This window comes from Cupriavidus sp. IDO, from assembly GCF_000812465.1.
Lineage (GTDB): Bacteria > Pseudomonadota > Gammaproteobacteria > Burkholderiales > Burkholderiaceae > Cupriavidus.
Window position 1 is genome coordinate 1 of record NZ_JWMA01000022.1, and the last position, 57,671, is coordinate 57,671.

The window sequence follows — 57,671 nt, forward strand, 5'->3', positions numbered from 1 at the left end:
ACACCGGCTATCATCTTATTCCCATCACCGCGCAATTCACCGGGCCCAAGCCTGCTTCATCCTTCGGGGTCCGGCCCGCCCGATGGGCAACTAGTCAGTTCCCGGCAACAGAAACTCGTCTCCCACCAACTCTCGCACCGCGCGCAACGCCGTCCGTGCCACCGAAGCGTCGCCAGCTAGCCGCAGCAGCGCTGGCAATTGCTGCGGCGCCCTGAGCAGTCCGCGTACGACGGCGCCCACATCGGTCTCGCCGTTCTCTCCCATCCCGGCCGCTGCCAGCGCCGGCACCGGCCGGGTGGCCGGATCCACCACCACGCGGCAGACGGCAAACGGCACGCCGCGCGCCCGTGCCACACGCGCCGCAATATGCGATTCCATGTCGACCGAGAGCGCGCCGCTCACGCGCTGCAAAGCCAGCTTGTCGGCTACCGTCAGCACCGCGTGGTCCGAGCCGGCGACGAGGCCGGCCCTTGCCCGGGGTAGTGCTTTGCGCAGTCTGCCGGCCCATGCTGCGTCGGTGTCATAGCGCGTATCGCCGGCCTGCACGCCATCGGCGACGATGGTGTCGCCCGGCGCCAGTCCTGCATCGATCCCGCCTGCCACGCCGAAGCTGATGATGCCGTGGCAACTGCCGTCAAGCAGGCGTTCCAGTTCGCGTTCGAGCGCAGCCCCGCGCAGGCCATGAACGACCCGGCAGCGCGGACCGGCTGCGATGCGGGCCTCGAAGGCCATGCCGGTAACGACCAGCACGCCAGCCGGCGTCACAGGCCCCACGTCACGCGCCGGCTGCCGTCGCGCTGCAGGTTGCGGTAGCGTGCCAGTGCCCACAGCGGGAAGTAGCGGGCATAGCCGTGATAGCGCAGGTAGAACACGCGCGGGAAACCCACTGCCGTGAAGTGCGATTCCTGCCACAGGCCATCGGCTTGCTGTGTGCGCAGCAGGTAGTCGATGCCGCGCCTCACGGCCGGATGGTCGACCGCGCCCGCGGCCATCAGCGCGAGCAAGGCCCATGCCGTCTGCGACGCCACGCTCGATGCGCTTTCATAGCCGCGATAGTCGAGCCGGTAGCTCTCGCCGTCCTCGCCCCAGCCGCCGTCCGCGTTCTGGATGCCGACGAGCCACTTCACCGCGCGCTGCATCTCGGGCGCGTTGGCGGGCAGGCCGGCGGCGTTCAGCGCGCACAGTGCGCTCCAGGTACCGTAGATGTAGTTGGTGCCCCAGCGGCCGAACCAGCTGCCGTCCGGCATCTGTTCCGCCAGCAGGTAGCGCAGGGCGCGCGCGGCGGGCTCGCTCTTCTCGGGCGTGGCGCCAGTCTGGCACAGCATCGACAGGCAGCGTGCCGAGACATCGGCGGTGGGTGGATCCAGCAGCGCGCCGTGGTCGGCGAACGGAATGTTGTTGAGGTAGAGGTGCGTGTTCTCGGGCTCGAACGCGCCCCAGCCGCCGTTGCTGCTCTGCATGCCGACGATCCATTCGCTGGCGCGCGCGATGGCGTTGTCGTTGGCCTCGTCGCCGGCGGTGCGCATGGCGCGGTCCATTGCCGCCGCGACCACCGCGGTATCGTCCACATCCGGATAGTGCGCGTTGGCGTACTGGAAGGCCCAGCCACCGGGGCGCACGTGCGGTCGGCGCACGGTCCAGTCGCCGCGCACGTCGAGTACCTGCAGCGGGCGCAGCCAGTCGAGGGCGCGCGCCACGGCCCTGGTCGCGCGCGGCTCGCCGGTTTCCAGCAGCGCGTGCGCCGCGAGCGAGGTGTCCCACACCGGGGACAGGCAGGGCTGGCAATAGGCCTCGTCGCCGTGCTCCGCGAGCAGCTTGTCGATCGAGCGGCGGGCGATGGCGCGGGCCGGATCGTCCGGCGGGACGCCCAGCACATCGAACATCATCACCGCATTGGCCATGGCCGGGAAGATCGCGCCGAGACCATCCTCGCCGTTGAGCCGTTCGAGCACGAACGCGCGCGCCGCAGCAATGGCGCGGCGGCGCAGTGCGCGCGGGAAGACGGGTTCGGCCACGCGCAGCAGCGTGTCCAGGCTGCGGAAGACCATGAACCAGCCGGCGTTCTGGTGCGGCGCCTTGTGTGGCAGCCGCACCGCCTGGCACGGTCCGACAAACAACTCATTAATGCCGATCTTGCGCGGGTTGCGCGCCTGCGGGCGCAGGCTGTTGAGCACCAGCAGCGGCACGATCACCGTGCGCGCCCAGTACGAGATCTTGGAAAGGTGGAACGGAAACCACTGCGGCAGCAGCATGATCTCGACGGGCATCATCGGCACCGCCTGCCACGGCATCACGCCATAGAGCGCCAGCAAGGTGCGGGTGAACACGTTGCTGGCCTCGGCGCCGCCCATGGCGTGCACGGCCTCGCGCGCGCGCCGCATGTGCGGCGCCTCGGGATCGTCGCCGGTCATCTTCAGCGCAAAGTAGGCCTTCACGCTGGCGCTGATATCGGAGCGGCCTTCATGGAACAGTGGCCAGCCGCCGTCGGCGTTCTGAATGCGGCGCAGATAGCGTGCGATGCGGGCTTCCAGCGCGGTATCCGGCGTCTCGCCGAGGTAGTGCACCATCAGCACGTATTCGGACGGGATGGTGGCGTCGGCCTCCAGCTCGTACACCCAGTGACCGTCGGCGTGTTGTTGCGCCAGCAGTGCGTCCAGGGCGTGGCCGATGCCGGCAGACAGCGCATCGGGTTTTTCCGATCCGACCGTGGCGCGCGGTGCAGCAGCGGCAAGGACGGCCTCGTTTATTGACATGCAACCTCCTTCTGGCGTGACACGGCTATGCCGTGCCCAAAACGCAGAACTTGTTCAGCCAGTCAGGCGATAGTGTGACGTAATACGATCCAGAGCAGCTGCGCGCGCGGCACGCGCACGCGTTGCCGTGGCGCATGCCAGCCCCGCGCACGCAGGCGCGTGAGGATGCGGTGATAGACCTCGGCCATGATGCGCGGCGAGCGCACCAGGCGGGCGGGGCAGCGGGCCATGATCGCGTAGGCCTTGTCGTAATGGGCCTGCGCGTCCAGCGCCACGCTTGCGCAGGCCTTGTCGACCGCCGGATGCGACACCACTGCCTGCGGCGAATCGTCCGTGATGCCGGCTGCCGCAAGTGCCTCCGAAGGTAAATACAGGCGACCGATGCCGGCGTCCTCGTCGATATCGCGCAGGATATTGGTCAGCTGCAGCGCGCGTCCCAGATGGTGGGCCAGCGCGATGCCGGGGGCCTCTTCCAGTCCGAACACGCGCACGGCAAGGCGGCCCACCGCACTGGCGACGCGGTCGCAGTAGGTGTCGAGCGTGGCGGCGTCGGGCGCGCGGATATCCGCTACGACGTCCATCGTCATGCCATCGATCACATCGAGGAAATCCTGCTGGCGCAGGTGGAACGCTTCGATCTGCCGTGCCAGCGAGCGCAGGTGTGCCGGAGCGGCGCCCGCATAGCAGGCAGCGACATGCCCGCGCCAGGCGTCGAGCCCGGCCAGGCGCTCGGCGTGCGGGGCATTGCCGTCGGCAATGTCATCGACCGCGCGGCAGAAGGCGTAGATCTCGAACATCGCCTGCCGCTGCGCGGCGGGAAGAATCCGTAAGGCGGCATGAAAGGAACTGCCCGACGAGACGGCGGGTCCAGCCGGTCCGGCCGGACCAGTTGGCGGGGCTTCTGGCGTTGCGATTTGAGTACCGGCCACGTAACTCCTCGACGCGCTTCTTGGCCGCTTCGCGAGACCCGACATATGACGCCGGGGCCACGCCAAACGGCGGATTGGGGGTCGGGCGATTATAGCAACATCGCCGTAACAGTTGAGGCGCTCAGGGCTGCCCCCGTGGTGCCGAAGCCGCGCGCGGCGGAGCGGAGGCATAGCGCTCGTATGGCACGCCACGCGCCGGCGTCGCCGTGGTCTGGTCGATCACGCGCTCCACGTCGGGCACCTCGCGCATTCCCTCCAGGAACTGCGCTTTTGGGAAAGTGGCGCCGGTGCAGCCATGCACCGTCAGCCAGCGCCCGCGCACCGTGATCCACAGCGAACTGTCGCGCCAGGCGGGGAGGGTGGCAGACAGCGTATCAAGCCGGCGTTTGAGGCTTTCGGCGATTTCCTTGTCATACAGGAACGCATTGGGCAGCCTGCATCGGCCCTCGATCCAGCAGTGGTTGCCATGCTCGATACGATGATGGGCGTCGCGTCGCCATTCGGCCTCGCTGATGCGCGGGCCAGCCGGTTCCGGACACGCGGCGATGCGCGACGACACCTGCATGAAGGGATCGTTGCCGTAATTGAGCAGCGTCTCGGCGCTCGCCGCGCCAGACGCGGTCACTAACGCGAGCGCGATTCTCAGTTTGCATGCATGCATGATTGCGGTGCCCTTTCGCCTGACGAGCAGGCGGCAATTCGCCGCCAAAAAGAAAAAGCCCCGCGGCGCGGGGCTTTTCTTCGGTCAGTTCCGCCGGCTTGTTGGCCAGCGAGTCCGACTGACGTTCAAACCGGATCAGACCGCCTGGATCTTCGTGGCTTGTTCGCCCTTCTGGCCCATTGCCTTGACGTAACGGACCTTCTGGCCTTCCTTCAGCGACTTGAAGCCATTGCCTTCGATCGCGGAGAAGTGCGCGAACAGATCGTTCCCGCCTGCGTCCGGGGTGATGAAGCCAAAGCCCTTAGCGTCGTTGAACCACTTAACGGTACCGGTTTCCATATCTTTTTCAACCTTGAATTTCAAATGAGCATAATTGCCCGCCGTACTTCGCGCTCAATGCATGAAACCGGTTCATTAACAAGTGAATGAAATGAATGGCCGATTCCGCCGCGCATTGATATGTCCCTGATGTGTCCCTGGTGTGACAAACAGAAACGTCACGGAACCACATCGACAGGCCAGCGCACAAGAGGGACTCATTCTGCCGAATTTTCTCAATGTGTCAATCCGGCAATGCGCGAAACGTGCTGAGAGGTTCCGAGGGGAGATATTAGCGTTTTCTACATCGGCGCCAATTCAGTGAATTCCCTGAGTCCGGGCCGGGTCGGTTTCGACTGAAATTCAGAACTTGCACCCTGAATGCGCAGGGCGTGCGACCTTCTGGGGCATAATGACTGCTTTCTGGGACATTGTTTCGATTTGTTTCACCTTGCATTACCGCATTCGGGGGAATGCTCTACCGCATACGGGGATGGCCGCTGAAGTGTCCTTCGGGTAAATACCTAATCCGGGGGGGGGCTCAACATGTGCAGGGCGAGGCCCAGCAAGGCGAAACGCCAGCCGCGAACGTGCACCGGAAATCAACCCCAACGGGTTTCAGAATGATCTTCCGCCTGGCATAGACCGCCCGGTCCGCTGTAAGGATCCGGGCCTGCGCCCATCCGCGGCCTACGCAGCCGTTAGCTGTCGGGATGATTGGCATCGGCATAATTGTTGACAGTCTGTTTCGTCAGATTGGCGTAGTGTCTGGGGCTGCACTTCGCTGGGCAGATTCCCCGGAGAGGCCATCTGGTTCGTCTGCGCGGGCACGCGATGCCCAGGCAACCCCTCCAGTGCTGCTGGAAATGAACTTGCGATTCGGCGAACCTTTGCGGGCCGGCAGGGCCGCCCAAGTCCGGGGACACGCGCGCCACTGCGGCGTCGGCTCCGCTGGGCGACGCGGTTGTCGAAAAACGCCAGCCTGCCTGGGCTCCCATACGGCCTGGGATATGCCTGAACTGGTAGAATCACGCGCGCTTGGCGCACGCCATTGGTTTGTCCCGGGGCCGGGTGGATGGCGCGGCCGAATGCCTGGACATCGCGGTTGGTGAGTCCCGTTTGCCGGGCTGCGGAAGTGCCGGAATTGCTATCGTCAATCAGCCCTGAAGGGTGAGGACGCCGCAGGTGCTGTCGCACAGCGTGGCAATGGCCGGCTCGCTCCCCTTGCTCTCAGCAAACACTTCCCTGTCGCACGACCTGATGCGGGAATGGTCATGCCGCCTGTTGTCGTGGGGACAATGCGGCTGCGAATTTGCTGATCTGCACCCATCCTCTGCTGCATGGATCGGTGGCTTCCCTGTTTGAGTCGGCGTCGAGCAGCAGACGGTTGCATCGGGTAATGCGTTCACAAAAGAAGAAAGAAGAGAGGGAAATGGCAACGGTAGAGGGGGAGGATACCTCTCGCATCTATGTGCCGGTGCGGGTCAAGTTTGTGATTGCGTTGTCCGTGGCGGTCGGATGGACCGCCTTCTCGGTCTGGGCTGCCCAGCAGTGGCTGACCGAGCTTGTACAGACGATCGGGGTGGTGCCCGCCGTGTTGCTCGTTGGCGGGATTGCCATCATTCCAGGCTTCATGAATGCCTTCCTGATTGCCAGCCTGGCCATGGACCGCCGCCCGCCGCGCCGGCCCCTCGACGTCTATCCCCCGCTGACAATCCTGATTGCCGCATACAACGAAGAGGCCTCGATTGTCGACACCCTGGCCAGCATCCAGCGCCAGAACTACCCGGCGCAATTGCAGGTGCTCGTGATCAACGATGGCTCGCGCGACAGGACCGCTGCGCTGGTACGCGAGGCAGAGCGCAGGTATCCGTGGCTACGATTGCTCGACCTGCCTGTGAACGGCGGCAAGGCCAGGGCACTGAACGAGGGGTTGAAGCTCGCGGGCAATGAACTCGTCATTACCGTGGACGCCGATTCCTACCTGCAGCGGAACGCGCTGCTCAGCATCGTCGAGCGCTATCGCCAGGATCCGCCGAATACGCGCGCCGTGGCGGGCAAGATCCTGGTACGCAATTCACGGCAGAACTGGCTGACGCGCTGCCAGGAATGGGACTATTTCCAGGGTATTGCTGCCATCAAGCGCATGCAGTCGCTCTACCAGGGGACGCTGGTTGCCCAGGGCGCGTTCTCGATCTACGACCGCGACGCATTGATCGAGGTGGGCGGCTGGGCCAATTGCGTCGGCGAGGACATCGTACTGACCTGGGCCTTGCTGAAAGCCGGCTATCGGGTGGGGCATTGCGAGGACGCCTGCATCTTCACCAATGTGCCGGACAATGTGCGCCAGTTCGTGCGTCAGCGCCAACGCTGGGCGCGCGGCATGATGGAAGCCTTCCGGCACCATCCCGGCATCCTCACGGTGCCGCGCCTGTCGACCTTCTTCGTCTACTGGAACCTGCTGTACCCGTGGCTGGACCTGGCTTTCACGCTGGGATTCGTGCCCGGCATCGTGTTTGCGCTGTTCGGCTACTACTGGATCGCGGGACCGATGACCCTGGCACTCTTGCCGCTTGCGATCCTGATGAGTTATCTGATGTTCACGATCGAAAGACGGATGTTCGAGCGGGTAGGCCTCAAGGTCAGGCGAAATCGCCTCGGCCTCTGCATTTATGTCATTTTCTATAGCCTGCTGCTGCAACCCGCGAGCGTGCTCGGCTATATCGACGAACTCTTCAAGACACGCAAGACCTGGGGTACCAAGTGAGACGATTCAGCTTTATGTTTCTGTGTGCGGTGCTTGGGTCCCTGGGTGCAAAGACAGCGGTAGCGGAGGAAACGGCGGCAGCGGAGGAGAAGGTACTGGACCAGGGAGCCGGGCCCGAATTCCTGGCAACCAATGACAGCGAAGGCTTCCGCGCGCGGCGCTTGTCGGTCGAGTACTTCCCAAGGATGCAGCATGCAGACCACTTGTTCGGCCTGCGCGCAAGCGACTATCGCTACAGCCAGGGCGACTGGGCGCGCCATGGGCAGAAGCTCAGCGTGCTGGGGCGGCAACTGGACCCGGCCACCCTGAATGGATGGACGATGGACGGCGGCGTCTTCACACAGGGCGGGCACACGCTGCTGACGCTTGACGGAGGCTACCGGCTTTCGCTTGCGAAGCGCACCTCGGTGGAAGTCTTCATCAATCGTGACTGGGTGGAAACCCGCACATCGCTCGATCGCGGTATTTCCTACACCTTTGCCGGCGTGGCGGTGGACCAGGGCATCGGGCCGCACGTGACGCTGGTGGGTGTGGCCGGCCAACAATACTTTTCCGATGGCAATCGTCGTGATCACGGCCGTCTCAGGCTTATCTACCAGCCGTCGCTGGACCTGGGCCTGACATTGCAGGCACGTTTTCGCGCCTACCATAGCTCGCACGACGATGTGCAAGGCGCGTACTTCAATCCCGAACACTACTCGGAATCGATGCTGGCGATTGGCTGGCGCCAACGCTACAAGGGCTGGATGGGATCGCTGGTGGCGGGGCTGGGCCGGGAAAAAATTGACAACGCACCGCTGCAGCCCACGAGGCTCTTCGAGCTGGGCCTGCAGAGCCCGGTCCGTGCCGCCCAGTCGTTGCGACTACGCGCGGGTTACAACCGCAGCGCATCGTTTAACGGACCAAACTATCACTATCGTTACGTGCTCGGCGAGTGGATTGTCCGCTTCTGATTCGTGTCGGAGCCGTTATGCATGCTTGATGTGGCGTGGCGGCGATCACCGGCGTTGTCTGAAATTTCGCCAGAGTTTCTAGATAGATCCCGACATTTGGCAATTTACCTCACCTCGGAAGCCTCGACGGCCCGCACCGCGGTTAGGTAACATTGCAGTTTCCGGCAAGCTTCGGCCTGGCTCGCCGCGCGATGGTCAACGGCCGCGCCCGCCAGGGCGGATACCAAGCAGAATTCAAACGTTGCCGGACGCGCAGGCGAAGTCGCAGTAGGCAGGGGGTGTGACGGAATGAGAATTGCCTCGGTGGAGGATGATCCGGATCAGGCTGAACTGATCCGGCAGATTTTGAGTGAGGCAGGCTTCGAGTGCGAATCCTTCGCCACCGGCGCGGCCTTCCTGCGCGCGCTGCGCGAGCGGGCCTTTGACCTGTTGCTGGTGGACTGGCAGTTGCCCGGTACCAGCGGCTACGAGGTGGTGAGCTGGGTGCGGCAGAAATCCAGCAATATGCCGCCCATCCTGTTCCTGACCAGCCGTACCCAGGAAGAAGACATCGTCGCCGGGCTGGCGGTGGGCGCGGACGACTACATGCTCAAGCCGATCCGCGCCGGCGAACTGATGGCGCGCGTGCGCTCGCTGCTGCGGCGCGCCTATCCCGAGGCAGCACAGCAGCTCGACACCATCCGCTGCGGCAACTACGCGGTCGATCCGCGCCTGCGCACCGTGACCGTCGGCGGCCAGCCGGCGGAAATCTCGCCGCGCGAATACGAGCTCGCCCTGTTCCTGTTTCGCAATATCGGCCGGTTGCTGTCGCGCGAGGTGGTCGAGCAGGCCGTGTGGGGACGCTCCATCGGTGCGGGGTCGCGTTCGAGCGCTTTCTCGCCACGCTTGGCTACCCGCATCGGGAGGAAAGCGGCAATCCGGCGTATCGCCTGTTCCTTGCGTGAGCGGATATCCGCGTCGGTTAAACTGCCGCGTCACGTCTTCCACATCACCACAACCGGACTTGCCATGAAACAAATCGCCTTGCTTCTCAGCGCCCTGTCGCTTGCCTGCGCCGCTTCCGCTGCCACGCCGGCAGCGTCTGCACCCACCGCGCCGTCCGCGCCCCAGACTCTGCCGTCCGGCATGACGATCCAGCATCTCATCAAGGGTACCGGTCCTTCGCCGAAGGCTACCGACAGCGTGCAGGTCCATTACCGCGGCACGCTGGCAGACGGCACCGAGTTCGACAGCTCGTACAAGCGCGGCCAGCCGATTTCGTTCCCGCTCAATCGCGTGATTCCGTGCTGGACCGAGGGCGTGCAGGCGATGCAGGTCGGCGGCAAGGCTAAGTTGACCTGCCCGCCGGCGACGGCCTATGGCACGCGCGGCGTGCCGGGCACGATCCCGCCGAACGCCACGCTGACGTTTGAAGTCGTGCTGCTGGGTATCGGCAACTAAGGCGCTGCCGGTGGCGCCGGCTGAGCCGGTGCTGCAGGTGCTTTGGCCGGTTCTGCGGCAGATGCGGCGGCCGGTGCGGACTCGTCCTCTTCGTAGTTGGGCAGCTTGCCGCTGCCTCCTTCGATCAGGTAGCGCCGCCGCTGCATGTACGCATCCCGCACGAAAGCATACTTGTCCAGTGCCGCCAGCTTCAGCAGGTCGGTGGCGCCCAGCAGGTTGGCGCGTACTTCCACCACGTTCAAGCCATACAGCGAATTGCGCACCGCCGGCTCGGCGTAGGTGGTCGGGTCGAACTTGAAATTCACGTACAGTCCCACGCCGTCGCGGAACGAACTCGGGCCGAACACCGGTAGCACCAGGTAAGGCCCTGACGGCACTCCCCACACCCCCATCGTCAACCCGAAGTCTTGCGAATGCTTCTGCAAGCCCGCAGGCGTAGCGATGTCGATCAGCCCGCCGATGCCGAGCACCGAGTTGATCGCCACCCGCATCAGGCTTTCCGCCGCGTCCACGCCCTTGCCCTGCAGCAGATTGTTGGCGAAGTTGCCCACGTCCGCGAGGTTCGAATAGAAGTTGGTGACCGCGGTGCGTACCGGTTGCGGCGTGACGGCCTTGTAGCCTTTCGCCACCGGTTCGGCCACGTATTGGTCGAGCTTGTCGTTGACGGTATAGACCGCGCGATTCATCGGTTCCAGCGGATCATCAGGATTGGCGTTGGGGCCGGTGGCGCAGCCTGCCGCGAGCGTGGTGGCGAGGGTCAGGGCTGCCACGCGCGAGGCATTCGCGTGCGGGGGCGGGGGGCGGAAAGGCATGTTGCAGCGGCTCTTGTCTGAGTTGTTGTCGTCGTTCTGGTCGTTCTGCTATTCGGCAGGCGTCGCGTGATGGCGGTGAGTCCGTTCACGTGGACGGCCCATCAGGATCGGCTGGAAGAATACCGCGCCCACCAGCGTGCACAGCAGTGCCAGCGCCAGCAGCTTGCCCATGCTGGCGGTGCCGGGGTGCTGCGACAGCCAGAGGCTGCCGAATGCGGTCGCCGTGGTGGCGGCACTGTACAGCACGGCGTGGGTCAGGCTCGACTGCAGCAGCTTGGTCTTGCCGTGGCGCCACGCAATGACGTAGTAGATCTTGAACGCCACGCCGATGCCCAGCAGCAAGGGCAGCGCAATCACGTTGGCAAAGTTCAGCGCAATGCCGAACACCACGCACAGCTCCAGCGTGACCACTGCCGACACCAGCAGCGGGATCAGCGTGCGCAGCACGTCGCCGAAGCGGCGCAGCGTGATCCACAACAGGATGGTGATGGAAAGCACGGCCCAGCCGCCGGCCTGCGCAAACGCGGACATGATGGTGTCGGCCGAGCCGCGGATGGCGATCGGGCCGCCGGTGGCGGCGGGCTCCGCGCGCTGCACGGCGGCGATAAAGCGGTCGAGCGCGGCCTCGCGCTGCGCACTGCCGGGCGGGAGCCTCGGGCTGACGCTGACCAGTGCGCGCCCATCGGCGGTGAGCCAGTCGCGCACGAGTTCCGGCGGCAGCGTTGCCTGGCTGACCGGCGCCGGGCTGAGCGCCTGCTTCAGCCGTGCCAGTGCGAGCCGTAGCGGCAGCGCGATTGCCAGCTCGGCGCGGTCGCGCGTGGCGGCATCTGCGCTGGCCAGCTTCTTCAGCGTGGCGGACAGGTGCGCGGCCTGTTCCGCGCCGGGGCCGGGATGTTCATCGGCAGCGATGGCAAGCTGGCGCGATGCATTGCGCAGGGCATTTACGCGTGCCGCGTCGTTGGCGGGGCTGGCGGTTGCCTGGGTGAGGGCCGGCATCAGCGCACTGGCCGCTTCGCCGATGGCCTTGAGCTTGGGCGGCTGGTCGTCCGGGATGAAGGTCTGCAGCGTGACCGCGCGCGCGACCTCGGGCAGCGGCGACAGCTTTGCCGCGATGTCCCGCGCCGCCGACAACGAGGGCGCCAGTATGCTGACATCGTCGGTACCGGCTTGCGGCGCATCCTTCAGCGCCAGCAGCGTCGCCATCGATTCTGAGTCCGGGTCCTTCAGATGCAGCGGATCGAAGTCGAAGCGCAGGTGCATCAGCAGCGGCGCGCCGGCCAGGATGACGGCGCCGGTGACCAGCAGCACCGGCTTGCGGTAGCGATCGAAGAAGGCGTCCGCAGGCGCCAGCCAGCGAAAGCCGGGCGCAGCCGCTTCGCCGCCGGGGTCCAGCACGTGGATCAGCGCCGGCAGCAGCGTGAAGGTGGTGGCAAACGCGACCATCATGCCCACGCCGGCGATCTTGCCCAGTTCGGCCACGCCGCGGTAGTCGGTCGGCAGGAAGCAGAAGAAGGCCGCGGCGGTGGCGGCGGCCGCCAGCGCCAGCGGAATGGCCACCTCGCGCGCGGCCAGTTCCAGCGCCTCGGTGATGTGGTCGCGGTCATGGCGCTCGGCGCGGTAGCGCACGCCGAACTGGATGCCGAAATCCACGCCCAGCCCGACGAACAGCACGGCAAACGCGACCGAGATCATGTTCAGCGCGCCGACCATCGCCAGGCCCAGCGCCGCGGTGATCAGCAAGCCGACGAACGTGTTGGCGAGGACCGCCAGGATCAGCCGCTTGGAGCGCAGCGCCAGCCACAGGATCAGCACCACCACCAGCACGGTCAGCGCGCCATTGAGCGCGGCGCCTTCGCTGACGGAGGCAAACTCGTCGTCGGCCAGCGCTTGCGGGCCGGTCAGCCGCACGCTGGCCTGGTAGCGCTGCGACAGCTTCAGCGCGGCGGCACTGTCGCGAATGGCGTGTGAGGCGGCAGCGCCGGCCTGCAGGCCGCTGTAGTCCAGCACGGGGCTGAGCGCGACAAAGCTGAAGGCGTTGCCGTCGGGGCCGGGTTTCAGGCTGTCGTCGAGCAGTCCGGACCAGGACATCGCGGCCGGCTTACCGGCCAGCACCTTGTCCAGCGTTTCGGCGCTGGTGCCCAGCAGCTTGCTCATGTCGCCCAGCTTGACCTGCCCGAGCTGCAGCGGCAGCGCCAGTGTGGACGAGAGCGTATCGGACAGCCCGCGCAGCGTGGGATCGTGGGCCAGGGCATTGAGCAGGGGGCGCGCCTGCGTGAGATGCTGCGTCAGATCGGTGACGCTGTCGGTGTCGGCGAAGAGCAGGCCATTGCGCGCGAAGAAGGCGCCGCCGCCCGGCTGGCTGACCGCGCGAAAGCGCTCGGGCTTGCGGCGCAGGGCGTCGGCCAGTTCATTGGCGGCGGCGTCGGCCAGCTCGGCGGCCGGGGCCTGGACCACCGCCAGGATCATCTTGTCGCGCTGGGGGAAAGCGGCGCTGATGGCGGCGTCGCGCTTCGCCCATGGCTCGTTCGATTCGAGCAGGCGGCTGATGTCGGTGTTGATCGCGAAGTGCCGCGCCACGTAGATGCCGCTCGCGGCAGTCAGCAGCACGGCCGCCACGATCACGCTCCAGTCGCGGGCCGTGGAAAACCGGACGATGCGGGTCAACAGCGAAGTCAGCATGGGCGGTTCCGGAGGACGGGGCACGAGCCGCGAGTATACCGGCTGGGGCGGCGTTGGCCGCATCGGGTGACGGATGCGGCGCAGCCTGCAGGCCACGGTCGTTCCGCTATACTGGCCCCGCATTCCCGGTCATCTGCAGCGGGCCGCGTGACCTGATCGACCATGGTGCGTCGCGCGCTGCTCCCAGCTTCAATCAAAAGCTCTTCCGAGCACACATTGGCATGAAGACACACGGTTTGATTTCCCTGGCGCCGCTGGCGGCGGTGGTCATGATTTCCACTGCGCAGGCGCAGTCGGTGCAGCCGGGCGATCTGCGCGCCTCGCCCGAGCGCCTGGTCCAGGCAGCGGTGGAAGGCGTGATCGGCACTATCCAGTCCAGTCCCGACACGCGCAGCGGCGATATCAACAGGATCACGGCAGTCGTGCAGAAGCAGTTCCTGCCTTATACGGATTTCAGCCGCACCACGCGGCTGGCGGTGGGGAGCGCCTGGCGCAGCGCCACGCCCGAGCAGCAGAAGCAGCTCAACGAGCAGTTCACGATGCTGCTGGTGCGCAGCTACGCGGTGTCGCTGTCGCAGCTGCGCGAACAGAACGTCAAGTTCCGCTACAAGCCCGTGCAAGGCGCCAGTGGCGCGACCGATGTGGTGGTGGAAACGCGCGTGATCAACAACGGGGATGAGATGCAGATCGACTACCGGCTGCAGCGCACGCCCGGCGGCTGGAAGATCTACGACATCAACATGATGGGTGCGTGGCTGATCGAGGTGTACCGCAAGCAGTTCGCCGATATCGTCGCGCGCAGCGGCGTGGACGGCCTGGTCAAGTACCTGACCACCCACAACGCGCGCCAGGCTTCGGACGCCTGATCGCACGGTTCCTCTCATGGCGCCGCGTGCCCGGCGCCCCGGTTGCGCCGCCAGTGGCGCAGTTCCACCCATTGCCATGACAGCAGCGCAGGCACGCCGAACAGGATTTCACGCGCGCGCTTGACCAGCGCCAGCGCCAGCGAGACCTGGGCGTCCATGCCCAGCGCCTGTCCCAGCAGCATCACGACCGCTTCCTGCACGCCTAGCCCGGACGGCACGAAGAATGCCACTTGACGTGCGGCCTGCGTCAGCGATTCGATGGCCAGCGCGTGCCAGATCGGTACCGGATGGCCCAGTAGCATCAGCGCCAACCAGATCTCCAGCGTGCCGCTGATGAGCCCCGCCAGTTGCCAGCCCAGTGCCGTAAGCAGTTCGCGGCGGCGCCGGTTGAGCGCGCGGATGTGGGCATCGAGCCGCGCGCCGTCGATCATGGCGACGATGCGATGATCCTCGCCGAACAGCCTGCGCGCCGCGCCTTCGAGTTTCTCGAACACGGCGGTATGCCGCAGCGACAGCGCGAACAGCACCGGCACCGGCAGCGACAGCAGCAGCCCGGCCAGGATGATCCACGCCTGGCCGCTGTCCTGCAGCGCCGCCACCAGCATCAGCACGCCCATTGCCGCGAACAGGTACTGCGCGAACAGCGTGACCATCACCTCGACCACGATACTGGCGGTGACGGCAGTGGTATCGCGGATGCGCAGCCGGGTCAGGCGGATGCCGACCAGTTCGCCGCCGACACCGGCGGTTGGCAGCAAGCGGCCCACTGCCTCGCGCACGGTGGCGACCCACCACAGGAAGCCCAGACCCGCTTTTTCCTCGGGGTCGGCGGAGGTCAGCAGCACACGCCAGCCTTGCGCGTCGAGCAGCAGCGGCAGCGCATGCAGCGGCACCAGCAACAGCAGCAGCCAGCCGCCCTGCGCCATGATCCCGGCGATATTGCCGATGCCCTGATGGACCACCAGCGCGGTCAGCGCTAGCAGGCCGAGCAGGCCGGTCAGGTAGGCAATGCGTTTCATCGTAGAGAGTCAGGTGGCCGCCAGCACGTCAGCGAAGCCGCCACGGCGCCGGGTGGCGATATCGAGCGCGGCGCGCACGCGCGGTGACAGCAGCGCTGCCAGCTCATCGGCGTGGCGGTAGCCGTCCATGCTGGGCGCAATGTGCGCGCCGGAGATGACCGCAGGGTGCAGGTAGATTTCGCCGACGCCGCCCGGCAGCCGCGCCAGTGCCTCCAGCAGTACGGCCTCGTCCATGCCGCCGCTGTGCGCAATGCCGACCACGTAGTCGTTGTGGGCGATGCCCGCCCGTTCCAGGCGCCGGCGCAGCAGTGCCAGCCACGGGCGCAGCAACAGCGGCGCCCCGGTTTCGCGCGGCAGGCGCATCGCGCGCAGCCCGTACTCGCGGCCGATCGACAGGATCAGCGAGAGCACGGTCGGGTGCAGGTGGAAGTGCTTGTGCGTATTGACGTGATCGAGCGGCAGTCCGGTGGCGGCGAAGGCCTCGAACTGCGCGCGGATCTCGGCCGCGAGCTGGCGCCGCACGTGCGGCAGGAAGAAGAAGCGGCAGCCGTCGCGCGCCATTGCCGAGCCGAAGCGGCCCTGCGCATCGACCAGGTCGGGAATCTGCGCGGGCGGCAAGGTGGCGGGACCGTCGGCCAGCACCACGTGCAGGCCGACCCGCAGGGAGGGCAGCCGCCGCGCGCGCGCCACCGCATCGTTGGCAGCGGGCGCGCCCACCATCAGGCTGGCGGCATTGAGCACGCCCTCGCGGTGGGCCAGTTCCACCGCTTCGTTGACGGCAGTGTGCAGGCCGAAGTCGTCGGCCGTGATGATCAGCGCACGAACTGGAACGGCGGAATGAGCGGCTGGCGGCAGATCAGGCCTCGTGCGAGCGCAGGAAGCGGAAGAACTCCACGCCTTCGCGCAGGCGCCGCTTCATCATGTCCCAGCTTCCCAGCATTTCCCGCACGATTTCCCAGATCTTGCTGGGACGGAAATAGAAGCGCTTATAGAAGGTTTCCACGCCGTGGTAGATGTCTTCCTTCGACAGGTGCGGGTAGCTGATCGCCGCCAGCTGCACGCCCTTGTCGTTGACCAGGTTGATGACCTTGTTCTCTTCCAGCCAGCCGTTTTCCACCGCCTGCCGGTACAGCGTGGTGCCGGGGTAGGGCGCGGCGAGCGAGACCTGGATCGTGTGCGGGTTGATTTCCTTGGCGTACTCGATGGTCTTCTCGATGGTCTCGCGGGTCTCGCCCGGCAGGCCAAGGATGAAGGTGCCGTGGATCTGGATGCCGAGCTTGCGGCAGTCCTCGGTAAAGCGGCGCGCGATGTCGGTGCGCAGGCCCTTCTTGATGTTCAGCAGGATCTGGTCGTCGCCCGACTCGTAGCCCACCAGCAGCAGGCGCAGGCCGTTTTCCTTCATGATCTTGAGCGTGCTGTACGGCACGTTGGCCTTGGCGTTGCAGGACCAGGTCACGCCCAGCTTGCCGAGCCCGCGCGCAATCTCCTCCACGCGCGGCTTGAAGTCGGTGAAGGTGTCATCGTCGAACATGATCTCCTTCACCTCGGGCATGTTCTCCTTGATCCATTTCACCTCGGCGATCACGCTTTCCGCAGTGCGCGTGCGGTAGCGATGGCCGCCCACGGTCTGCGGCCACAGGCAGAAGGTGCACTTGGAGCGGCAGCCGCGGCCGGTGTAGATCGACACGTATGGATGCTTCAGGTAGCCGATGAAGTAGTTCTCGATCTTCAGGTCACGCTTGTAGACGGGCGCCACGAACGGCAGCTCGTCCATGTTCTCGATCATCGGGCGCTGCCCGTTGTGTTCGAGCGAGCCGTCCGGCAGGCGGTACGAGAGGCCGAGGATGTCCTTGAGCAGCTTGCCTGCCGCCACGTCCTGGCAGGTGTAGTCGAACTCTTCGCGGCAGACGAAATCGACGGCCTCGCTCGCGCCGAGCGTGCCGCCCGGGTCCACGGCGGGCTTGGCGCCGACCATGCCGATCATCACGCCGGGCTTGCGCTTCTTGAGTTCCTCGGCGAACTTGGCGTCGGTCGGGAACGAGGGCGTGCTGGTGTGGATGATGACCAGGTCGTAGTCGACGGCGATGTCCAGCGTCTGCTGCGGGGTCAGTTCGTCGGCGGGCGCGTCGAGCACGCGGCTGCCGGGCACCAGCGCGGCGGGCTGGGCCAGCCATGTCGGGTACCAGAACGATTTGATCTCGCGCTTGGCCTGGTAGCGCGAGCCCGCGCCGCCGTCAAAGCCGTCGAAGGAAGGGGCCTGGAGGAAAAGGGTTTTTTTCATAGCGGCCTCTGGGGAAGGATGCCGGTGGTAGATGGATTGGGGTTGGCGTGCGGGCGACGCGCAGGCGCATCCCGCACCGACAGCACCTGCTCGCGCCACTGCACGCGCCTGCCGGCGAGCGCAGCGGCCCAGCCGGCCAGCAGCAGCACATCGCGCAACGGCGCGCGCACCGCGGCGCCGACGCTGCCCGCGAGCATGCTGCGCGCAAGTACGCCGGCCAGCGCGACGGCCAGCATCGCCGGCAGCGGGGCCAGCCACGCGCCGAGCGCAAGCATCGGCCAGGTGAAGGTGATAAAGGTGAAAGCAAAGCCTGCCAGATTCAGCGAGCGGATCGTGCGCAGCCAGCGCAGCTCGTGGTTCCACAGGTCGGAGAAGCGGTTCTCGGTGACGTCCGTAGTCACCACGACATCCGACAGCACCGTCTGCAACCCGCGTTGCCGCGTCAGCTCGCCCAGCCAGAAATCATCGGCCAGCCGGTCGGACAAGGCCTCGAAGCCGCCGATCGCCGCCAGTGTCTCACGCCGCAGCGCGATGGTCGCGCCAAAGGCAAAGCGGCGCGAGCCGCCGGCGTGCGCGATGCGCACCGACGGCGCAAACCAGTCGTCGATGAACTGCGCGCCAAGCCGCGACCACAGGCCGCCGGTCGGGTTGCCGCGATAGAGACACGTGACCACGCCTACGCCGGGATCCGCCAGCGGCGCAGTGACGCGCGCCAGGTAGTCCGGCGGCACGGCAATGTCGCTGTCGGCCACCACGAGGTAATCGTGTTTCGCCTGGGCGCTCAGGTTGATGAGGTTGCTGACCTTCAGGTTGCTGCCGTGCACTTGCGGGTCGACCACGAGTGCGATGTCGCAGTCCGGAAATTCGCGGCGCAGCTGCGCCACTACCGCAATTGCCGGATCGTCCGCCGCGCGAACGCCGAACACGAGCTGGAAGGCCGGATGATGCTGCCGGCACAGCGTCGACAGGTTTTCCTGCAGGCGCGGCTCGGCGCCGCACAGCGGCTTTAGCACGCTGACCGGACGCACTGCATGGCCGGCCGGCGCCGGCCGCACCGAGTGCCGGCGCGTGAGCCATGCAGCGGCGAGCGCGTATCCCGCCGACACACAGGTCAGCGTACTGCCCAGCAGGGTTGTCGCCGGTTCCGGGCCCATCGGTGCTTCTTTCAGTGCGTGACCGCGGCCGGTGCCTTGGGCTTGGCGGCTTTGCCCGTTTTGGCCCGGCCGATCTCTTCAAGCTTGATCTCGACGTGGCGCGAGAACACGTACTCGGCCGGCCGTTGCTTGTCGAGCGCGATATCGGGGGCCATCGCTCCGCTGGTGCGCACGCCGCGCAGGCTCACGCCCAGCGCCTTGAGCGGGTGGGCGAAGGTGTCCGCCACGGCGGTGGCTTCGTAGCCGCTGTGCACCATGCAATCGGCGCACTTTTCGTAGTTGCCGGTGCCGTAGGCGTCCCAGTCGGTCTCGTCCATCAGTTCGCGGAAGGTCTTGGCATAGCCTTCCCCGACCAGGTAGCACGGACGCTGCCAGCCGAACACGGTGCGTGCCGGGTTGCCCCACGGCGTGCAGTGGTAGGTCTGGTTGCCGGCCAGGAAATCCAGGAACAGGGTGGACTGGCTGAAGGCCCAGTTCTTGCCGGCGCGGCCGCGGCTCAGGATGTCTCGGAACAGCTGGCGGGTCTTGCCGCGGTTCAGGAAGTGCTGCTGGTCCGGGGCGCGTTCGTAGGCATAGCCGGGCGACACCGTGATGCCGTCCACGCCCATCGCCTTGACCGAGTCGAAGAAGCGCGCCACGCGCTCGGGCTCGGCATCGTTGAACAGCGTGCAGTTGATATTGACGCGGAAGCCGCGCTCCTTGGCCAGGCGGATGGCTTCGACGCAGCGGTCATAGACGCCTTCCTGGCATACCGAGCGGTCATGCATCTCGCGGTCGCCGTCCAGGTGGACCGACCAGATGAAATACGGGCTGGGCTTGTACTGGTCCAGCTTCTTCTCCATCAGCAGCGCATTGGTGCACAGGTAGACGAACTTGCGCCGCGCGATGATGCCTTCGACGATGGCCGGCATGTCCTTGTGCAGCAGCGGCTCGCCGCCCGCGATCGATACCACCGGGGCGCCGCATTCATCCACGGCTTCCAGGCATTCCTGCACCGAGAGGCGCTGGTTCAGGATAGGGTCGGGATAGTCGATCTTGCCGCACCCGGAACACTCGAGGTTGCAGCGGAACAGCGGCTCCAGCATCAGAGCGAGCGGATAGCGTTTTTGTCGCGACAAATGCTTGCCGACGATGTAGGCGCCGACACGGGCGACCTGCAGGAACGGAATAGCCAAGGGTGCTTCCTTCTATGGGGTTCAGCCGGCGATCTTTTCGCTGGCCTGGCGGGCGGCGGCCTTTTGGGCGGGCTCGCTTTCGGCCGGCTTGGGCTTGCGCTTGCCGGTCGTGGTCACGGATGTGGCAGGACGGACGTCGACAAGTTCCGCGGGCAGGCGGAATTCGGCATGCTCTTCGCGCCCTTCCATGGTCGAGACATCGACCGGGCCGAGCCGGCGCAGCGCCGCGATCACATCTTCGACCATTTCCTCGGGCGCCGAGGCCCCCGCGGTAATGCCGACCACGTTGGCATCGCGCACCCAGGCCGGGTCGAGCTCGCTGCCGTCGGCGATCAGGTAGCTGGGCACGCCGCTCTCGGTACCAATCTCGCGCAGGCGGTTGGAATTGGAGCTGTTGGTCGCGCCGATCACGAGGATCACGTCGGCCAGTTTGCACAGATCGCGCACGGCGCTCTGGCGGTTTTGCGTCGCATAGCAGATATCGCGCGTATCGGGCCCGACCAGGTCGCTGAAGCGGCGGCCCAGGGCGGCGATGATATTGCGCGTGTCGTCCACGCTGAGCGTGGTCTGCGTGACATAGGCGACAGGGGTGTCGGGTGCCAGATCGAGTTGCCCGACTTCGGCCTCGTTCTGCACCAGGATCACCCTGCCGGGGATCTGGCCCATGGTGCCTTCCACCTCGGGGTGGCCGGCGTGGCCGATCAGGATCACGGTGCGGCCACTTGCCGCATATTGCCGGCCCTGGGTGTGGACCTTGATCACCAGCGGGCAGGTTGCGTCGATGGCATGCAGCTGGCGCTGGCTCGCGTCGGCCACGACCTCGCGCGACACGCCGTGCGCGCTGAAAATGGTGACGGCGCCAGTCGGCACTTCGTCCAGTTCTTCGACGAAGCGCGCGCCTTTCTGCTTCAACCCCTCCACAACATGCTTGTTGTGCACAATTTCATGCCGCACGAATACCGGGGCACCATGCTTGACGAGGGCGCGGTCGACAATCTCGATCGCACGCACCACGCCGGCACAGAAACCTCGGGGCTGAGCAAGAATCACCTGCATAAAGAAGGCTCCCGACCCTGTCAAACGGGTTTTACGGATTGTGGGAAGGTGCACGGAAATCACATTTCCGACACAGTGTGGTTACTATATACCGGCCGCGTAGGATTTGTCTGGCTGCCCATGCAGGGTTGCGGCGTTTCCACCTCACCGGGAAACGGGTTTATGACGGTAAACGATTACGTATTAGTGACAGGCGCATCGGGTTTTCTCGGATCGGCTGTGATGCGGCAGGCGCTGGCGCGCGGGTTCCGCGTGCGGGTATTGGTGCGAGCCACCAGTCCGCGCAACAATCTGGCCGGGCTGCCGGTCGAGACGATGACGGGCGATATGCGCGACCCGGTGGCCGTGAGCGCCGCGCTGGCCGGGGTGCGCTACCTGTTTCATGTGGCGGCCGACTACCGGCTGTGGGCAGCTGATCCGGAAGAGATCGTCCGCACCAATGTGGACGGCACCATTGCCGTGATGGAAGCCGCGCAGCAGGCCGGCGTCGAGCGCGTGGTGTATACAAGCAGCGTGGCGACCCTGCGCGTCGCGGGGGCATCCGCACCGGTGGACGAAACCGCCGCCCTGACCCCGCACGAGGCCATCGGCGCCTATAAGCGCAGCAAGGTGCTGGCCGAGCGGGTGGTGGAGCGGATGGTGGCACAGAACGGGCTGCCGGCCGTGATCGTCAATCCCTCCACGCCGATCGGGCCGCGCGACGTGCGCCCGACACCGACCGGCCGGATCATTGTTGAGGCCGCAACTGGCAAGATCCCCGCCTTCGTCGAGACCGGCCTGAACCTGGCGCACGTGGATGATGTGGCCGCCGGCCATTTCCAGGCGCTGGAGCGCGGCCGCACGGGCGAGCGCTACATCCTGGGCGGCGATGACGTGATGCTGCAGCAGATGCTGCGCGATATCGCCGAACTGTGCAACCGGCGCGCGCCCACCATGCAATTGCCCCGATGGCCGCTGTATCCGCTCGCGCACGCGGCGGAAGCGGTCGCCAGGGTGACCGGCAAGGAGCCGTTCATCACCGTCGACGGGCTCAATATGTCGAAATACCGGATGTTCTTCACCTCGGACAAGGCGCGGCGCGAACTCGGCTACCAGCCGCGGCCGTACCGCGAGGGCCTGAAGGACGCGCTCGACTGGTTCCGGGCGGAAGGCTATTTGGGCAAGGGCTGAGCCTGCGCACGGCCCTTCCACTGGCCGCCACGGCGCAGCCAGTAGCGGCGGGCCGAATCCACGGTCGCCCCTAGATAGAACAGGGCGGTCAGCGGAAGCAGCGGAGCCAGCCAGGCGGGCTGGCGGTATTCGCGCAGCATCGGCAGGTAGGCCAGCACCATCGCAGCCCAGGCCAGCCAAGCCGGCCAGAGCCGCAAGCCGCCGGCCAGCGCCAGCAGCGGCGGGGCCAGGTAGGTCAGTGCCATGCCGGCCACGGCGCCCGCCAGCAGCAGCGGGGAGTAGCGCAACTGCGTGTAGGCACTGCGCGCGATCATTTCCCACAGGCTGCGCCAGTCGTTGTAGGGGCGCAACGACAGGCTGTCTTCGGCCAGGTCCAGGCTGATGGCGCCGCCCGGCTTGATCTGCGCGGCCAGGCTGCAATCGTCGATCAACGCGCTGCGAATCGCGGCGAAACCGCCAATGCGCGCCAGCGCCGCGCGGCTGGCCAGCATGCACCCGCCGGCCGCTGCGGCAACCGGGCTGCGCGGATCGCGTACTCGCTCGAAGGGATAAAGCTTGGCGAAGAAGAACACAAAAGCCGGCACGATCATGCGTTCCCACGCCGACGCGCAGCGCAGCCGCACCATCAGCGAAACGAGGTCGCGCCGCTCGTGGACGGCACGGGCCGCCAGCCCGGCCAGCACGCCGGGGCCATGCCAGATGTCGGCGTCGGTCAGCCAGACATAGCCGGCTTGCGGCGCGACGCGGTCAGCGGCGATCAGCCCTTCGGACTGGGCCCAGACCTTGCCGCTCCAGCCAGCCGGCAGTTCGCGGGCGGAGACGACGGTCAGGGCATCCGGCCTGGCCGTCATGGCCGCAGCAGCCGTGGCCAGGTCGGCCGTCCCGTCGCTGCTGTGATCGTCGACCACCACCAGCGACAGCTTGCCGGGATATTGCTGGCCAAGCACTCCGGCAACCGCACGGCCGATGACGTCCGCTTCATTTCGCGCAGGAATGATGGCGACGACATCGGGCCACCGGGCCGGCTCCGGCGCGGGAGCCGGTCGGCGCACCCGCCAGAAGCCGGCGCGGGCCAGCAGCAGTCCGCACCAGATCGCCAGGCAAGCCAGCGACAACACAAACGCAACGGTCATCGTGTCTCTTATTTCACAAAGCGCCGCGCCAGCCGGGCGAGCCGTGGCACGGTCTCCGGGCGCAGCAGCCGATGGTCATAGCCCGCCATGCGGCGGTCGTTCTCGGTCAGGCACAGGTCGATCATCGCACCGGGCGACAGCGCCTCGCCCAGTGCCGCCGAGCCGTTCATGGTGAAGTTGGCATCCTGCGCCGCGCCGTCGGCATCGATCCCGCGCGCGATGCCGATGCGCTCCCAGATCAGGAAGGCCCAGACCCGCGCCACCTTCAGCGCAAACAGCGGGCGGCGCCACCACGGCAGGTTGCGGCGGTACCAGGCCGCCCAGTTGACGAAGAAGAGGATGTGGCGGCCTTCCTCCTGGATCACCGGCTCGAAGGTTTCGACCAGTTCGGCCGGGAAGAAGCCGGAGCGTCTGGCGGCGGCGAACAGACCGAAGGCAAAGAAGCTGTCGATGCACTCGCTGTAGCCGGTCACCAGCCAGCCCCATTCTGGATCGTCGGGCGGCGGATAGTCCGGTTCGGGGGCAAGCGGGATGCCGTAGGCCTCGACCAGCCGGGACAGCACCACCTTGTGGCGGGCCTCTTCACCGCCGTCCATATCCAGCGCGCAGCGCAGCAGCGGGTCGCTGACGGTTTCGGCAAAGGTCTTCACGCGGATCGAGGCGCGGCCCTCGGTCTGTACGGCGATGTCCCAGATCGGCAGCGACGTCACGCGTTGCAGGGCGTCGGGCGCCAGCGCGGGCCACTCGATCACTGCAGGTTTGTAAGGGTTGTGGGTCTGCAGCAGCATGTTGCAGAACATGCGCAGGTGCTGCGGGGAGCCGATGCGCACCGGGTCTGGCGACGGATCGGTCCAGTGGCGCATGGCGTGGTCGGCCTGCTCGATGGCGTTGCGCGCGATCGTGCCGGCCACCGCGGTGGCGCGGGCTTCGGCATCCGCAGCGGTATTGGCTGCGGCGCCGGTGCCGCGTTGGTGCGCGGCGGTCTCTGGTTCGGCTGCCCCGTCCTGGCGGGGTGGCGCGGCAAAGCTCTCGGACATCTGGCCCCCTGGCGTTGGATTGCCCGGGAGCCATTGTAGCGAGACGCCAGCAGGCGTGGTGTCAGGCCTGATACGAAACCGGGCCGCGCGCCTGGATGCGCAGGCGGTAATACAACACCGCCAGCAGCTCTGCGAGTGTTGGTGAATGCACCCGGAATTCCCAAGATCATTCAGCCTCGCATCGCTTCGCGCCAGGCGCCCGGCGGCTGGCCAAAGCGCCGCGTGAAGCCGCGGGTGAAGGTGGTCTGGTCGGGATAGCCGGCAGCCAGGGCGACCTCGGCCAGCGGCAGGCCGGTGCGGGCCAGCAGTTGCACGGCCTGGTCCAGCCGCAGGCGGGTCTGGTAGCGATGCGGGGTATCGCCAAAGGCTTCGGTGAACAGGGTATGGAAACGCCGCACGCTCCAGCCGAAATGGCCGGCGAGTTCCCCGGCGCGCACGGGTGTGGACAGGTTGGCGCGCAGGTAGGCGTCTATGGCCATCAGCGGGAAGACTTCATTGTCGCCGGCCAGGCCCAGGCACCCGGCCAGCTCGACGGCCAGCGTCGCGGCAAGCTGCCAGTCGTACTGTGGCGCTCGGGCGGCAGCGGTGCGCAGCGCGGCCAGTGCGCGCACGCGTGTGCCGAACGCACCATCCAGAGTGAACGGCCTTGGCCGGGCCATCAGCCGCGCAGGCAGCGCGACCGAACTGGCGGGGAAGTCCGCCACCAGCTGCAGATTGCCTGCAAGGCCCAGGAACTCATGGTGGCTGCCCGCCGGCACGACCAGTCCGGAACGGCTGTCGACACGGTACACATGGCCGTCGATCTCGAGCTCGGTGGCACCGTCCAGCCCGAACAGCAACTGGTGGTAGCCGTGCTGGTGGCCGTAGGCCCAGGGCTGATAGCGGCGGCGCTCGACCAGCGGCGCCGCGCGCCCCGCGGCCTCAGCGCGCGGCGGCATGCCTGACGCTCCCTCGGGTCTGGCAGAGCCAGACCCCCGCACCAGCCACGCCCATGCCAAGCCACTGCACCGGGCCAAGGCTGTCACCGAACAGCAGCCACGCCTGCACCGCCGCCAGCGGCGGCGCCAGGAACATCAGCGCCGCAGCGCTGGCCGCCTGCCCGCGCCGGACGATGCCGAGCAGCAGCCAGGTGCCGGCGCCCGACAGCACCAGCGCGGCCCAGGCGAGCGCCGCCCACAGCGCCGGCCCGCCATGCCAGGCCGGCGCCGGGTTCATGCTGACCAGCGCGCCCGCCACCAGCATCGCGCCGACGCTCTGCCAGGCCGAACTCGTGCGCAGGTCGGATGCCGCAATCGAGGTTTTCTGAAGAATGGTTCCCATGGTGATCGACAGGATGGCGAGTATCCCGGTCAGCACGATCCAGGGCGAGACCGGCTGCGGCGCGTTCGCCTGCATCGCCGGCGCTACCACCAGCGCCACGCCGAGCGAGCCCAGCGCCAGCCCCTGCCACGTGCGTCTGGAAGGTAGCTCTTTGAGCAGGGGGATGGCAAGCAGCGCGGTCAGCAGCGGCTGCAGCGCCCCCAGCAGCGCCATCACGGAAGGCGAGAGTCCGTGGGCCACCGCGCCATAGCCGGCGCACAGGTACACGCCCTGCATCAGCGCCCCGGCCAGCAGATGGCGGGGTACCTCGCGCCATCGCGGCCACTTCGCACCCGAGGCGAGGGCCGCGACGGCGAACACCACGCCTGCCACGGCAAAGCGCGCGAGCAGGAACAGGCTGGTATCCGCCAGCGGCACGATGGCCTTGCCGACGATGAAGCCCGTGGACCAGATCAGGACAAAGGCCAGAGCGGGCAGCCAGGCGGCGGGTGCGGAAGGGCGCGACATGACGGACTCGGCCGCGGCGGGCCGATGATTGCTGAAGGCGCAAGCCTAGCCGCGCGTGGCGGGATTGTCTTGGCAAATCCGGCAATCGCGGGGGAAGGCTCGCCCCGGGGCCCGTTTATAATGCCGGCCTCGGCGCCGGTTCCTCCGCGCCGCCTGCCGATCGATGCGCATATTCCATGAAGAACGATTCCAGCCGTAGCGTTGCCGATCCGTCCGCGGCGCAGACTACCCGCTACCTGGAACTTGCCAGCAGCCTGGTCAAGGACATCGTCGAGGGGCGCTATGTTACTGGTTGCCTGCTTCCGACCGAGCCGGATCTTGCCCGGCAATACGGCGTCAGCCGGCATACCGTTCGCTCGGCGCTCGACGTGCCGCAGGAACGCGGCTATATCTCGCGCAAGAAGTCGGTGGGTACCCGCGTGGAGAGCGCCAACCCGAGCGTCTCCTATTCCCAGTCGTTCGGCACCATCGATGACCTGGTCCGCGTTGCGGCGACTGAAGTCCGCTCGGTGCAGTCGGTGCGCGAGGTCACCCTCGACCGCGCCATGGCGCGGCGGCTGGAGGCGCCTGTCGGCAGCAAGTGGGTGTGCCTGTCGGGCGTGCGCGTCGATGTGCGCAAGGGCAACAGCCCGGTCTCGTGGGCCGGCATCTATATAGATACTGCCTTCGCCCATATCACGAAACAGGTCGAGGAGAACCCGCAGACGCTGGTCAGCGCCCTGATCGAAAGGGAGTGCGGGCAAACCATCGCGGAGATCCGGCAGACCATCTCCGGTGCGCTCGTCGACGAGCCGATGGCAAAAGTGCTGAAGGCGGATGCCGGCTCAGCCGGCCTGCGGCTGCTGCGGCACTACAAGGACGAGAAGGGCAGGATTCTCGAAATGACCGAAACGCTCTATCCGGCCGATCGCGTCAGCGTCTCGCTGCATCTGAAGCGCGGCAAGGGCGCGGCCTGATCAGTCATTGGCGGCAGATTCCGCAGCCGGTTTGCGCTTCACCGGCCTGATGCGCTTGCGCGGCTTCTGCGCTGCTATCCACAGGTCGTAGGTCATCTGCATGCCGCTCCACATCTCGCGGCTGGCGCCCAGCGCTTCCTCGAGCCGGATGGGGATGTCCGGCGTAATGGCCGCATGGCCGTGAATGATCCGCGACAGCGTGGCGCCTTTCACCCCTGAAAGTTTTCGTAACAGTCCCGCATGCCCAGCACGTCAACCAAAGCCCGCCCCGCACGTAAGATCCCTTATGTCCGGCAAGATCCTGAGGTAGACGGCATGGTTCCTGGCCTGCAGCACCGTTCAGCGGGTTCTTTTGTCGCCACGGCATGGCGCGGGCTGGCCGTGCTGGTGGCGCGCGCCGCCGTGGCCGGGCTGGCAGCCTGCGCCCAGCAGCCGCCGACCGGATCGGGCGCCATTAGCGCGGCCGACCTGCACTGGCTCGACACAATCAGCTTCGGTGCGGACCAGGCCAGCATCCGCCGCCTGCAGGCGCTTGGCCGGGAGCGCTATCTTGAAGAGCAGCTGCGCATGCCCGTTGCCGATCCGCCGGCGCTGGCGGCGGAGATTGCCGCGCTGCCGCAATTGCAGGGCGATGCCGCCGAACGCACACGTGCGGTGCGCGAGGAGCGCCAGCGCATCAACGGCCTGGCCGACGACACCGCAAAGCAGCAGGCCCGCGAAGCCCTGAACCGCCAGGCGCGCGAGACCGTGGCCGATGCCAGCCGCCGGCACCTGCTGCGCGCGCTGTATTCCCCGGCGCAATTGCGCGAGCAGATGACCTGGTTCTGGATGAACCATTTTAGTGTCTATTCCGGCAAGGGGCAGGTCCGCCTGGCGCTGCCCGACTATGAAGAGCGCACCATCCGGCCGCGCGCGCTGGGCAAGTTCAGCGATCTCGTGCTCGCGACGGTGACGGCGCCGGCCATGCTTGAATACCTCGACAACGCGCAGAGCGCCGTCAACCGCATCAACGAGAACTACGCGCGCGAACTGATGGAGCTGCACACCCTGGGCGTTTCCGGCGGGCCCAGCGGCTCGCGTTACACGCAGCAGGACGTGCAGGAACTGGCACGCGTGCTGACCGGTGTCGGCATCAACCTGCGCGGCGAGCCGCCCCGCTTGCCGCCGGCACGCCAGGCGCTCTACCGCAGCGACGGCCTGTTCGAGTTCAATCCCAATCGCCACGATTTCGGCCCAAAGACCCTGCTGGGCCAGCGCATCGAGCCGACCGGGTTTGACGAAGTCGTCCGCGCCGTGAAGATCCTCACGCGCGAGCCCGCCACGGCAAGGTTCATCAGCACCAAGCTCGCTGCCTACTTCGTTGCCGACAACCCGCCCGCGCCGCTGGTCGACCGCATGACCGCGACTTTTACGCGGACCGACGGCGATATCGCCGCTGTGCTCACTACCTTGTTCCGCTCGCCGGAGCTTGACCGCGCGCTGGCCGCACCTGCGCGCAAGTTCAAGGACCCGATGGCTTACGTGATGTCGTCGATGCGGCTGGCGTATGACGGGCGCACCGTCAGCAACCTGCGTCCGGTGATGAACTGGCTGAACCAGCTGGGCCAGCCGCTGTACGGGCACGTGACGCCTGACGGCTACCCGTCGGCGGAAAGCGCGTGGGCGAGCTCGGGCCAGATGGTCAAGCGATTCGAGATCGCGCGCGCGATCGGATCCGGCCCGGCCGGGCTGTTTGCCGGCGACGACGGCAAGCCTGTGGGGCAGGCGCGCTTCCCGGTGATCGGCAACAAGACTTACTACGACGCCATCGAGGGCACGCTTGGCACCGCCACGCGCGAAGCATTGGCGCAGGCGCAGACTCAGGCGGAATGGAACACGGTTCTGCTCAGTTCGCCCGAGTGGATGCAGCGCTGAGCGCGCAGGGGATAACAGGAGCAACCGATGAAACGTCGTGACTGGCTGAAGACAATCGGAGGCGCGGGGCTGGCGCTGGCCTTGCCGGCGACGGTGTCACGCGTCTACGCGCTGCCCACGCAGGCCGATGCGCGTTTCCTGCTGGTGTTCCTGCGCGGCGGCTATGACGCCACCAACGTGCTGGTGCCCGCCGGCAGCGACTTCTACTATGCCGCACGCCCAAATATCGCCATTCGCCGCCCGCCACCTTCTGGCGCTGCCGCCGATCCGGGCGCTGCCGTGGCGCTGGCCAGCGCCTTTTCTGCCGACAGCGCGCAGCGTGGCATCGGCGACTGGGCCCTGCATCCCGCACTGGCGGAAACCATGCTGCCGCTCTGGAGCCGCCAGCAGCTCGCGTTCGTGCCGTTTGCGGGGACCAACGACATGTCGCGCAGCCATTTCGAGACCCAGGACTCGATCGAAGCCGGCCTGCCCGGCGCGGGCGATGAACGCCACGACTTGGCATCGCTGCGCGGCAGCGGCTTCCTGAACCGGCTGGCGCTGGCGATGGGAGGGCAGGCTGCGCCGGTGGCCTTCACCGACGGCCTGCCGATGGTGCTGACCGGCAGGCAGGACGTGCCGAATGTCTCGCTCAAAGGCACCGGACGCGCGCCGTTCGATGCGCGGCAGACCCGCATGCTGGCGCAGATGTATCGGGGCACGCGTTTCGAATCGCTGATCGATGAGGGCTTCGAGTTGCGGCAGACCGTGGCCGAGCAGGCGCAGGCCATGCAGGAGCGCACCGCCATGAGCGGTGCGCCTGCCGGCAGCCCCGACATGATGGCGGCGCGCATGCAGGAGATGCAGGCCGCCAACCGCCGCTCGCTCAGCGCCCGCGGCTTCGAGGTGGAAGCCCGCCGCATGGCCGGGCTGATGCGCGACAAGTTCAACCTGGGCTTTATCGATGTCGGCGGCTGGGACACGCACGTCAACCAGGGCGCGGCGCAGGGCCAGCTTGCCAACCTGCTCGACAACCTCGGGCGAGGGCTGTCGGGCTTTGCCGCCGAGATGGGGCCGGCCTGGCAGAAGACCACCGTCGTCGTGGTCTCTGAGTTCGGCCGGACTTTTCGCGAGAACGGCACGCGCGGCACCGACCATGGGCACGGCACCGTCTACTGGGTGGCGGGCGGCGCCGTGCGCGGCGGCCGCATCGCCGGCGAGCAGGTGGCGGTGGAGCCGGCCACGCTCAACCAGAACCGCGATTGGCCGGTGCGCAATGAATACCGGGCGTTGCTGGGCGGCATCTTCCGCAGGCTTTACGGACTGGATGACGCACGGATCGCGCAGGTCTTTCCGGGCGCAAGGTCTCGCGATATCGGGCTGGTATAGCCGGACCCGGCTGCGCTTCTGATCCTTGATCGAGTTCCTGACGGAGCGTGCTGGCGCGCTTGGGCGTAGTATCCGTTTCCGGCGTAGCGGAGCCGGCGCAGCGGAGCCGGCGTTCGGGAGGCAGGGAGCGGGCGATCAGCCCGAGGTATCCGGATTGGCGGGGGCGGCAATCGCAGGCGCTGCCGGCGCCGGAACAGGTGTCGGAGCGGCAGGTGCTACCGGCGGCACCGCCGGCAGGCTGGCCGTGGCATCGCTCGTGGGCGGGGAAGGCTGGCCGGGCGCCGGCCCCGGCGCCGCGATCACCACTTCCCCGTGATCCAGGGCCATGCCGTTCTCTTCCGGCGCTCCGGTCGTATCGGCCAGCGGCGTGCTGGCCGGCGGCGTGGCGTCTGCCTCGACCGGCGGCAGCGCAGGGCGGCGCGGGGCCGGGCGCGGCGCGGCGGGAGCTTCGGGTTTGGACTCGCGGCTGAAGACGCGGCTGAACCAGCCGCGGACCTGCGTGAACAGCGAACCGAACATGCCCGTTTCTTCCTGCTCCGCAAAGCGCGCGCGGCCATCGATGAGGCGGGCGTGCAGCGAGCGCTGGTAGAAGTCGCCCACGATGGGCAGCGCGCTGTGCGCGCCCTGGCCCCAGTAGTCGCTGCGCAGCGTGACGCGGTTGTCGTTGAAGCCGACCCAGGCGCCCGCTACCAGTTCCGGATGCATCAGGATGAACCAGCCGTCGGCATTGTCCTGCGTGGTGCCGGTCTTGCCGGCCACGTCGGCGCGGATGCCGAAGCGCGAGCGGATGCTGGCGCCGGTGCCGCGGTCGACCACGTCGCGCATCACATCCAGCAGCGTCTGCGTGGTGGCTACCGGCAGCGCGCGCTCGGGGCGCGAGGCGCGGAATTCCTGCAGGACCTTGCCATTGCGGTCTTCGATGCGCGTGACCATGGTCGGTGCGATGTACTCGCCGGCATTGGCGATGGTGCCGTACGAGGCAACCATCTCCTTGAGCGTGACCGGGCTGGTGCCCAGCGCCAGCGACGGCACCGCTTCGAGCTTGCTCTCGCGCACGCCCATTTCGCGCGCCAGCCGCGCCACGCGTGCCGGTCCGACTTCCTGCACCAGCTGCGCGGTGATGGTGTTGCGTGAATAGACCAGCCCGTCGCGCAGCGACATGGCGCGGCCGGTGGGGCGGCCCTCGTCGGTGGGGCGCCAGATCTCGCCGCCAGCCAGCTCGATTTCCACCGGCTGGTCCATCAGCGTATCGTCCGGCGACTTGCCTTGCTGGAAGGCCGCGCCATAGACGAACGGCTTGAAGGTCGAGCCCGGCTGGCGGCGCGCCTGCTGCACGTGGTCGAAGGCGTCCTGCGTGTAGTCGCGGCTGCCCACCCATGCGCGGATTTCACCGTTGCGCGGATCGATGGCGATAAAGCCGGCCTGGATGCGGGTCTTCTGCTGGCGCAGGGCCTGCATGAATGCCCAGTCGCCGAACAGGCGCTTCATCGCTTCGTCGGGCGGCGTGCCCGCGGCGGTGGCCGCGCGGTACTCCGGCGACTCGCGCACGAAAGCCTGCACCAGCGCCTTGTTGTCCGCCCAGCCCGCGCGCGGCGCCCATGCCGCGTTGGCGATGGTCTGCAGCCGGTTGCCTTGCGCGGCGAGCGCCTGCGTTGCCATGGCCTGCAGGCGCGAGTCGATGGTGGTATGGACGACCAGCCCGTCGGTGTAGATGTCGTAGCCGTTGCGGTCCGCCCAGCTGATCAGCCACTTGCGCAGTTGCTGCGCAAAGTGGGGCGCCGGGCCGGGCGGTTCGGTCTGGCGTTCGAAGTCGATGCGCAGCGGGCGCTTCCTGAGCGATTCGTACTTTGCCGGATCAAGCCGGCCGCGCTTGACCATCTGCGCGAGCACCGTATTGCGCCGCTCCAGCGCGCGCTCCGGATTGATGACCGGGTTGTAGTAGCTGTTGCCCTTGAGCATCCCGATCAGCGTGGCGCTCTGCAGTACGTCGAGCGAGCGCGCCGGCTTGTCGAAATAGGTGCGGGCCGCCATCTCGATGCCGAATGCGTTGTACAGGAACGGCACCGTATTGAGATAGGTCTCGAGGATCTCGTCCTTGGTATAGAGCGCCTCGATCTTGAACGCGGTGATGGCTTCCTTGAGCTTGCGCGTCATGGTCGGCGCGCGGCCGATCTCGTCCGGATAGAGATTGCGGGCCAGCTGCTGCGTAATGGTGGAGCCGCCCTGGCGGTCGCCCGAGAACGTATGCAGCGCGGCCGAGGCGGTGCGCCGCCAGTCCAGGCCGTGGTGCTGGTAGAAGCGGTGGTCTTCGGTCGAGATCAGTGCAGCCACCACGTTCGGCGAGATGTCCGAGAGCTTCACCCAGTCGCGGTTGGCCCACTTGAACAGCGCCAGCTCCTTGCCGTCGGCCGACAGCACCTGCGCCGGCTGCTCGGACTTGGCCTTGCGGATATCGCTGATGCCGGGCGTGAACGGGATCAGCACCAGCACATAGAGGAAGAACGCCGCGGGCACGGCTGCCAGTGACAGGAGTACGCCGCGCCGGGTTGGGTGGCGCAGGGATTTCAGGCGCGCCATCGGCTGCAGGCGGGTTGCCAGCGGAACCAGCGTCGAGGCTGAAAAGCGGGCTAGCAGGGACTTGATCTGGACCAGCCTCATGACGCTTTGGCCAGGAGGCGAGGGCACGTTGCAGCGCTTTGCACTGGCATTACCGTCTACGAAAAGACTGAATCCTACCAAATCGTGCCGGCCTTCATCGCAAGGCGGGGAAATCAAGGCCGCGGGTCAGCATTGAATGGGGGGCATTGTGGGCATTACGACATATACGGGTCACGCAAGCGCACCAGAATGCACAGGCCGCCGGGAGTCGGGCAATCCGGTTACCCGTTCTTAGGGCCCGGTCGGGTCGGCCGGGGCCGGCGCATTCCCCTGTATCTGAACATAAGACAGGGATAGGACAGTGAAGAAAGCGTCCGCCGGACGCCGTGCCCGGCAGACGCGGCACGATCATATCGACCCTTGCCGTTTGAATTGAGGGGCTCGTTGGGGCCGATCTCGCATCGGCCCTTTTTTGTTTTGTTGTTTCGCCGACTCGCCGCAGTGGACCGTCCCGGGCGGGAGCGGCCCACCTGCCAGCGCTTACTGCATGTGCTGCCCGCCGTTGATGGCGATATTCGAGCCGGTTACATAAGCCGCATCCTCCGAGCACAGGAATGCGATCAGCGCGGCAACCTCTTCCGGCTTGCCGACGCGGCCGACCGGGATCTGCGGCAGGATCTTGGTCTCCATGATTTCCTTCGGCACGGCGTTGACCATCTTGGTGGCAAGGTAGCCAGGCGAGACCGTGTTGACCGTCACGCCCTTCCTTGCGACTTCCAGCGCCAGCGACTTGGTAAAGCCGTGCATCCCCGCCTTGGCAGCGGCATAGTTGGTCTGCCCGAATGCACCCTTGGAAGCGTTGACCGACGAGATATTGATGATCCGTCCCCAGCCGCGCTCGACCATGCCTTCGCAAAGCGGCTTGGTGAGATTGAAGACCGAATCGAGATTGGTCCGCATCACGGCGTCCCAGTTCGGCTTGTCCATCTTCTTGAAAGCCATGTCGCGGGTAATGCCGGCGTTGTTCACCAGGATATCCACGCGGCCAACGTCCGCCAGGATCTGAGCGGCGCAGGCCTGGCAAGCGTCGTAATCGGCCACGTCCACCTCATAGGCGCGCATTTCGCGGCCGCTGGCAGCCATTGCGGCAAGCCAGTTCTGTGCGTTCGTATTGCCCGGCGAGTACGTCACCACCACGGTATGGCCGGCGTCGTGAAGCCTGGTGCTGATGGCTTCTCCCAGCCCGCCCATGCCGCCTGTCACTAATGCGATTCTCTTCGTCATGCTGCCTGCTTCGTTCTCGTAAAGTTGATGGACCCCTGGCCTGTCGGGGAAGGCCTTCGTGTCTGTGCATCCCGAGCAAATTTTCTTTGCCCATGCGCGTGAATCGGCAAGGGCAGGCCGGACCGGATGCTTCCGGTCTCTTTTTTGTCATTGCGGAAAGGCTGGCGTTGCGATGCGCAAGGCCGGGGAGCCGATGTCCCGGGCCTGCGCTGCCAGTGGTACGCCGTTACTGCTTGGAAGCGCGGGACGCTGCCTGTTGTGCTGCGCCGGTGGCCGAGGCGGCCGCCGTGGCAAGGTTGGCCTGGGCGACTTCGGCGGTCTGCTTTGCCGCGTTCTGGATCGATTGATAGGTATTGCTCGCGGCAGCCACGGTCGATTGCAGCAGCGCGGTGATCGCCTCGGCACCGGCCGGTGCGTTCTTCACGAAGGTGTCGACGAAAGCTTGCACATTGCGATTGTGCTGTTCGTACTGTGCCTCGACAGCCTTCGACAGCTCCGCCTGCGTGCTCGCTGCGATTTCGTACACCTGGCGCGCATACGCGACGGCCTTCTCCGCTGCAGGCTGGGCCAGGTTGCCTTGCGCGGCGAAAACCTCACGCAGATCCTTCCCCTCCAGTACCGCTTCGACGTTTCCCTGGCCTTCGGCAAGCGTCGTCTTGACTGCCTGCAGGTTCAGTTCGGTCAATTTCTGGAAGCCTTCGAAAGCCGTGTTGGTCAGCGCGAACAAATGGCCCAGGTTGGCTTTCTGCACTGCAGCAAACTGATCGGAAATAGGTGCGGACATGCGTAATCTCCTGTGGATTGAATGACCGGATTTGCCCGAAGGCGCTGTAAATACAATCCGGCAAGGATCGTTTCCGGACGGTCGCGCCGCCAATCCTGCAGCGCAGCATCCGACTGGAGATCCTAGGGTCCTTCCCCTGATTCAATCCCTAGGTACATACCCAAAAAGTCTTAGAACAATGACAATTGAAAGTGATGTAACGTTAACTTAACTTACAATTACTTACGAAGGAATGTTGCAGTGCGTCGCCTGCTTCGCAGCCTCACCTACAATGGCAAGAGCCGCCGGGCGATCAGTTCACCGAAAGGGAGGAGCATGATGGATTTGTCAAGCTTCAGGCCGTTGGATCCGGGACGCATCAACCTGATGGATCCCATAGAAGTGCAGTACTGGTGCCGCGAACTCGCATGTACCGAAGACGACCTCGAAAAGGCTGTTGACCAGGCGGGCGACCATATCGCCGCCGTGCGCGCGCAGCTGGAAGGCGCCAGCCCATTGGGCCAGTCGCCCCGGCCGGGCTGAACCGGGCGGCAGCCGCCAGCGCACGCTCAATGCGCGCGCAAGGCATCCACGATATTCATGCGTGCCGCCCGCATGGCCGGAAGGAAGCCGCCGATGAGGCCCATGCCCATCGAGAATGCAAGCGTCTTGGCCATGACATCCGGGGTGAGGATGAAGCGGAACGAAAGGTCCGCGAAGGTCTGGAAATTGGTGGTGGAAAACGAGGCAAACTGCATCAGCGCCGCGCAGGCAAGCCCCGCAATGCCGCCGGCCAGCCCGAGCAGCGCGGCTTCGACGAGGAACGCAGCCAGCACGTTCACGCGCTTGAAGCCAAGCGCGCGCAGCGTGCCGATTTCCGCGACGCGGTTGGCGACCGATGCGTACATCGTGATCATCGCGCCGATCATGGCCGCGATCGAGAAGATGGTCGACAGCGTAAAGCCCAGGATGTTGATGAAGGTCGACAGCGCCTTCGACTGATCGCTGTAGAAGGCCTGTTCACGCTTGGCATCGTTGGCCAGGCGCGGGTCGACATCGATGTCGGCCCTGAAGCGGTCGAACAGGTTGGTCTGCGCCAGCCGGACCACCATCGATGAATAGGCGGTGCGGCGAAACGACTGCATGAGCTGGTCGACGTCGCCCCAGATCTCCGAATCGAAACCGCTGCCGCCGGCGTCGAAGTGGCCGACCACGGTCCAGTCGCGTTGCGCAAAGCGCAGATGCTCGCCGATCCGTACGCCGCTAAAGCCCTTCGCGATGCCGCTGCCGACGATGATCTCCGCCGAGCCTGGCCGGAACATGCGTCCGGCCACCAGCTTCACCTGCGGGCGCAGGTCCAGTCCCAGCGGCGAGATGCCGCGGATCACCACGTTCGACGGCTGGCTGGTGGCCGTCTTCACCAGCGAGATCAGCACCACCGCTTCCTTGGATGCCAGTGGCCGCCCCGCGCCGCTCATGGCGACCGCCGGATGCATTTCCATGATGCTGGCCTGGTCGCGGCTGATCGAGCTCTGCACTTCGGTTTCGGCGCCCTTGCGGATCACCACCAGGTTGTCGTGCTCGCCGGTGGTCACCAGGGTCTTCCTGAGGCCGGCGTCGAGCATCAGCATGGTGGCGAACACGAAGACCACCAGCGCCAGCCCGCCGGCGGTCAGCGCCGTGGTCAGCCGGCGTGCCCAGAGATTGCGGGCGATGTATGTGAGCGGGATTGCCATCTGGTTAGCCAATCGCCCGCAGGCCTTCGACGATGCGGACCCGCGCCGCCTGCACCGCCGGCACGATCCCGGCGGCGATGCCGACCACCAGCGCGCATGCTGCCTGCGACTGGGCCGTTTCGCGCGAGACACTGAAGACGGGGAACACGCCGCCCACGGCCTGCTTGAACAGGCTTGCCACCGGCGGCGTCGCAAGCATGCCGAGGCTGCCGCCGATAAAGCAGATGGCGAGCGATTCCCCGAACACCAGCAGCGCCAGGAAGCCGGGTCCGAAGCCCAGTGCCTTGAGCGTGGCGTACTCGACCGTGCGCTCGCGCGCGCTCATGGCCATGGCATTGGCCATCACCGCCATGATGATGACGATCACCACGTACGACACGATGCGGATCGCGGCGACGATCTGGTTCGACATTGCGACGAAGCCCAGCTGGAATGCCTGCTCGGTTTCCGTGAGCGTTTCTGCGAGGGAGTTCTTGAAGACGCTGTCGACGCTGCGCGAGATGGCGGCGGCGTTGTCGGGGTTGGATATGCCGAAAACGTAGACCCCGACCTGATCCGCCTGCTTCGGCGATCGCTTGCGCACCGTTTCGTTCAGGTATTCCCAGTGGAACAGCATATGGCGCGTGATGGTGCTTTCATCGCGCCCTTCCATGATGCCGCGCACGACGAATTCCCAGGTGCCGGAGTAGATGGTGCCCTTGATCGGAATGACGTCGCCCACCTTGAAGCCGAACTGGTCGGCAAGCTGGCGGCCCACCAGCGCTCCCTTGCGGTCGCGCTGGTAGTCGGCCCGCTGCTGCGCCGACACGACGAACTCGGGGTAGAGGTCCAGGTAGTTGTCCGATACGGCGAACTGGGCAAAGAAGTTCTTGGGTTCCCGATAGACGCCGCCAAACCAGTTGGAGCGGGCCACCAGCGTGACGCCCTCCACGCCGCGGATGCGGTTCTCGTAGCTCAGCGGCAGCGGGAAGACCAGCGAGATCGCGTTGCGCGTCACCAGCCGCGCATTGGAGGCTGCCGCGGCTCCGGCATACCAGGCGTCCACCACCGTCTGCAGCAGCCCGTAGGCCAGCACCGCGATGACCAGGCCGAGCACGGTCAGGGCAGTGCGCAGCTTGTGGCGCAGTGCGTTCCGGATGATCAGCTTGAGGACATACATGGCGCGCGCCCGCGAAGCAGCTCAGGGATTTTGTCCACGGATCAGCTCCCCCTTCTCGAGATGAACCAGCGATCTCGCCGCGGCGGCGGCGTGCGCGTCGTGGGTGACCATGATGATGGTCTTGCCGACCTTTGCATTGAGCCGCTGCAGCATGGAGAGGACTTCCGCGGCGGAGGTGCGGTCCAGGTCCCCGGTCGGTTCGTCGGCCACGATCAGCGTCGGATCGGTGATGAGTGCGCGGGCGATGGCAACGCGCTGCTGCTGGCCGCCGGACAGCTCCGAAGGATAGTGGCTCATGCGGTCGGCCAGGTTCACCATCCCGAGCACCATGTCTACTCGCTCGCGGCGTTCCGCGCGGCTCAGGCGGGTCAGCATCAGCGGCAGCTCCACGTTCTCGAAGGCCGTGAGCACAGGCATCAGGTTGTAGAACTGGAAGATAAAGCCGACATTGGCTGCGCGCCAGTCGGCCAGCGCCGCTTCCGGCAGCCGTGAAATGTCCAGCCCGCCCACGCGCAATTCGCCGCTGTCCGGCCGGTCGATGCCGGCAATCAGGTTCAGCAGCGTGCTCTTGCCCGATCCCGAAGGGCCCATCAGTGCAATGAAATCGCCCTCGCCGATCTCGAGCGAGATATCGGTCAGCACCGGCACGGTCTGCACGCCGCGCTGGTAAGACTTGGCGACGTGGCGGATATCGACGAGTGGCCCGGTGTCCACGCTATTTCTTCGCCACGGTGACCGCGGCGCCGTCCCTGATCTTGTCACCGGGCGCCAGCACGAGCGTGTCGCCCGGCGCCACGCCATGGATCGCGACGAGCTCGCCCAGCTTCGCGCCCGTCGTGACCGCCACCTCCCGCGCCTTGCCGTCCCTGACGGCGAACACCACCGGCTTGCCGTCGCGCGTGACGACAGCGGCGGGCTGCACCGCCACCACCGGCTGCTTGTCCTGCTGCGATACCGGCCGGGACAGGAACGCGACCTTGGCGCTCATGTCCGGCAGCACGCGAGCATCGCGGTCCACGAAGCGCACCTTGACCAGCACGGTGGCCTTGGAGCGGTCGACCGTCGGCACGATGCGCGAGACCTGTCCGGCCAGGCGCAGGTTGGGCAGCGCGTCGAGCTGGAGCTCGCACGGCTGGTTCACGGTGATCTTTGCGATATTGGACTCTGCCACGTCCGCTTCCACTTCCAGGGTTTCCATGTCGGCAATGGTCACGATCGCGCCCTTGGTGTCGGCCGCGGCCGAGAACGGCGTGATGTTGTCCCCGACGTTGGCGTGCTTGACCAGCACCACGCCATCGAACGGGGCGCGGACGACCGTCTGGTCCACCGCGACCTGTGCCGCGCGGGCATTGGCCTGTGCCGCAACAATGGCCGCAGTGGAATTGTTGATCGACGCCTTCGCCTTGTTGTAGCGCGCCACGTCCGCGTCGTAGTCCGTTTTGGAGATGGCGTTCGGCACGATCAGGATCTCGGAGCGGCGCAGATTGACTTGGGCGTTCTTCAGTTCGGCCTGCTGCAGCTCGAGATTGGCTTGCGCGACTTTCACCTGCGCCGTGGCCTGGGCCAGCGTGGCCTCGACGTCCCGGCTCTCGATCCGCGCGATCACCTCGTCCTTCTTTACGCGCGAGCCTTCCAGCACGCCGAGCCATTCGAGGCGACCCTGTGCCTTCGAGGCGACCGCGGCCTTGCGCTGTGGCACCACGTAGCCCGTGGCATTGAGCAGGGTGAAATTCTGTGAGGGATAAGCGGACGTGACGGTGACCGTCTCCACCGTTTGAGGCCCGGCCATCCTGGCGGCTATGCCAAGCACCGCGGCAATCACCAGCGCGATGGCGGCGTAGCGCAGCCAGGGGCGCCGCCGCCGCGGCGCCGCCGAGACGGCGCTTCGGTCGATTTTCAGCTTTGCCAGATCGTCATCAGCCAATTTTCGGACCTTCTCCCGGCTGGCGGCGATTTCCATGGAGATGCCACGCCTGCCCGGGCTGCGGTGAGCGGGTTCCCAGTATAGCGCCGCACGTGGTCCGTTCGTGCTTGCGGCAACACATTGGCCGAAGAGGCTCGCTCAGCCCTCCACCGCGCTTTTCAGCCAGCGGCGCCGGCTGCCGCAAATGACTCCGGCCCCCACGAAGGGGGCCGGAAAGGCTTGCGATGATCGCGGCAGGTTTGGCGTCAGGCGGCCTGCTTCAGCGTGGTCAGCGCACGGCGGCCAGCGGCCAGCTGCTGGGCCACTTCCGCCACGCGGGCGCCCAGGTGCTCGGCGGTGCGCAGGTCGGCCAGCGGCGGCACCACGTCGGCGCTCTCGTCGGCGTTCGACTGCGCGGCGGCACCCAGGAAGAAGCCGTGCCGGTTCAGCGAATCCTCGGTCGACTTCGAGTTGTTGTGTCCCGGCGGCAGGCCCAGGTTCACCCAGTGCATGCCGTGCTGTGCCGCGAAGATCGAAATCTGCTGCAGCGTGGCGAGCTTGTCGCCCGAACGCGAAGCCGAATTGGTGAAGCCGGCTGCGACCTTGTTGGCCCACTTGCCGCCCTTGGCGAACACGTTGCGCGAGGTGGCATCCATAAAGCCCTTGAACTGGGCCGAGGCGCTGCCCATGTAGGTCGGCGCGCCGAAGATGATGCCGTCGACCTCCTCGAGCGTGTCCCAGTGCTGGTCGATATCGTCGACGCTGATCAGGAGGCTGTCGACACCGTCGACGCTGGCTGCGCCGCGGGCGACGGCCTGTGCTTGCCTGGCGGTGTGGCCGTAGCCGCTGTGGTAGACGATGGCAACGCGGGTTTGGTTGGCGCTCATGGTATCTGGTCTCGCTGGTAGTTCAAAAAATTGAATCTGGATGCCTCGCGACACTTTGCTGTGTGTGCCGCGTGTGAAGCTAGTGTAGGAGGCTACGGCCTGCCTGAATGGGACGGCTTCTCAACGGGTTGTTGAATATTTTTGAAATACTACTGGCGCGTGTACACAATTGCCGGAAGGAGTGAGGCAAGGGCGCCACGGCACGGGTTTTCCCCGAAGCGCCGGCATGGAATTCCCCCGCCGGACGATATAAAGTTAAGTGACATTCACCTCACCCGGCGCCGCTATCGCGCCAGGACCCGGCAACCGCTCCCACAACAATGAGTCCAGGCGGCAGGCAGATCTTGGCAGTCCGGCGCACCCGTCGCCGCTCGCGTCGGCGTCAATGGATGGCGGCGGTTTCCTGCCTTGTGCCGCTGATGGCGGCGCAGGCGGCCGAGCCTGCTCCCAGCCTCGAATCCCTGCCGGACGTCGTGGTCAGCGCCACCCGCAGCGAGCAGCGCCGCTTCGACGCGCCTGCTGCCGTCGACAGCGTTCCCGTCGATCCGCTGCGCGCCACGACGCCGCTGGTCAACCTTTCCGAAGTCCTGAGCATCGTGCCCGGCGTGGCAATACGGGACCGGCAGAACTACTCGCAGGACCTGCAGCTGTCCGTGCGCGGCTTTGGCACGCGCTCCACTTTCGGCGTCCGCGGCGTGCGGCTGTTCGTCGACGGCATTCCCGCCACCATGCCGGACGGGCAGGGCCAGGCCGCCACGGCCGACCTCGCCAACGCGAGCCGCGTGGAGGTATTGCGCGGCCCATTCGCGCAGATGTATGGCAATGCGTCAGGCGGCGTGATGCAGGTGTTCACGCCGGATCCGCCCAAGGACGGCTTCACCGGCCGCGCCTCCACCGGATTCGGCTCCGACGGGCAGTGGCAGGCAGGCGTCGAGCTTGGCGGCGGAAACGACAAACTGGGCGGCACGCTGGATGCGTGGACCTACCAGACCGACGGCTATCGCGACCACGGTGCGGCGCGCCGCTACCAGCTCAATGCCAAGGTGGTCGCGCAGCCGGCGGCCGGTACGCGCGTGACGGGCCAGTTCAACTACTTCAACCAGCCGCTGGCGCAGGATCCGCTGGGCCTGACCCGCGCGCAGGCCGACGCCAATCCCCGCCAGGCCGCGGCGGCGGCCACGCAGTTCGATACCGGCAAGACGGTCGAGCAGACCCAGGCCGGCGTGGTGATCGATCACCAGCTGACCGGGATCGACAGCCTGACGGCGCGGCTTTATGGTGGCACCCGCCAGCTGAACCAGAAGCTCGGCCTGAGCGGCATTGCACCCAGCTCGTCGGGCGGCATCGTCGATCTCGACCGCACCTACGGCGGCGCCGCCCTGTCATGGACACGCCGCACCACGGCAGGCGGCCTGCCGCTGAACTGGAGCGCAGGCATCGAAGCCAACGGCATGCGCGATGGCCGCACCGGCTTCGTTAACCAGAACGGCACGCAAGGCGCGCTGCGCCGCGACGAGACCGACGAGGCCACCGACCTCGGCGCCTTCGCCCAGTTCGACTGGGCCTTTCATCCCGCATGGCAACTGGTCGGCGGCGTGCGGGCCAGCCGGGTCAAGCTGAGCATCGACGATCATTTCATCACACCCGCCAGCCCGGACGACAGCGGCACTTCCACGTACAACAGCGTGAGCCCGGTGCTGGGCCTGGTCTGGCACGCGATGGACACGCTCAACGTCTACGCCAACCTCGGCCGCGGCTTTGAGACGCCAACGCTGACCGAGGTGGCCTACAGCCCCACCGGCAGCGGCAGCAACCTGGGCCTGCAGGCGTCCACCAGCCGCCAGGGCGAGATCGGCGTCAAATGGCAGGATCATGGCCAGCGGCTGGAGGCAGCGCTGTTCGATGCCGACAGCCGCCATGAAGTCGTGCCCCTATCCAACAACGCAGGCCGCACCGTCTATCAGAACGTGGACGGCGTGCGCCGGCGCGGACTGGAACTGGGCTGGCGCGGCAGCTTCTTCGGACAGGTCGGCGCGGCGGAGCCGGGCAAGGGCGGTGGCGGCAGGGTGGAGGCCGGGCTGGCCTACACCTATCTCGACGCCTACTTCGGGGATTCCTTCGCCAACGCGCAGGGCATGACCGTAGCCGCCGGCAACCGGCTGCCCGGCACGGCGCGCCACAGCCTGTTCGCCGACATCGCGTACCGGCCGCTGCCGCCGCTCACGCTTGGCGCGGAGATGCGCGTGGACAGCCGCATCTATGCCGACGATCTCAACACGCAGGCCGCGCCCGGCTATGCCATCTTCAACCTGCGCGCCGGCTACGAATTCCGCGTCGGGCCGACACGCCTCTACGTCTTCGGCCGCATCGACAACATCACCGACCGCAAGTACATCGGTTCGGTGATCGTCAATGAAGCCAACGGCCGGTACTTCGAGCCGGCGCCCGGGCGGCGTTTCTTCGTCGGCTTGCGCGCGGCGCTCTGAACGGCGCGGGACTTGCGTCCCGCGGTATCACCCGCGCAGGGCATCCGGCTCGCCGCAGTAATGCAGGATCTCCGTGCGGGCGGTGTTGCGCAGGCGCATGGCGGCCGGCCAGTCGTTGCCGTCCGGCCAGAGCGGGCTGCCGATGACCACGCCGATCGGCCCCCGGCGCGGCAGCCATTGGCCGTCGCGCAGCACCGAGCGAGTGCCGCGGATGGCAATGGGCACCACCGGCACGCCGGCCCGCGCGGCCGCCAGGAAGGCACCCGAGCGGAAGGCCTGCAGTCCCGGCGCGCGCCCGAAGGTGCCTTCGGGGAAGAACAGCGCCGAGTGCCCGGCGCGCACCGCCGCCACCACTCGCTCCACGTCTTCGTGCTCGCGCACGGTGTCGAAGCGGTCGATGAAGTCGGCGCCGATGCTGGCCAGGTAGGCGCCGGGAATGCGCTGGCTCTGCAGTTCGCGCTTGGCGACCAGGCATACCGGCAAGGGCAGGGCCGCCACCAGCACGATGCCGTCCAGGTAGCTGGCGTGGTTCGAGACCAGGATGCAGGGCCGATCGCGCGGCAGGTGTTCCAGCCCTTGCACGAACCAGGGTACCGCGCCCAGCCTGAGCAGAAGCCGGGCGGCGCGATGGCTGAGCGCCCAGCCCAGTTCCGGCCGGTGCAGCGCGACCGAGGCCAGGCAGGTCGCCGGCGCCAGCGCTGCGAACAGGAGCCAGACGTAGCACGCGTATGACAGGCCCGCAGCGGTCTGCCGCCCGCGACGCAACTCCGGCCGCAGGGCGTGCCAGCCAAAGCGCGCGATCTGCAGCCAGGGCGCTTCCACGCCCCGGCCCGGACGTCCGTGTTCGAAGCGCTCGCGGCAGGCGGCGCGCCGGATCTTGCCGCTCGACGTCTTCAGGATGCTGTGCGGCGGCACCAGGGCGATATGGTCAGGCGGCATGCCCAGTACGTCGAGGGCGGTCTTCAACGCGTGCCGATGCAGCATGCGGCGCGCGCGCACATCTTTCTCGGCGGTTTCGGCCATCACCACGATGCGCTCCGTGCCGCTGTCAGGATCGGGACTGCCGAATACGGCGACGCAGCCCTTGCGTATGCCAGGGATGGCGCCGACCGCCTGTTCCAGCTCGTAGGGATAGATATTGCGGCCGCCGCGTACGATGGTCTCCTTCGCGCGCCCGGTGATGTAGATGTCTTCCGCGGCGATATAGGCATAGTCCCCCGTGTTCAGCCACCCGCGGTCGAACAACTGCCGGGTCTGTTCGGCATTGCGGTAGTAGCCGCTGGTGGCGGAAGGGCCGCGGAACTGCAGCAGTCCCTCGCGACGCTCGGCCAGTTCGCGCCCGGTCGCGTCGACGATGCGGACCTCGTGGCCTGGCAGCGGCCGGCCGCAGGCCGGGAATTCCAGGGTCTCGCGCTCGCTCTCGCCTGCGGGCACAGCCATGGCGGCGCGCGTGAATTCGGCGCGGTCGATGCGGTCGGCGTGCAGCCCGCGGCCCAGCGGCGGGAAGGTCAGGCCCAGCGAGGCTTCCGCCAGTCCATACACCGGGGAGGCAGCTTCCGGGCGCAGGCCGTAAGGGGCGAAGCGCTCCATGAAGGCGCGCATGGTCCGCAGGCTCACCGGCTCGGCGCCATTGAAGGCGAAGCGCCAGCTGGAAAGGTCCAGCCCGGCCAGATCGGCAGCGGCAAGCTTGCGCAGGCACAGCTCATAGGCGAAGTTGGGACCCCCGGAGAGCGTGCCCCGATACTTGTGTATTGCCCAGAGCCAGCGCTCGGGCCGCGCCAGGAAGGCAAGCGGCGACATCACCACCAGCGGGTACGCGTAGTACAGGCTGCCCAGCCACGCGCCGATCAGGCCCATGTCGTGATAGAGCGGCAGCCAGCTGACGAAGACGTCCTGCGAGCCGACAGCCAGTGTCTCGCCCATGGCGCGCAGGTTGGCCAGCAGGTTGGCATGGGTAAGCACGACGCCCTTGGGGGAGCCCGTGCTGCCTGAGGTGTATTGCAGCAGGGCGATGTCGTGCGTGCGCAGCATGGCTTGGACCGGGGCGCAGGTGCTGTCCTCCAGCTCCGCCGGTGTGAGCACGCTGTGCAGCGTTCCCGTGCTGGCCTTGAGCAGCGCAGCCAGCGGCCTGGCCTGCGGTACCGTGATCAGGACCGGCGCCTGTGCGTTGGCCAGGATACCCGCGTGGCGCTGCAGGTGGTCGCCGATCTGCGCCAGCCTCGCCGGCGGATAGAGCGGCACCGGAATACCGCCCGCCAGCAGGATGCCGCAGAAGGTGTAGAAATACTCGGGGCTGGTGGGCAGCATGATGGCTGCCGTCATGCCCGCCCGCAGGCCGTGATCGGCCAGCCCGGCGGCGACGGCCGCGGCGCGGCGGTGCAGCTGCGCAAAGCTGATCGGCGTGTCTTCGCCGGTGCCGTCCTGCAAGACGATGTGGGTGCGGTCTGGGTGGCGGCGCAGGTGCCAGCGCAGCAGGTCCGGCAACGTGGCGGCGCTGTCGGGCGCCTGTGCGGCCGGCAGCGGACCGGCGCGCCGCAGGTGCGCACTGCCCGTTCCCGGCGGCATGTCCTTGGCGGCGAGCACGGCGCGCAGCAGGGCGCGCGGCGTGTCGGCCTGGACAAAAACCTGCTCCGGCAGGCTGACGCCGAAACTGTGCTCGATGCGGGTCAGCAGCTCGGCACGCGTCAGGCTGTCGAAGCCCAGTTCGGCTTCGAGCGTGCTGTCCAGCGAGACCGCTGCCTCGGCCTCGCCGTCGCCCGGCTGGCACATTGCTGACGACATCTCCCGCACGATGCCGAGCAGGGCATCATCGAAGGTCTGGCTGGGGGGCGAATCCTGGCTCATGCAAGGCGGCGTTCCGGATCGCGGCGGGGAGTGACACACCCTTAAGATAGGCTGCTTGTGGGAATTGTCGAGGCAGGCACGGACGGCAAGTGCCGAACTGCATACCGGCCTGGCGCAGCATTGCGCACATGGCACAGAAACCGGCGCTCCGGCATCTCTGTTTCCACCTTCGGCTTCTGGCTGCCTGACCGCGCGCCGGATGCCGGTCGCACGCAAGCCTGAGCGCCAGCGCCTAGAGCAGGGCGCCCCCCCGGCGTTGCTGCCAGAGCCCGGCCAGGCCGGCTTCCGCCTGCATGGTCCCATGCAATGGCTGCAGCTTGTTGCCCGCGGCAAACCGCGCCGTACTTGCCTGATCGCCCGCAGCCGGCATAAGGTGTCGGCTTTGGCCGTCACAAGGGAAGGCGGCCGGCCCCGGAGCAAGCAGCCATGACCACGCCCATGCCCGACGACCACACCCGACGCATCATGCTATGGGTGGTGGCGGTCGGCTTCTTCATGCAGACGCTGGATTCGACCATCGTCAACACGGCGCTGCCGTCAATGGCGCGCAGCCTGGGCGAGAGCCCGCTGCGCATGCAGTCGGTGGTGATCGCCTACTCGCTCACCATGGCAGTGGTGATTCCGGCGTCGGGCTGGCTGGCGGACCGCTTCGGCACGCGCACCATCTTCCAGACCGCGATCGCGCTGTTTGTCGCGGGCTCGCTGCTGTGCGCCTATGCGACGACGCTGCCGTTCCTGGTCGGTGCGCGCATCGTGCAGGGCGTGGGTGGCGCCATGCTGCTGCCGGTGGGGCGGCTCTCGGTCCTGCGCACCTTTCCGAAGGAGCAGTACCTGCAGGCACTGAGCTTCGTTGCCATCCCCGGCATGATCGGCCCGCTGATCGGCCCGACGCTCGGCGGCTGGCTCACGCAGGCGCTGTCATGGCACTGGATCTTCCTGATCAACGTGCCCGTCGGCCTGCTCGGCGCGCTGGCCACCGTCCGCTACATGCCAAACGCAAAGCAGACTGGCATCGGGCGCTTCGACATCGCGGGCTACGTGCTGCTGGCCGTCGCCATGCTGGCGTTGTCGTTCTCGCTGGACGGACTGGCCGAACTCGGCTTCCAGCACGCCACCGTGCTGATGCTGCTGATCGCCAGCATGGCCGCGCTGACCGCCTACGTCCTGCACGCCGGCCGCCGCCGCCAGCCGATCTTTGCCCTGCGGCTGTTCCGCATTCACAGCTTCAGCGTAGGGTTGCTGGGCAACCTGTTCGCCCGCATCGGCAACGGCTCCATGCCGTTCCTGATCCCGCTGACGCTGCAGATCAGCCTGGGCTATTCGCCGTTCAACGCCGGCCTGATGATGCTGCCCGTCACCGCCGCCGGCATGGCCTCCAAGCGGCTCGCCACGCAGCTGATCCAGCGCCACGGCTATCGCCGCGTGCTGGTGACCAACACCTTTGCGGTTGGCGTCGTCATGGCGGCGTTCGCGCTGATCACGCCGCAGCGTCCGCTCTGGCTGGTGATCCCGCTGCTGGCGCTGTTCGGCATGGTCAACTCGATCCAGTTCACGGCGATGAACACCGTCACGCTCAAGGACCTGAGCGGCACCGGCGCGAGCAGCGGCAACAGCATGCTGTCAATGGTGCAGATGCTGTCGATGAGCCTGGCGGTGACATCGGCGGGGGCGTTGCTGGCGACTTTCGAGCAGGGCTTCGGCAACCGGCCGTCAGGCGTGCTGCCGGCGTTTCATGCGACGTTCATCTGCATGGGGCTGATCACTTGCGCGTCGGCGTGGATCTTCATGCAGCTGGCGCCGCAGGAGGCTAAGGTGGCGGGGAAGGTGCAGCATGCGGGGGAGGTGTGACGACGTGATGCCGGCCCGGTGCGGCCCGCCCCACGACCTGTCGATGGCCCGCGAATCCGGCAGGGATCCGCGAGGCCGTTCCATGCGGGATAGGCTCAGTCCGCCTCCACCTTCATCGTCTTCAACAACGGCTGCCACTTGTCGCTCTCGGCCTTGAGCATCGTCCTCAGGCCTTCCGGCGTCTGCTTGTCCACGGGCACGATCTGCGCGCCGAGGCTGTCCAGCTTCTTCACCACCATCGGATCCTGCAGGCCCTTCTGCAGCGCCCTGGTCAGCCGTGCCACGGCGGCGGGCGGCGTGCCCCTGGGCGCGTAGATGCCGTGCCAGACCTTGACGTCGAAGCCCTTGAGGCCGCCTTCCTGCAATGTCGGCACATTGGGCAGCGCCTTGATACGCGCAGGGGTCGTGACGCCGAACAGCTTGACGCGGTCAGCCTGGATATGCGGCAGGGTTGCCGTGGTCTGGTCGCACAGCAGGTCGACCTGTCCGCCCAGCAATGCGGTCAACGCGGGGCCGGCGCCCTGGTAGGGGATGGCGTTCAGCTTGACGTGGACGGATTCCTCGAACAGCAGGCCGCACAACTGGGAAACCGCGCCCAGCCCCGCATTGGCCAGCGATACCTTGTCTTTGTTCTGCGTCACGTATTTGATCAGCTCCGGCACCGTCGTGGCGGGGATGTCCTTGCGCCCCATGAAGGTCATCGGCACGTCCGCCACCTGCCCGACGTACTCGAAATCCTTGAGCGGCGCGTATGACAGCTTTTTGTAGAGCGCCGGCGCGGTGGCCATGCCGTTGTGATGGATCAGCAGCGTGTAGCCGTCGGGCTGCGCGCGGGCGACGAAGGCGGCGGCTACCGTGCCGCCCGCCCCGGTGCGGTTTTCCACCACCACGCTCTGGCCGAGATCCTGCGACATCGCATGGGCCAGCGTGCGCGCCACGACATCGGTTGGCCCGCCGGCGGAATAGGGAACGACCAGGGTGATCGGTTTGGCGGGATAGGCGTCTGCGGCCATTGAGCCGGCCGAGATAAACAGACATGCCACGCCGGCCAGCCATCGCGGGCCGGCGTGCAGGATCCTTGCATCCTTCATTGCTGTCTCCAGATGAGTGCCGTCCCGTGTATCGGGGCTGGCTTTCGAGGGGCGCGCGACTAGCATGGCGTCGGCGTCTGGAGACGGCAATCTGGATCTCGTGAAGGCTCCCTAATTCATAGCGGAAGGTTCCGGCGCGGGCCGTTGTGTGCAGTGCACCAGGCCACCGATCGTCAGGCGGTCTCCGCCACCCGGATCTCCACCAGCAGCTTCTTCAGCTCCGGCACGCACGAGCCGCAGTTGCCACCGGCCTTGACGCAGGCGGTGATCTCGGCCGGCGTCTTCAGGTCGTGCTTGCGCACTGCATCACAGATGGTGTTGCGGCCCACGCCGAAGCACGAGCATACGGTGGGGCCGGCGTCGGCGCCTTTCTCCAGCGGCTGGCCCAGCAGCAGGCCGATGCGGTCGGTGTCTTCGAGCCGCTCGCGGCCGAACAGGCCGGACAGCCAGGCACGCGACGGCAGTTCGGGCCGCACGGAAACGTAGACGCAGGCTTCGAGCCGGTCGTTGACCACATAGCCTGCGTGGTAGACGCCGGCGCTGCGGTCTTCGTACTCGAGCCAGTCGGCGTCCGGGTCGGTCACGCCGAGCAGTGCGCGGGCCCAGGCGGTGCGATCGGAAATGGCCTCCCGGCCGGCGAATTCGTAGCGCTGGAACTGGCGGCCCTGCACGCGCGTCCAGTAAGTGAGCGCGTCCGCGGGCAATTCGCCCCGGCTCAGCGCGAAGCCGTGCCAGGTTACGCCGAACGGTTCCACGCGCACCGGCGTGTGCTTGAATTCAGGTTCTCCGGAGACCGGGTCGACCACCGGATTCACCAGCGCACCCACGCGCGCATCCGAGCTGAACTGCCCGTTCCAGTGGATCGGCACGAACACGCTGCCGCGCGGGATACCGCCGCCGTGGTGCACACGCGCCACCATCGCCCCCCAGCGCGTGCTGACGCGCGCGAGCTTGCCTTCGCCGACGCCGCACAGCAGCGCATCCTGCGGATGCATGTCGACGAACGGCTCGGGCAGGTGGTCGGCCAGGCGTGCGGACTTGCCGGTGCGCGTCATGGTGTGCCACTGGTCGCGCACGCGGCCGGTGTTGAGGATCAGCGGAAAATCGTCGTCCGGCGCGTGTGCCGGCGCACGCGTCGGCGTGGCGACGAAGCGTGCGCGGCCGTCGGCATGGGCAAAGCGGCCATCGGCAAACAGCCGCTGCGTGCCGGCTGCCGCGTGTGCAGGCACCGGCCACTGCATGGGCTCGAAGGCGTCATAGGTGTCCTTGTCCATGCCCGCGAGGCCACCGATGTCGAAGGCGCGGGGCGCTTCCGCGTTGCGGCAGGCGCTCAGTCGTGCATGCTCGTCGAAGATCTGGTGCGGGCTGTCGAACTCGAAGCCGGCGAAGCCCATGCGGCGCGCCATGTCGCACAGGATGTGCCAGTCGGCACGGGCCTCGCCCGGCGCGGGCAGGAAGGCCCGCTGGCGCGAGATGCGGCGTTCCGAGTTGGTGACCGTGCCGTCCTTTTCGCCCCAGCCCAGCGCGGGCAGCAGCACGTGGGCGGCGTTGTTGGTGTCGGTGCGCTCGATGATGTCCGAGCTGACCACCAGTTCGCACTTCGCCAGCGCGCGGCGCACCTGGTCGGCATCGGGCAGGCTCACGACGGGATTGGTGGCAATGACCCACACGGCCTTGACGCGGCCGGCTTCGACGGCTTCGAACAGTTCTACCGCCTTCAGGCCAGGCCGGTCAGCCATGGCGGGCGATTGCCAGAAGCCCTGCACGATCTCGCGATGCAGCGGATTGGCCAGCTCCATGTGCGCCGCGAGCATGTTGGCAAGTCCGCCGACTTCGCGCCCGCCCATCGCGTTCGGCTGACCGGTCAGCGAGAACGGGCCCATGCCCGGGCGGCCGATGCGCCCGGTCAGCAGGTGGCAGTTGATGATGCTGTTGACCTTGTCAGTGCCGGCCGATGACTGGTTAACGCCTTGCGAGAACGCCGTGACGACCTTCTCCGTTTCGGCAAACAGCTGGTAGAACGCCAGCACGTCCTGCACATCCAGCTTGCAGGCGCGTGCCACAGCGGCCGGATCGGCGCAGTCGACATCCGCGGCCTGCAAGGCTGCGTCGAGGTCAGTGGTGTTGCCTGTGACGAAGGCGGCGTTCGCCCGTCCTTCACGTGCCAGGTAGCTCAGCAGGCCGTTGAACAGCCACACGTCAGTGCCGGGGCGCAGCGCTAGATGGAGGTCGGCCAGTTCGCACGTGGCGGTGCGGCGCGGATCGATCGCCACGATCTTCATATCGGGGCGCGCTTCCTTGGCCTTCGACAGCCGCTGGAACAGGATCGGGTGGCACCACGCGGTGTTGGAGCCCACCAGCACGACCAGGTCGGCCAGTTCCAGGTCCTCGTAGTTGCCCGGCACCAGGTCTTCGCCGAAGGCGCGCTTGTGGCCGGCGACCGCGGACGACATGCACAGGCGCGAATTGGTGTCGATATTGGCGCTGCCGATGAAGCCCTTCATCAGCTTGTTGGCGATGTAGTAGTCCTCGGTCAGCAGTTGGCCGGAGACGTAGAGCGCGACCGAGTCCGGACCGTGCTGGCGGATGATGTCCGAGAATCCTTGTGCCACGGCGTCGAGCGCGTGGTCCCACGAGACCTGCTGCAGGGTGCCGTCCGCGTCGCGCAGCTTGGGATGCAGCAGGCGGCCCGACAGATCCACCGTTTCGCCCAGCGCCGAGCCCTTCACGCAGAGGCGGCCCTGGTTGGACGGATGCGCCGCATCGCCCTCGATCTCCAGCTGGCCGTCGGCGCGCGGTGTGGCACGCACGCCGCAGCCAACACCGCAATACGGACAGGTGGTGGCGGTGGTCTTGGTCAGGGTGGCAGAAATGACCGGGATGTCGGACAGATTCACGCGTTCTCCGTGCGGGGGGCGATGTCTTGCTTCTGATTCAGTCTAGGCGGCGAGCGCCTCGCACTGGGCCTTGCCGAACAGCAGCCGCTGGCGCAGCGCGCCGACCGGTGCACGGCTCTGGATCATGTCGAAGTACCACGGGCCGTCCTGCACGTCGCCGTACAGCACGGCGCCGACCAGGCGACCGCCTTCGAGCACCAGCCGCTTGTACACGCCGCGGCGCGGATCGCGCAGCACCAGGTCTTCGCTGCCTTCGCCGCCGATGAAATCGCCGGCGGAGTAAAGGTCCACGCCCGTCACCTTCAGCTTGGTGGCGGTGGCCTGCTGGATGTAGCGGCGGTGGCCCGCGCCCGCCAGGTGGGCGGCGCACACGCGCGCCTGGTCCCAGATCGGCGCCACCAGGCCGAAGGTGGCCTGGCGGTGCTGCACGCATTCGCCCACGGCGTAAACGCGCGGGTCATAGGTCTGCAGCGTGTCGTCGACGACGATGGCACGCTCGCAGTGCAGGCCGGCCTGGGCGGCCAGCTCGATATTGGGGCGCACGCCCGCGGTCATCACCACCAGGTCGGCCGGGATCTCGCTGCCGTCCTTGAAGCGCACCGCGGTGACGCGCTCGGTGCCAATGATCTCGGCAGTCTGCGCGCCCAGCAGGAAGCGCAGGCCCTTGCGCTCCAGCGCGCCCTGGAGCAGCGCGGCCGCGGGCTTGTCGAGCTGGCGTTCCATCAGGGAGTCGCACAGGTGCACGACCGTCACGTCCATGCCCTGGCGCAGCAGGCCGTTGGCGGCTTCCAGCCCCAGCAGGCCGCCGCCGATCACCACCGCGTGGCGGTGGTTGCTGGCGGCGTGCAGCATGATTTCCACGTCCTGGATGTCGCGAAAGGCGATCACGCCATCGAGCTGGTGACCCGGCACCGGCAGGATGAACGGCTTGGAGCCGGTCGCCAGCAGCAGGCGGTCGTAGCGCACTTCGCGCCCCGATGCCGAGCGCACCAGCCGGCGCGCGCGGTCGATGGCCACCACGGGGTCGCCGGCCAGCAGCTCGATGCCGTTCTGCTCATACCACTCGCGCGTGTTGAGCATGATGTCGGCAACGGTCTTCTCGCCCGCCAGCACCGGCGATAGCAGGATGCGGTTGTAGTTGCCGTGCGGCTCGGCCCCGAACACCGTGATGTCGTAGAGGTCCGGCGCGAGCTTCAGCAGCTCTTCGACGGTACGCATGCCGGCCATGCCGTTGCCGACAACGACCAGGCGCTGTCGGGCTTTGGGGGGGGCGGATGGCGTCATGCGCGACATCTCCGTGGAAAGCATGGTGTCGGGTCCGATATCGGGCGTCAGGGGGCGTCAGGCTGCGAGTTCTTCCTCGGCTTCCCGGCGTAGCACGCTGGCGGCGACCCATACCTTGCCGTCATAGACACGCGCGGGATAGGCGCTGACCGAGTGGTCCGGGGCTTCCAGGCATTCACCGGTGCTCAGGTCAAAGTGCTGTTTGTAGATGGGCGAGGCCACCACCACGCGCTCGCCAAGGCTGCCGACCAGTCCACGCGAGAGCACGGCTGCCTGCGAGTTGGGATCGAAATTGTCGATGGCATATACCTCTTCGCCGCGGCCGATGCGGAATACGGCAACCTGGCGGTCGTCCACCAGTGCGCAGACACCGGTATTGGGCACGATATCGCGCAGGGTGCAGATGGCGGTCCAGGTTTCGGGATAGTGGGCAGGGCTCATCACGTTCTCCTTGGTATCAGGCTGCTTTTGCGGGCACGGCAACCACGGGGATGTGGCTCAGGCGGGAGCGTTGCAAGATCCGTTCCTCGGGCGTGGCCGGGCGGATCTGCCCGCGCTCTTCCATGAAGACGAGGTTGTCGTCGCGGCGGTCGCTGTTGACGAAGTGGCGGAAGCGCTTGCGCGTCTCGGGGTCGGTCACGGCCTTCTTCCACTCGTCCTCGTAGGTGTCGACCACATGCTGCATCTCGCCTTCCAGCTCGGCGGCGATACCCAGCTTGTCGTCCAGGACCACGGCCTTCAGGTAGTCCAGGCCGCCTTCCAGGTTGTCGCGCCACACGCTGGTGCGTTGCAGGCGGTCGGCGGTGCGCACGTAGAACATCAGGAAGCGGTCGATGTAGCGCACCAGCGTGTCGTGGTCGAGGTCGCTCGCCAGCAGTTCGGCGTGGCGCGGCTTCATGCCGCCGTTGCCGCACACATACAGGTTCCAGCCCTTGTCGGTGGCGATCACGCCCACGTCCTTGCCCTGCGCCTCGGCGCATTCGCGCGTGCACCCCGAGACGCCGAACTTGATCTTGTGCGGCGCGCGCAGGCCCTTGTAGCGGTTCTCCAGCTCGATGGCGAGGCCGACCGAATCGCCCACGCCATAGCGGCACCAGGTGGAGCCCACGCAGGACTTCACCGTGCGCAGCGCCTTGCCGTAGGCGTGGCCGGACTCGAAGCCGGCGGCGATCAGCTCTTCCCAGATATAGGGCAGTTCCTCGGCACGGGCGCCGAACAGGTCGACACGCTGGCCGCCGGTGATCTTGGTGTACAGGCCGTATTTCTTGGCGACCTGGCCGACGGCGATCAGGCCTTCGGGCGTCACTTCGCCGCCCGGCATGCGCGGCACCACCGAATAGGTGCCGTCCTTCTGGATGTTGGCGAGGTAGTAGTCGTTGGAGTCCTGCAGGCTGGCGTGCTCTTCCTTCAGCACGAATTCGTTCCAGCACGAAGCTAGGATGCTGCCGACGGTAGGCTTGCAGATATCGCAGCCCAGGCCCTTGCCATGCGCGTGCAGCAGCTCGTCGAAGGTCTTGTGCTTGCCCACGCGCACCATGTGGTACAGCTCCTGGCGCGAGTAGGGGAAGTGCTCGCAGAGATGGTTGTTGACGGCCATGCCCTGCTTCTTCATCTCGGCCTTCATGATCTGCGTGACCAGCGGCACGCAGCCGCCGCACGCGGTGCCGGCCTTGGTGCAGGTCTTGAGCGCACCGATGCTGGTAGCGCCGTCGCACACGGCCGCGCAGATCTCGCTCTTCGAGACGTTGTTGCACGAGCAGATCTGGGCAGTGTCGGGCAGGGCGTCGGCGCCGAGCGCCGGCTTCGCCTTGCCGCTGCTGTCGGGCAGGATCAGGAACTCGGGCGATTCCGGCAGCTCGATCTTGTTGAGCATCATCTGCAGCAGCGTGCCGTACTCGCTGGCGTCGCCGATCAGCACGCCGCCCAGCAGGTACTTGCCGCAGTCGGACACCACCAGCTTCTTGTAGACCTCCTTGCGGTCGTCGCAGAACTGGTAGAAGCGCGCGCCCGGCACCGTGCCGTGCGGGTCGCCGATGCTGGCCACGTCCACGCCCATCAGCTTGAGCTTGGTGCTCATGTCGGCGCCGCCGAACTCGGCGGCTTCGCCCTGCAGGTGGCGCGCGGCAACGCGGGCCATGTCGTAGCCCGGCGCGACCAGGCCGTAGATCTTGCCTTGCCACAGCGCGCATTCGCCGATGGCGTAGATGTCGGGGTCCGAGGTGCGGCACTGGTTGTCCACCACGACGCCGCCGCGCTCGCCCACGGTCAGGCCGCTGGCGCGGGCCAGCTCGTCGCGCGGGCGGATGCCGGCCGAGAACACGATCATGTCGGTGTCCAGGTGCGTGCCGTCGGCAAACACCATGCGGTGCGTGCCGTCTTCGCCGTCGATGATCTCCACCGTGTTCTTGCCGGTGTGCGCGGTCACGCCCAGGCCCGCGATCTTCTGGCGCAGCATGCGGCCGCCGCCTTCGTCGACCTGCACGGCCATCAGGCGCGGGGCGAATTCCACCACGTGCGTCTGCAGGTCCATGTCGTGCAGCGCCTTGGCGCATTCCAGGCCCAGCAGGCCGCCGCCGACGACCACGCCGGTCTTCGAGCGCGCGCCACATTCACGCATCGCTTCCAGGTCTTCGATGGTGCGGTAGACAAAGCAGTCCTTGCGGTCCTTGCCCGGCACCGGCGGCACGAAGGGATAGGAGCCGGTGGCGAGGATGAGCTTGTCATAGGACAGGGTCTCGCCGGTGGACACGGTCACCGTGCGCGCAGCGCGGTCGATCTCCACGGCGCGGGCATTCAGGCGCAGCAGCATGTTGTTGTGCTGCTCGAAGAAGCCCGCGGGCACCAGCGACAGGTCTTCTGCCGACTTGCCGGCAAAGAACTCGGACAGGTGCACGCGATCGTAGGCGGGACGCGGTTCTTCGCACAGCACGGTCACTTCCACGTTCTGCGCGCCGGCTTCCGCCAGGCACTCCAGGAACTTGTGACCCACCATGCCGTGGCCGACGATGATCAGTTTCATGATGCTTTCCTTGTCCGGTAGTCAGTCTTTGCTGCTTGTTGTGTGCTGCTGAGGAGATGCGGGGAATTCAGTTGGCCAGCGCGCTGTCGTACAGGGCCTGCTCGCGTTCCTTGTGCTCGGCGCTGAAGCGCACGGCGATGGCGCACAGCGCGGCGATCGTCGCCATCACGCCCAGGGCGGTCAGCGTGTGCTGCAGGTCGCCCAGGCCCTTCAACAGGAAGCCGGCCGCCACGGCGCCCACGTTGCCGCCCGCGCCGATGATCCCGGCCACGCCGCCCAGCGCCTTGCGGTCGATGAAAGGCACCAGCGCATAGGTGGCACCGCAGGCCATGTGGGTGAACAGGCCGAACAGCAGCATGGCGACCACGGCCAGCGTTACGCTGCCGGCCTGCGCGAACCACAGCAGGCCCAGGCCTTCGCCCATGATCAGCACGAACAGCAGCGTGGAGCGTGCGTCCAGGCCGCGGCGGCGTGCCGCCTTGTCCGACAGCCAGCCACCCAGGGCGCGGGCAAACAGCGCCAGCAGGCCGAAGCTCGCGGCAGCCAAGCCGGCGGCCTTCAGGCTCAGGCCGAAGCGGTCCACGTAGTACGACGCGGCGATGTTGTGGATGAAGATCTCCACGCCGAAGCAGGCGCCGTAGGTGATGAAGAGCAGCCACACGCGGTAGTTGGCGCTGGCGGCGCGGAAGCTGGCCCAGCCGCCGCCCTTGCCGCCGTCTTTGCCGACGATGGCGATGCCCCGGGCGCGCAGGTCCGAGTAGTTGCCTTCCGGGCAGTCCTGCGTGAAGCGCCAGTAGATGACGGCCATCACCAGCATCAGCACACCCGGCACCAGCAGGGCAATGCGCCAGCCGAGCGCGTGGTCGGCGCCGAGCATCAGCACCGCGCCCAGCAGCAGCGGCATCAGCGCCTGCGCCGCGCCGCCGCCGGCATTCCCCCAGCCGGCCGCGGCCGCGTTGGCGGTGCCGACCACGTTGGGCGCGAACATGACTGAGGTGTGGTACTGCGTGATGACGAAGCTCGCGCCAACCGCGCCGATCAGCAGGCGGAAGAACAGGAAGGTCTCGTAGCTCTGCGCCAGCGCCACGCCCAGCACGGGCAGCGCACCGAGCGCCAGCAGGCCGGTGTAGGTCTTGCGCGGGCCGAAGCGGTCGCACATCGGGCCGATCACCAGGCGCACGAGAATGGTCACCGCCACCGCCGCGATATTGATATTGGCGATCTGGCCCGGCGTCAGGCCGAATTCGCCCTTGAGCACCGGCATCAGCGGCGCGCAGGCGAACCACGCAAAGAAGCAGACGAAGAACGCCATCCAGGTCAGGTGGAAGGCGCGCATCTGCGGGGTGCGCAGAGTCAGCAGTTGAATGCGGGTGGCTTTGCCGGTCATCGTCGCTTGCTCCAAAAACAAATGGCGTCCCGCAAACCGGTCTTGGACCGTTTCAGGGGACGCCGTTGTCCTGACAGCGGCTACATGGGATAGCCGCTGCGTGTGTGGGGTGGGCGGATCGCCGTTGATCGGCCCGCACTCCATTACGCAAGGCCCGTGCCAGTTACGGAAGTGACGATGGAGGAGGCTCAGGCCCGTTCAGGCGACGCAGAGGGCT

The 57,671-nt window shown here is 66.9% G+C and carries 44 protein-coding genes and 2 pseudogenes; 13 read left to right on the plus strand and 33 right to left on the minus strand.

Going from position 1 to position 57,671, the window contains the following annotated elements:
- Positions 1–90: 90 nt before the first annotated feature.
- The 5 genes from RM96_RS07370 to RM96_RS07390 all read right to left on the minus strand — a co-directional run bounded on the left by RM96_RS07370 (position 91) and on the right by RM96_RS07390 (position 4,682).
- Positions 91–765 carry a phosphorylase gene (locus RM96_RS07370; RefSeq protein ID WP_082016453.1) on the minus strand — a complete coding sequence of 225 codons (675 nt, stop codon included), beginning with the start codon at positions 763–765 and terminating at the stop codon, positions 91–93.
- Positions 762–2,753 carry a squalene--hopene cyclase gene (shc, locus tag RM96_RS07375; protein WP_039009344.1) on the minus strand — a complete coding sequence of 664 codons (1,992 nt, stop codon included), beginning with the start codon at positions 2,751–2,753 and terminating at the stop codon, positions 762–764. Before shc ends, RM96_RS07370 begins: the two co-directional genes overlap by 4 nt.
- A 62-nt stretch (positions 2,754–2,815) precedes the next feature.
- Positions 2,816–3,682: a presqualene diphosphate synthase HpnD gene (hpnD, locus tag RM96_RS07380; protein ID WP_039009346.1), complete on the minus strand. Its 867-nt coding sequence runs from the start codon at positions 3,680–3,682 to the stop codon at positions 2,816–2,818.
- A gap of 121 nt (positions 3,683–3,803) precedes the next feature.
- Positions 3,804–4,343, minus strand: coding sequence for a hypothetical protein (locus RM96_RS07385; RefSeq protein WP_039009348.1), 540 nt, complete (start codon positions 4,341–4,343; stop codon positions 3,804–3,806).
- A 135-nt stretch (positions 4,344–4,478) separates the two neighbouring features.
- The gene (locus RM96_RS07390) at positions 4,479–4,682 is read right to left on the minus strand and encodes a cold-shock protein (RefSeq protein ID WP_039009350.1); all 204 of its coding nucleotides are present in this window, start codon (positions 4,680–4,682) and stop codon (positions 4,479–4,481) included.
- Between the two features lie 1,411 nt (positions 4,683–6,093).
- Between RM96_RS07390 and RM96_RS07395 the strand changes: the two genes are divergently transcribed.
- The 5 genes and pseudogenes from RM96_RS07395 to RM96_RS07410 all read left to right on the plus strand — a co-directional run bounded on the left by RM96_RS07395 (position 6,094) and on the right by RM96_RS07410 (position 9,821).
- Complete coding sequence (locus RM96_RS07395) at positions 6,094–7,428, plus strand: glycosyltransferase (RefSeq protein WP_082016450.1); 1,335 nt, start codon at positions 6,094–6,096, stop codon at positions 7,426–7,428.
- Between the two features lie 14 nt (positions 7,429–7,442).
- Complete coding sequence (locus RM96_RS07400) at positions 7,443–8,381, plus strand: hypothetical protein (RefSeq protein ID WP_052279365.1); 939 nt, start codon at positions 7,443–7,445, stop codon at positions 8,379–8,381.
- A 288-nt stretch (positions 8,382–8,669) separates the two neighbouring features.
- Positions 8,670–9,248, plus strand: a pseudogene (locus RM96_RS07405) (response regulator transcription factor); the annotation flags it as partial.
- A pseudogene (locus tag RM96_RS38505) lies at positions 9,245–9,325 on the plus strand (threonine dehydratase); the annotation flags it as partial. The pseudogenes RM96_RS07405 and RM96_RS38505, both read left to right, overlap by 4 nt.
- Before the next feature lie 64 nt (positions 9,326–9,389).
- The gene (locus tag RM96_RS07410; RefSeq protein WP_039009463.1) at positions 9,390–9,821 is read left to right on the plus strand and encodes an FKBP-type peptidyl-prolyl cis-trans isomerase; all 432 of its coding nucleotides are present in this window, start codon (positions 9,390–9,392) and stop codon (positions 9,819–9,821) included.
- On the opposite strand, the gene RM96_RS07415 is transcribed toward RM96_RS07410, so the two are convergent.
- Together RM96_RS07415 and RM96_RS07420 are read right to left on the minus strand one after the other, a co-directional pair.
- The gene (locus RM96_RS07415) at positions 9,818–10,633 is read right to left on the minus strand and encodes an MlaA family lipoprotein (protein ID WP_039009352.1); all 816 of its coding nucleotides are present in this window, start codon (positions 10,631–10,633) and stop codon (positions 9,818–9,820) included. The two genes, RM96_RS07410 and RM96_RS07415, sit on opposite strands and share 4 nt — an antisense overlap.
- Positions 10,634–10,681: 48 nt before the next feature.
- The gene (locus RM96_RS07420; protein ID WP_039009354.1) at positions 10,682–13,312 is read right to left on the minus strand and encodes an MMPL family transporter; all 2,631 of its coding nucleotides are present in this window, start codon (positions 13,310–13,312) and stop codon (positions 10,682–10,684) included.
- Positions 13,313–13,533: 221 nt separating this feature from the next.
- Between RM96_RS07420 and RM96_RS07425 the strand changes: the two genes are divergently transcribed.
- Entirely contained in the window at positions 13,534–14,178 is a 645-nt protein-coding gene (locus RM96_RS07425; protein ID WP_039009356.1) for an MlaC/ttg2D family ABC transporter substrate-binding protein, read from the plus strand.
- 14 nt (positions 14,179–14,192) lie between these two features.
- Here RM96_RS07425 and RM96_RS07430 read toward each other — a convergent pair whose 3' ends face one another.
- Genes RM96_RS07430 through ispH form a run of 6 tightly spaced genes read right to left on the minus strand, consistent with a single transcriptional unit; the run spans position 14,193 to position 20,863 of the window.
- Positions 14,193–15,197 (minus strand): lysylphosphatidylglycerol synthase domain-containing protein, encoded by a 1,005-nt coding sequence (locus RM96_RS07430; protein WP_039009358.1) that lies wholly within the window; start codon positions 15,195–15,197, stop codon positions 14,193–14,195.
- Between the two features lie 9 nt (positions 15,198–15,206).
- Positions 15,207–16,013 (minus strand): hopanoid biosynthesis-associated protein HpnK, encoded by an 807-nt coding sequence (gene hpnK / locus RM96_RS07435; protein WP_274520157.1) that lies wholly within the window; start codon positions 16,011–16,013, stop codon positions 15,207–15,209.
- 40 nt (positions 16,014–16,053) lie between these two features.
- Positions 16,054–17,478 (minus strand): hopanoid biosynthesis associated radical SAM protein HpnJ, encoded by a 1,425-nt coding sequence (gene hpnJ / locus RM96_RS07440; protein ID WP_039009362.1) that lies wholly within the window; start codon positions 17,476–17,478, stop codon positions 16,054–16,056.
- Positions 17,475–18,632, minus strand: a complete 1,158-nt coding sequence (gene hpnI, locus RM96_RS07445; protein WP_039009365.1) for a bacteriohopanetetrol glucosamine biosynthesis glycosyltransferase HpnI — start codon at positions 18,630–18,632, stop codon at positions 17,475–17,477. The genes hpnJ and hpnI overlap by 4 nt, the downstream gene beginning before the upstream one ends.
- 11 nt (positions 18,633–18,643) lie before the next feature.
- On the minus strand, positions 18,644–19,807 hold the full coding sequence (gene hpnH, locus RM96_RS07450; protein ID WP_039009367.1) for an adenosyl-hopene transferase HpnH: 1,164 nt from the start codon (positions 19,805–19,807) through the stop codon (positions 18,644–18,646).
- Positions 19,808–19,828: 21 nt separating this feature from the next.
- Positions 19,829–20,863 (minus strand): 4-hydroxy-3-methylbut-2-enyl diphosphate reductase, encoded by a 1,035-nt coding sequence (ispH, locus tag RM96_RS07455; protein ID WP_039009369.1) that lies wholly within the window; start codon positions 20,861–20,863, stop codon positions 19,829–19,831.
- Between the two features lie 162 nt (positions 20,864–21,025).
- Between ispH and hpnA the strand changes: the two genes are divergently transcribed.
- Positions 21,026–22,033, plus strand: a complete 1,008-nt coding sequence (gene hpnA / locus RM96_RS07460) for a hopanoid-associated sugar epimerase (protein WP_039009371.1) — start codon at positions 21,026–21,028, stop codon at positions 22,031–22,033.
- Here the strand turns inward: hpnA and RM96_RS07465 are convergent.
- From RM96_RS07465 to RM96_RS07480, 4 genes are all read right to left on the minus strand, one after another.
- Positions 22,015–23,166 (minus strand): glycosyltransferase, encoded by a 1,152-nt coding sequence (locus RM96_RS07465; protein WP_039009373.1) that lies wholly within the window; start codon positions 23,164–23,166, stop codon positions 22,015–22,017. The two genes, hpnA and RM96_RS07465, sit on opposite strands and share 19 nt — an antisense overlap.
- An 8-nt stretch (positions 23,167–23,174) precedes the next feature.
- Complete coding sequence (locus RM96_RS07470) at positions 23,175–24,029, minus strand: hypothetical protein (protein ID WP_052279371.1); 855 nt, start codon at positions 24,027–24,029, stop codon at positions 23,175–23,177.
- 344 nt (positions 24,030–24,373) lie between these two features.
- Complete coding sequence (locus RM96_RS07475) at positions 24,374–25,141, minus strand: helix-turn-helix transcriptional regulator (RefSeq protein ID WP_039009375.1); 768 nt, start codon at positions 25,139–25,141, stop codon at positions 24,374–24,376.
- Positions 25,125–26,030 carry a DMT family transporter gene (locus RM96_RS07480; RefSeq protein WP_039009377.1) on the minus strand — a complete coding sequence of 302 codons (906 nt, stop codon included), beginning with the start codon at positions 26,028–26,030 and terminating at the stop codon, positions 25,125–25,127. The genes RM96_RS07475 and RM96_RS07480 overlap by 17 nt, the downstream gene beginning before the upstream one ends.
- 176 nt (positions 26,031–26,206) lie before the next feature.
- On the opposite strand from RM96_RS07480, the gene RM96_RS07485 reads away from it, so the two are divergent.
- Positions 26,207–26,986, plus strand: coding sequence for a GntR family transcriptional regulator (locus RM96_RS07485; RefSeq protein WP_052279366.1), 780 nt, complete (start codon positions 26,207–26,209; stop codon positions 26,984–26,986).
- Here the strand turns inward: RM96_RS07485 and RM96_RS07490 are convergent, their stop codons facing one another.
- Positions 26,987–27,199, minus strand: a complete 213-nt coding sequence (locus tag RM96_RS07490; protein ID WP_238587138.1) for a HigA family addiction module antitoxin — start codon at positions 27,197–27,199, stop codon at positions 26,987–26,989.
- Between the two features lie 102 nt (positions 27,200–27,301).
- Here RM96_RS07490 and RM96_RS07495 point away from each other — a divergent pair, with 102 nt between their 5' ends.
- Together RM96_RS07495 and RM96_RS07500 are read left to right on the plus strand one after the other, a co-directional pair.
- Complete coding sequence (locus RM96_RS07495; RefSeq protein WP_039009379.1) at positions 27,302–28,900, plus strand: DUF1800 domain-containing protein; 1,599 nt, start codon at positions 27,302–27,304, stop codon at positions 28,898–28,900.
- Between the two features lie 27 nt (positions 28,901–28,927).
- Positions 28,928–30,268 (plus strand): DUF1501 domain-containing protein, encoded by a 1,341-nt coding sequence (locus RM96_RS07500; protein ID WP_039009381.1) that lies wholly within the window; start codon positions 28,928–28,930, stop codon positions 30,266–30,268.
- Positions 30,269–30,403: 135 nt separating this feature from the next.
- On the opposite strand, the gene RM96_RS07505 is transcribed toward RM96_RS07500, so the two are convergent.
- The 3 genes from RM96_RS07505 to phaP3 form a co-directional block, all read right to left on the minus strand.
- The gene (locus RM96_RS07505) at positions 30,404–32,926 is read right to left on the minus strand and encodes a penicillin-binding protein 1A (protein ID WP_039009383.1); all 2,523 of its coding nucleotides are present in this window, start codon (positions 32,924–32,926) and stop codon (positions 30,404–30,406) included.
- Between the two features lie 480 nt (positions 32,927–33,406).
- Positions 33,407–34,150: an acetoacetyl-CoA reductase gene (phbB, locus tag RM96_RS07510; RefSeq protein WP_039009385.1), complete on the minus strand. Its 744-nt coding sequence runs from the start codon at positions 34,148–34,150 to the stop codon at positions 33,407–33,409.
- Positions 34,151–34,376: 226 nt separating this feature from the next.
- Positions 34,377–34,934, minus strand: a complete 558-nt coding sequence (gene phaP3 / locus RM96_RS07515; RefSeq protein WP_039009386.1) for a TIGR01841 family phasin PhaP3 — start codon at positions 34,932–34,934, stop codon at positions 34,377–34,379.
- 240 nt (positions 34,935–35,174) lie between these two features.
- Between phaP3 and RM96_RS07520 the strand changes: the two genes are divergently transcribed.
- The gene (locus tag RM96_RS07520) at positions 35,175–35,456 is read left to right on the plus strand and encodes a DUF3606 domain-containing protein (protein ID WP_238587139.1); all 282 of its coding nucleotides are present in this window, start codon (positions 35,175–35,177) and stop codon (positions 35,454–35,456) included.
- 26 nt (positions 35,457–35,482) lie between these two features.
- Here RM96_RS07520 and RM96_RS07525 read toward each other — a convergent pair whose 3' ends face one another.
- The 5 genes from RM96_RS07525 to RM96_RS07545 all read right to left on the minus strand — a co-directional run bounded on the left by RM96_RS07525 (position 35,483) and on the right by RM96_RS07545 (position 40,598).
- Positions 35,483–36,649: an ABC transporter permease gene (locus RM96_RS07525; protein ID WP_039009390.1), complete on the minus strand. Its 1,167-nt coding sequence runs from the start codon at positions 36,647–36,649 to the stop codon at positions 35,483–35,485.
- A gap of 4 nt (positions 36,650–36,653) precedes the next feature.
- A complete protein-coding gene (locus RM96_RS07530) occupies positions 36,654–37,808 on the minus strand; it encodes an ABC transporter permease (protein WP_039009396.1) in 1,155 nt (384 codons plus the stop codon).
- A 21-nt stretch (positions 37,809–37,829) separates the two neighbouring features.
- Entirely contained in the window at positions 37,830–38,522 is a 693-nt protein-coding gene (locus RM96_RS07535; RefSeq protein WP_039009398.1) for an ABC transporter ATP-binding protein, read from the minus strand.
- A 1-nt stretch (position 38,523) separates the two neighbouring features.
- On the minus strand, positions 38,524–39,732 hold the full coding sequence (locus RM96_RS07540; protein ID WP_039009467.1) for an efflux RND transporter periplasmic adaptor subunit: 1,209 nt from the start codon (positions 39,730–39,732) through the stop codon (positions 38,524–38,526).
- 245 nt (positions 39,733–39,977) lie between these two features.
- On the minus strand, positions 39,978–40,598 hold the full coding sequence (locus RM96_RS07545; protein ID WP_039009400.1) for a flavodoxin family protein: 621 nt from the start codon (positions 40,596–40,598) through the stop codon (positions 39,978–39,980).
- A gap of 419 nt (positions 40,599–41,017) precedes the next feature.
- Here RM96_RS07545 and RM96_RS07550 point away from each other — a divergent pair, with 419 nt between their 5' ends.
- Entirely contained in the window at positions 41,018–43,084 is a 2,067-nt protein-coding gene (locus RM96_RS07550) for a TonB-dependent receptor family protein (protein WP_443112242.1), read from the plus strand.
- Between the two features lie 27 nt (positions 43,085–43,111).
- Here the strand turns inward: RM96_RS07550 and RM96_RS07555 are convergent, their stop codons facing one another.
- Positions 43,112–45,928: an AMP-binding protein gene (locus RM96_RS07555; protein ID WP_039009403.1), complete on the minus strand. Its 2,817-nt coding sequence runs from the start codon at positions 45,926–45,928 to the stop codon at positions 43,112–43,114.
- Positions 45,929–46,354: 426 nt separating this feature from the next.
- Here RM96_RS07555 and mdtD point away from each other — a divergent pair, with 426 nt between their 5' ends.
- Positions 46,355–47,776 carry a multidrug transporter subunit MdtD gene (gene mdtD / locus RM96_RS07560; protein WP_039009405.1) on the plus strand — a complete coding sequence of 474 codons (1,422 nt, stop codon included), beginning with the start codon at positions 46,355–46,357 and terminating at the stop codon, positions 47,774–47,776.
- A 95-nt stretch (positions 47,777–47,871) separates the two neighbouring features.
- On the opposite strand, the gene RM96_RS07565 is transcribed toward mdtD, so the two are convergent.
- The 6 genes from RM96_RS07565 to RM96_RS07590 all read right to left on the minus strand — a co-directional run bounded on the left by RM96_RS07565 (position 47,872) and on the right by RM96_RS07590 (position 57,454).
- Positions 47,872–48,867 carry a tripartite tricarboxylate transporter substrate-binding protein gene (locus tag RM96_RS07565; protein WP_039009407.1) on the minus strand — a complete coding sequence of 332 codons (996 nt, stop codon included), beginning with the start codon at positions 48,865–48,867 and terminating at the stop codon, positions 47,872–47,874.
- 173 nt (positions 48,868–49,040) lie between these two features.
- The gene (locus tag RM96_RS07570; RefSeq protein ID WP_039009409.1) at positions 49,041–51,764 is read right to left on the minus strand and encodes a nitrate reductase; all 2,724 of its coding nucleotides are present in this window, start codon (positions 51,762–51,764) and stop codon (positions 49,041–49,043) included.
- Positions 51,765–51,806: 42 nt separating this feature from the next.
- Positions 51,807–53,048, minus strand: a complete 1,242-nt coding sequence (locus tag RM96_RS07575) for an NAD(P)/FAD-dependent oxidoreductase (RefSeq protein WP_052279368.1) — start codon at positions 53,046–53,048, stop codon at positions 51,807–51,809.
- 57 nt (positions 53,049–53,105) lie between these two features.
- A complete protein-coding gene (gene nirD / locus RM96_RS07580; RefSeq protein WP_039009410.1) occupies positions 53,106–53,489 on the minus strand; it encodes a nitrite reductase small subunit NirD in 384 nt (127 codons plus the stop codon).
- Between the two features lie 16 nt (positions 53,490–53,505).
- On the minus strand, positions 53,506–56,067 hold the full coding sequence (gene nirB / locus RM96_RS07585) for a nitrite reductase large subunit NirB (protein ID WP_039009412.1): 2,562 nt from the start codon (positions 56,065–56,067) through the stop codon (positions 53,506–53,508).
- 67 nt (positions 56,068–56,134) lie between these two features.
- Positions 56,135–57,454 (minus strand): MFS transporter, encoded by a 1,320-nt coding sequence (locus RM96_RS07590; RefSeq protein WP_039009414.1) that lies wholly within the window; start codon positions 57,452–57,454, stop codon positions 56,135–56,137.
- Between the last annotated feature and the right edge of the window lie 217 nt (positions 57,455–57,671).

Bases quoted from the DNA above. Each gene is read 5' to 3' on its own strand.
- hpnA (WP_039009371.1), top strand. From the start codon at position 21,026: ATGACGGTAAACGATTACGTATTAGTGACAGGCGCATCGGGTTTTCTC.
- RM96_RS07500 (WP_039009381.1), top strand. From the start codon at position 28,928: ATGAAACGTCGTGACTGGCTGAAGACAATCGGAGGCGCGGGGCTGGCG.
- RM96_RS07550 (WP_443112242.1), top strand. From the start codon at position 41,018: ATGGCGGCGCAGGCGGCCGAGCCTGCTCCCAGCCTCGAATCCCTGCCG.
- RM96_RS07465 (WP_039009373.1), bottom strand. From the start codon at position 23,166: ATGACCGTTGCGTTTGTGTTGTCGCTGGCTTGCCTGGCGATCTGGTGC.
- hpnI (WP_039009365.1), bottom strand. From the start codon at position 18,632: ATGGGCCCGGAACCGGCGACAACCCTGCTGGGCAGTACGCTGACCTGT.
- phaP3 (WP_039009386.1), bottom strand. From the start codon at position 34,934: ATGTCCGCACCTATTTCCGATCAGTTTGCTGCAGTGCAGAAAGCCAAC.
- RM96_RS07420 (WP_039009354.1), bottom strand. From the start codon at position 13,312: ATGCTGACTTCGCTGTTGACCCGCATCGTCCGGTTTTCCACGGCCCGC.
- mdtD (WP_039009405.1), top strand. From the start codon at position 46,355: ATGACCACGCCCATGCCCGACGACCACACCCGACGCATCATGCTATGG.
- phbB (WP_039009385.1), bottom strand. From the start codon at position 34,150: ATGACGAAGAGAATCGCATTAGTGACAGGCGGCATGGGCGGGCTGGGA.
- nirB (WP_039009412.1), bottom strand. From the start codon at position 56,067: ATGAAACTGATCATCGTCGGCCACGGCATGGTGGGTCACAAGTTCCTG.
- RM96_RS07430 (WP_039009358.1), bottom strand. From the start codon at position 15,197: ATGAAACGCATTGCCTACCTGACCGGCCTGCTCGGCCTGCTAGCGCTG.
- RM96_RS07395 (WP_082016450.1), top strand. From the start codon at position 6,094: ATGGCAACGGTAGAGGGGGAGGATACCTCTCGCATCTATGTGCCGGTG.
- RM96_RS07555 (WP_039009403.1), bottom strand. From the start codon at position 45,928: ATGAGCCAGGATTCGCCCCCCAGCCAGACCTTCGATGATGCCCTGCTC.
- shc (WP_039009344.1), bottom strand. From the start codon at position 2,753: ATGTCAATAAACGAGGCCGTCCTTGCCGCTGCTGCACCGCGCGCCACG.
- RM96_RS07590 (WP_039009414.1), bottom strand. From the start codon at position 57,454: ATGACCGGCAAAGCCACCCGCATTCAACTGCTGACTCTGCGCACCCCG.
- RM96_RS07425 (WP_039009356.1), top strand. From the start codon at position 13,534: ATGAAGACACACGGTTTGATTTCCCTGGCGCCGCTGGCGGCGGTGGTC.
- RM96_RS07480 (WP_039009377.1), bottom strand. From the start codon at position 26,030: ATGTCGCGCCCTTCCGCACCCGCCGCCTGGCTGCCCGCTCTGGCCTTT.
- RM96_RS07575 (WP_052279368.1), bottom strand. From the start codon at position 53,048: ATGACGCCATCCGCCCCCCCCAAAGCCCGACAGCGCCTGGTCGTTGTC.
- RM96_RS07495 (WP_039009379.1), top strand. From the start codon at position 27,302: ATGGTTCCTGGCCTGCAGCACCGTTCAGCGGGTTCTTTTGTCGCCACG.
- nirD (WP_039009410.1), bottom strand. From the start codon at position 53,489: ATGAGCCCTGCCCACTATCCCGAAACCTGGACCGCCATCTGCACCCTG.
- RM96_RS07470 (WP_052279371.1), bottom strand. From the start codon at position 24,029: ATGCGCCACTGGACCGATCCGTCGCCAGACCCGGTGCGCATCGGCTCC.
- hpnJ (WP_039009362.1), bottom strand. From the start codon at position 17,478: ATGAAAAAAACCCTTTTCCTCCAGGCCCCTTCCTTCGACGGCTTTGAC.
- RM96_RS07385 (WP_039009348.1), bottom strand. From the start codon at position 4,343: ATGCATGCATGCAAACTGAGAATCGCGCTCGCGTTAGTGACCGCGTCT.
- ispH (WP_039009369.1), bottom strand. From the start codon at position 20,863: ATGCAGGTGATTCTTGCTCAGCCCCGAGGTTTCTGTGCCGGCGTGGTG.
- RM96_RS07410 (WP_039009463.1), top strand. From the start codon at position 9,390: ATGAAACAAATCGCCTTGCTTCTCAGCGCCCTGTCGCTTGCCTGCGCC.
- RM96_RS07530 (WP_039009396.1), bottom strand. From the start codon at position 37,808: ATGTATGTCCTCAAGCTGATCATCCGGAACGCACTGCGCCACAAGCTG.
- RM96_RS07565 (WP_039009407.1), bottom strand. From the start codon at position 48,867: ATGAAGGATGCAAGGATCCTGCACGCCGGCCCGCGATGGCTGGCCGGC.
- RM96_RS07390 (WP_039009350.1), bottom strand. From the start codon at position 4,682: ATGGAAACCGGTACCGTTAAGTGGTTCAACGACGCTAAGGGCTTTGGC.
- RM96_RS07485 (WP_052279366.1), top strand. From the start codon at position 26,207: ATGAAGAACGATTCCAGCCGTAGCGTTGCCGATCCGTCCGCGGCGCAG.
- RM96_RS07525 (WP_039009390.1), bottom strand. From the start codon at position 36,649: ATGGCAATCCCGCTCACATACATCGCCCGCAATCTCTGGGCACGCCGG.
- RM96_RS07505 (WP_039009383.1), bottom strand. From the start codon at position 32,926: ATGAGGCTGGTCCAGATCAAGTCCCTGCTAGCCCGCTTTTCAGCCTCG.
- RM96_RS07415 (WP_039009352.1), bottom strand. From the start codon at position 10,633: ATGCCTTTCCGCCCCCCGCCCCCGCACGCGAATGCCTCGCGCGTGGCA.
- RM96_RS07545 (WP_039009400.1), bottom strand. From the start codon at position 40,598: ATGAGCGCCAACCAAACCCGCGTTGCCATCGTCTACCACAGCGGCTAC.
- RM96_RS07475 (WP_039009375.1), bottom strand. From the start codon at position 25,141: ATGCCGCCGCGCGCTGAGGCCGCGGGGCGCGCGGCGCCGCTGGTCGAG.
- RM96_RS07400 (WP_052279365.1), top strand. From the start codon at position 7,443: ATGTTTCTGTGTGCGGTGCTTGGGTCCCTGGGTGCAAAGACAGCGGTA.